This is a genomic window from Acinetobacter sp. UBA6526 (assembly GCF_002434875.1).
Lineage (GTDB): Bacteria > Pseudomonadota > Gammaproteobacteria > Pseudomonadales > Moraxellaceae > Acinetobacter > Acinetobacter venetianus.
In genome coordinates, this window is the sequence record NZ_DJLC01000120.1 from 1,847 (window position 1) to 43,314 (window position 41,468).

Genomic DNA, 41,468 nt, shown 5'->3' on the forward strand with positions numbered 1-41,468 from the left:
TACCAGACTGCTCCATCCCGCACCAGAGGTTATGCTTTATACGCCTATAATTTCGATTAATCAAGCTTTTCACTAAAAAAATGCAAATTTAGTATATTTTACACCCAAAACCTTTAAATTGACGCTAAAAAACACTTTCCAAGTCTTTTGATTTTCCTCTCTCAAAAAGTACTTTTTGATAAAAAAATTACAATGAAAATAAAAAGTAGAAAAATAAAAAACTCGGATTAAATATCCGAGTTTTTTTATAGTCAACAACCTATTTTCATCTAAGTTAATGTGGTGCAGGTCCACCAGAGATCGGTTTCGGTTTTGGACTCAACCAAATGAATGCACTCGCAAATATAAATACCAATGCCAAAAGCATAAATACATGGTTGGCTGATATGGTAATTGCCTCTTTATCGACTAAATTCGCAATCACACCCAGTGTTGCATCTGGAGAGAATCCATTTTGAAGCAAGCTATTTTGTACTTCTTGCGGATGTAAAGTATTAACCATTTCACTACGCGCCACTTTGGTATGATCATCCCAAATCGTCACTGCAATCGATGCACCAATAGCCCCTGCCATGGTCCGTAAAAAGTTCATCAAACCTGCGGCAGAAGCCATTTCAGATGGTAGTACCGATCCCATTGCAATATTCGACAGCGGAATAAAGAAAAACGGTACAGCAAAGCCCTGCAAAATCTGCGGCCATGCCAAGGCCATAAAGTCTGCATCGGTCACCCAAAACATACGCATGACGGTAACAACACCGAGCAAAGCTAAACCAAAACTTGCCAATCCTCGTGGATCGTATTTCGTTGCCAGTTTCGCAACGATAGGCGACATGGTTAAACTACCAAATCCCATCGTGGCGGTGAGATAACCAGCCCATGTTGCGGTATAACCCAAATTGATCTGTAACCATTGCGGGATCAAGACAATACTGCCAAAGAATGAGCCAAAGCCAAAAGCCAGTGCGAGCACTGAAACAGCAAATCCCCGATGCCTAAATACATAGAGATTGACCACAGGATGCTTCTCAGTCAGTTCCCAGATCATAAACACGATAAAGCCAACAACAGCGATCAGAGCAAGCATAATAATGCTGCTGCTATTGAACCAATCCCGCTCATGTCCAAGATCAAGCATGAGTTGCAATGCGCCAATCCACAACACCAATAAGCCCAAGCCAATGGCATCAATACGTAATTTTTCAGTTTTGGTTTCAGCAACAGATAGCAAGCGTATCGCAGCTAAAACACAGAAAATACCAACAGGAATGTTAATAAAGAAAATCCAGTGCCACGACAAATTATCACTGATTAAGCCACCCAAAATCGGACCTAAAATTGGGCCAACGACAGTGGTCATTGCCCACATGCCCAGGGCTTGTGAATGTTTTTCTGGAGGGAAAATACGCATGAGCAAGGTTTGACTGAGTGGCATCAGTGGACCCCCACAAAGCCCTTGACCTATACGGAAAAATACCAACGTTTCCAGTGAGGTCGCTAAACCACAGAGGAATGAAAAAATAGTGAAACCAATCAGTCCAAAGACAAAGACCCGAACAGTCCCAAAACGTCCAGCCAACCAGCCAGTTAAAGGAACACAAATTGCTTCAGCCACAGCATAGGACGTAATAACCCAAGTCCCTTGTGAACTTGAAACAGCTAAGTTCCCTGTGATGTGGGGTACAGATACATTGGCAATGGTGGTATCTAAGACCACCATAAAGTTTGAGAGTGCGATAACAAATGCTGCAAGCAGTAATCGGCCACCACTCAGTTCTGCAAAAGGTGTTTGCGTTTTCATGGCTAATTACTTCGATGCAAGGTCAATATCCGCTTCCATCGACAAGCCGACACGCAGTGGATGTTCAGCAAGCTCTTTTGGATCTAGAGAAATACGTACAGGTAAACGTTGTACCACCTTAATCCAGTTACCTGTTGCGTTCTGAGCCGGAATTAAAGCAAATGCGGCACCTGTACCGCCAGAGAAGCCTTGAACTACACCATGGTAAACCACATCATCACCGTATAAATCAGATTTGAGTGTAACTTTCTGCCCTGCTTTTACTTTCGCAAGTTGGCTTTCTTTATAATTCGCATCAACATAAAGCGCAGCAACAGGAACCACTGACATTATCACGGTACCGGGTGCTACACGCTGTCCAATCTGGATATTTTTACGTGTTACAACACCATCGACTGGTGCTCGGATCACCGTACGATCTAAATCCAATTTGGCTTGTTCAACATGGGCTTGAGCAACCAAAACATCAGGCGTAGATGATTCATTGACCCCTTGAATCAATGCTTCATTTGCGGCCAAAGTACTTTCAGCTGCTTTACGGCTTGACGTTGCTTGAGCCAATCCAGCCTGCGCTAAATCCAAACTTGCTTTTGCTGTTGATACAGCACTTTGTGCTTTACTCAATTCTTCTTTTGAAATTGCGCCAGAAGCTGCCAGTTCATTACGGCGTTTTAATTCTAGCGTTGCACGATCAAAATCAGCTTGTGCTTTAGTTACTTGTGCTTGGGCACTAATAATTTCATCATTACGAACCACAACTTGCGAGTTAAGTGAGCTGCTGTTTGCCTGACTCTGTTTGTATTGACGTTGCGCTTTTGCCAATTCAGCTTGAGCTTGTGCCAATTGAATTTTGGCATCACGCTCATCAATGCGAACCAGTACATCACCCTGTTTTACTTGTTGTGTATCTTTAACCAAAACATCGGCAACCTGACCACTCACCATCGAAGTAATTTGTGCAGTTTCCGCCCCTACATAGGCGTTATCTGTGGTCACTGAATGGTTAAAGAAAATCGCCCAAATGCCATACAAAATTGCTGCAAGAATAAGAATGAGTGCAAAAAATCCTAAAAACTTTTTACGTTTTGCTTTCATTGCATCATCTGATGCCGAATTTAAAGCAGCATCTTGTTGATTTGCTTGGGCGTCACTCATAAGTTATTCCTGAAAATTAAATAAAATTTTAACTTTTGGTTTAATCAGCCGATCAGTCTATTTTTAAAAACTTAACCGAATGTTAAAACCACAGATCAAAATTCGAGCAAAAAATTTAAAAGCATTCTAACGACAAAAAATCATATAGCGAGAATAAAAAAAATAACTGGTGCGTTCAATTCTTATATTTTGATAATTATTTTCGGCAAAACTTATATACAAATATAAAAAAAGCGTCTGAGACGCTTTAATTATTGGTCTATTTTTTTAAAATGCATATGAAGCGATTGCTGTTGCAATTGGTTTCCCTTCATCATTGACCATCGTCATTCTCATCGTGCAACCTTTACGTCCTAAACGTAAAGTTTCTGCTCGAGCAATAAAATATTTTCCACGACCCGGCGCAAGATAATCCACACGCATATCAACTGTCGCCAAACGTGACACTTTTTTGATGGTATCGGGTAAATCCTCAGGTGTTGCACGGCGATAGAGCTGTTCCATAGCAACCACACCACCAATGCTATCTAACATTGTTGCAGCAACTCCACCATGTAAAATTTGAAATGCGACATTCCCGACCAACTCAGGCTGCATTTCACAATATCCTTCAATCTGATCATCAACGACACGCATGACCATGCCACTGTACTTAAAAAAAGGACAGGCATTAAATGCTTTACAAAGCTGCTTCAAGACCACGTCATGATCTGCCTTTGCACCTAATTGAATATTTCCAGTCCAGTTTCTCTTTACATCATTCATACGCTGCTAACATCCAAGGGAACGATAAATGCCCCATTATTTTGCACAAACTTTAAAATATGGGGCTACAATAGCTAGGTTTTTCAATTGATCTAAGCCGCTAAGTTTTCTCCCCTAGCATGACTTAAATGATTCAATTATTCCTATAGTGTAATACTGAACATCGAGATTGTTATGACTTATACGTTCAATCGCCCAGCTTTCCCAGCGACGCGCATGCGCCGTATCCGTAAAAATGACCAACTTCGTGCCATGGTCAGCGAAACGCAACTCACAGCAAATCATCTGATTTATCCAGTATTTGTATTACCGGGACAGCAACAAACGCAAGACATTCCAAGCATGCCAAATGTGCAACGCTTATCAGCTGACTTGCTGTTAAAAAAAGCAGAAAGCTTACTGGAACTGGGCGTATCAAAGCTTGCATTATTTCCAGTCACGCCACAAGAAGACAAAAGCCTAACAGCAGAAGCGGCATGGGATGAAAATGGTTTAGTACAAACAACCTGTCGCTTACTAAAAAAAGAATTGCCAGAAATGGTACTCATTACCGATGGCGCACTTGATCCTTATACAACACATGGTCAGGACGGTATCATTGATGAGACAGGTTATGTACTCAATGACGAAACAGTTGAATGCCTCGTAAAGCAAGCACTTAGCCATGCAGCTGCGGGTGCAGATGTTGTTGCACCAAGTGATATGATGGACGGTCGCATTGGTGCGATTCGCCAAGCACTTGAGCAGAATAATTTTATTTATACCAATATCATGGCGTATTCAGCTAAATATGCCTCAAGTTTCTACGGCCCATTCCGTGATGCAGTTGGTTCTGCTAGCAACCTAAAAGGCGGCAATAAATATAATTACCAAATGGATGTCGGCAACCGTGCAGAAGCACTGCATGAAATCGCCCTTGATATTCAAGAAGGTGCAGACATGGTGATCGTCAAACCCGGTATGCCTTATTTAGATATTGTCCGTGAAGTAAAAGATACGTTTGGTGTGCCAACTTTCATCTATCAAGTCAGTGGTGAGTACGCCATGCTTGCGGGTGCGATTCAAAATGGCTGGTTATCTGAAAGTGTTATTTTAGAGTCTTTAATGTGCTGCCGTCGTGCTGGTGCTGATGGGATTTGGACGTATTTTGCTGAAGATGCAGCGCGTAAACTGAAAGAGATGAAATGATTGATCTGATTTTGGTATAAAACCTTATACTGAAATTGGATACTCGGAAACGTCATCCGCAATTGTTTGAGACAGGACAACATTAAAAGAATGATGTTTCTGCGATTAACTAAACGAGTTGATGGTAAACAACGAGTTTTGCGGATGACAATGCCTTTGCTCTTACGAAGCTTCAAACGCTTCTCAGGGCAAACCAAAGTAAGTCTAGCTGAAGGCTAAGCATAGAATAGATTGAGAACTCGGCAAGACTCCGCCGTATTTATTCTTATTAATTTAGATCAAATTTGGGCGCTCACCCAAATTAAGCAAATAAAACTGGTTAACATGCATATTGCCATCATTGGTGCGGGTATCAGCGGATTAATGACCGCATTAGAACTTGTTGAACAAGGCTGTTCAGTCGACATTTTTGATCAACAGCAAGCGGGGCAAGCTGCTTCTTGGGCAGGTGGAGGAATCCTTTCTCCGATGTACCCTTGGCGATATGCGCCAGAGGTCAATCAACTTGCTCAATATGGTAAATCCCTCTACCAAAAGTGGAATGAAAAGTTGCTGCCGATTACAGGAATCGACTTTCAAATCCACGATACAGGTATGCTGATTTTCGATCAGGAAGACTTTAACGTTGGTCTTGATTATGCAACTCAATTTAATGAACCTATGCAACAGGCTCATTTATTAAATAGAGAAAAATTAGAACATGTTAATCCGCATATTTCGGCACAATTTCAACAAGCGATTTATTTCCCACAACTATCCAATGTACGCAATCCACGACTATTGCAATCACTGATTCACTATTTAAAACAACATCCCCTCGTTCAATTTTTTGAACATTGTCCAATTGAAAAGCTACTGATTCAAAATCATAAAGCACAAGGCGTACAACTCAATGACGGACAGCGTTTTTATGCAGACCATGTGGTACTGGCTTCAGGCGCGTGGAGTCAGCATTGGCTAGAACAACTGCAACGAGAAATTCCAGTTCATCCAGTTCAAGGGCAAATGCTATTATTCAAAACACCCGAAAACTGGTTACCTACCATGTGCATGAATCGTGTGATGTATCTGATTCCTCGCCAAGATGGACATATCGTATGTGGCTCAAGCATGGCGGAAGTTGGTTTCAATACAAGTACCGATAGGCAAACACAACAGAATATTTTAGATGCTTGCTTAGAAATGGTGCCCGAACTTGCGCAGTTTCCAATTGTAAAACGTTGGGCTGGTCTACGCCCAAGCTCGCCTAGAGGGATTCCATATATTGGTAAAATGCCTGATATCGAAAACCTTTGGGCAAACTTTGGACATTTTCGCAACGGACTATGTATGGGTTCTGGCTCTGCCCTTTTACTACGCCAATTGATTTTAGAACAAAATACCATTATTGATCCCAACGCCTATTCACCTAGCCGCTTAGAAAAAACATTATTGATGACGAGCTAAAATGTCATTGAGGGCTGATTCAAGTGTTGGATATTGGAATTGAAAACCATACTCAACCAAAGCTTTGGGTTCAACAAATTGACCATTTAAAATCAATTGAGACTGTTCACCTAACATCAATTCAAAAATACATTTTGGCATTGGCAGCAGTGGCTTACGCTTTAAAATTTTTGCCGCAACTTTTACAAATTGCTGCTGATTTGATTGCTCAGGTGCAACCAAATTATAGACTTTTTGTGCTTGATCAGATGTGAATAAAAATTCGATTGCGCTGAGCACATCTTGGATATGAATCCATACAATCGGCTGTCTTCCAGATGCAATTCGTCCCACTGTATTTAAACGAATGGGCAGTAACATTTGCGGCAGAATTCCACCACGACCAAACACAACCCCCAAACGAATGATTTTGGTGTTTCTTGCAGTGAATTTGAGCGCCATTTGCTCCCATTTTTGGCAAAGTTCAGACATAAATATAGCTTGGGGCGGTGTATTTTCATCGCAACTTACCGCCCATTGTTCATTTGGATCAATGCCGTAATAACCAATTGCAGAACCAGAAATAATGCACTTGGGGAAGATTTGATGTACATCTAGCCATTCATACAGCTTTTGCGTCATTGCAACACGGCTTTCAATCAGCTGTTGTTTACGATTTTCAGTCCAACGCTTAGCGCCTATATTCTCCCCTGCTAGATTTACAACATAATCAATTTGTGTCGTCTCTATTTGCTCAAAATGATTCACCCAATACAGATCAGGATGATCCGATGATTTATTCCTTTGCCGCGTCAATGCGATGACTGTATATTGTCTTTCCAATAAATAAGCTAAAAGATGAGAACCAATAAAACCACTTGCTCCCGTCACCAATACAGTCAATTTTTGCATCTCACGACCTATCAAAAATTATGTGTATTTGTAGTCTTAGCAAAATAAAAGTGAATTACAAGTGAACTTTTTTAGTGCGTATTAAACATCTTGTTCGCCATTCGTTGAGCTTGTGGACCATAAAACCAAAAAGTAATCAGAAATAATGGAACGGCAATGACGAACCACATGGCTAAAACTGTCAATAAAAATGCAGGTTGTTTTAAATACAATAAAAAGTTCTGCCAAATTTCAGGGTCTTTACGTGCAAAGATAAATAAACCAAGCAATAAACCACAAGCGTTATACCCCCAAAAGATCAAAGTAAAGCCCAGTGTTAATCGTTTTTTCTCTTGAGGTGTTGGCGCACGACGCTGTTTTTTTAGAAATCTGAATAAAACAAAAATTATCGCGATCAAATAAGGAATCGCTGTTAACACACCGCCTACACTATTTGGTAAAATTGCAGCCAAGATACCAGCTATCAAAGTTGCAAGCAGACAAATAATAAAAAACCAAATATAGTACAAACGCAATGAAATCATAAAGATAAACCTAATAGAATCGGCTTTGAAAAATAATTATAAATTTTTTTCTCTTTTTTTTCATTTTTATGTCAACCAATCCTCATCGAGCAGCGTTATATAGGGTACAAGGTCGCAGCAACCGAATGTTCATTGCACGGCATCCGCAATATTTTTCGGTGACCTTTCATTATGACTCTCCATCTTTGGCAAAGGTTTTGTTAGCAGCCAAAACCTTTAATAAAGATTTTGACCGACGATTTCTCATCACTCGAATCGTCGGTTTTTATTTTTTATCATCAACAAAAATAACAAGGATAAAAATATGAATCATCTTATTTATTTTGAAATTCAGTCTTCAAATCCAAAGCGTGACATCCATTTTTATCAATCTGTGTTTGATTGGCACTTCGAAAAAACTGAGGGGCTTCCAATTGAATATTACCGTATCGAAACATCTGGAATTCACGGTGGTCTATTACAACGTCCTGTTGCCATACCACCTATGGAATGTGGTACCAATGCCTTTACTTGCTCCATTCAAGTTGAAAACTTTGATGAAACGGCAAATAAAATCTTAAATTTAGGCGGTACTGTTGCTATGCCAAAATTTGCGATTCCAAATCGTTGCTGGCAAGGCTATTTTGTCGATTTGGATCACAATGTATTTGGGATTTGCGAGGTCGATGAAAATGCCAAATAAACCTGTCATCCCAATATGTTATATGACCAATCAGAAAAACTTAAACTTCATTTTCCTTTAAAATCAGGTAGTCTTCTTTCAAGCATAGCCTTTACACCCTCTTGGGCATCTTGAGATGAAAATAACGGTTTGAGATAACTATCCATTTTCTGAAATGCAAACATCTGTCCTTCGGTTACAGCATCGGTTGCTGATGCCAATAAGGCCTGTACTGCCAATGGTGCGGCAATACAAATTTCTTGTGCCACCTCGATAGCGCGATCTAGCTGTTTACCTTTTTCAACGATCTCTGAAAGCAAATTAAGTTTATCTGCTGTTTGAGTGTCAAAGGTCTTACCCGTTAACAAATATGGCATCGCTTTTTGCCAGCCTGCTGCTTGTACAAATCTTACCGTCGCTCCACCAAATGGCATAATTCCACGTAATACTTCAAGCTGTCCAAATATGGTGTCTTCACTTGCAATCACTACATCAGCATTGAGCATTAACTCAACGCCTGCGGTATAACAAAAGCCTTGTACGGCGACAACAATAGGTTTCGTTCTATGTCGTCCACTCACACCCCAAGGATTTACTTGACCTTCCTCAAAATTAAAAATTCCTTGTGGAATTTTCGGTTGTAATTCGACCAGATCTAAACCCGCAGTGAAATGATCACCATGTGCAAAAATCACGGCGCAACGCAATTCAGGATTATTTTCATACTCAGTTAAGGCTAGGGATAAATCGGCAATCATATGACTGTCAAAAGCATTACGCTTTGCGACCCGATCTAAGCCGATCAACATAATATGTCCCATTATTTCTCGGCTTACTTTTCCTAAGCTCATTTTATTTTCCTCTTTGTAATCATCATCTCGGTAATAAACTAATTGATGGTTTAAATATCTTCAATGTATGTCTTGTAGATTTTTTGGCTTAAACACAACTCTTTTTTTGATTTAATTAAAAGTATTTCAATCATCATATTTTAGGTATTTTTGCATTGATTAGAAAAATGAATAAACAGTGAATTTTTTTAATCAGAAACTTGATTAAATACTGATTTAATTTACCTTTTCAAAATTTAGCTCGATAAAATCAATATAAAAATATGTCTGAATTCTCAAACTAAACGGATCAACTTTTAACTTCGCCTGACCATTTCAACCATGTGCACTGATTTGTCGCATCATCATTTTGACGTTATTATAGTCAATATGAAGAAAATGATGTCGAGCAAAGCACACACTTATTCTTATAGATTCAAACGCATTATCATCTATCAATGATGTTATACGAACCCTCTATCGACTTAAAAAATTTAAGAAAAATATCGAAAGGAAAGGTTTTGTATGACTTCCACAACAGAAACAAAAGGATTTTTTAAAACAGCAATCTTACTTCCTGTTTTTATTCCAGCCGTTATCGTCATTGTCTTCGTGCTATTTGGAACAATCAGTAATCCAGAATTAGCAGGTCAATTTTTCTCAGAAGTTCTTAACTATGTAACCCATACTTTTGGTTGGTTCTACATGTTAGCCGTCGCAACATTTCTTATTTTTATTGTTGGGATTGCAATGAGTAGCTGGGGAAATATCAGATTAGGCCCTGATCACGCTGAGCCAGAATATAGTTTTTTATCATGGTTCGCGATGCTATTTTCAGCAGGTTATGGTATTGCGCTTTTATTCTTTGGGGTGGCCGAACCTGTTTTGCATTTTAGTCAGCCACCTCAAGGGACACCAGAAAGCGTAGATGCCGCCAAACAAGCCATGCAAATCGCCTATTTCCATTGGGGTTTCCATATCTGGGCAATCTATGGCGTGGTTGGCTTATCACTTGCCTATTTCACTTTTCGTCATGGCCTACCACTGGCAATGCGTTCGACATTATTCCCCTTAATTGGAAATCGCATTAATGGCTGGATGGGACATACCGTTGATACCTTTGCAATTTTAGGTACTTTATTTGGGATTGCCACGACCTTAGGATTATCTGTAACGCAAATTAATACGGGGATGAATTACTTATTCCCTTCTATCCCAATTAGCACGCCTGTGCAGATTGCAACCATTTTAATTATCACGCTGTTGGCAACTTTTTCCGTTGTTGCAGGTATGGATAAAGGCATTAAGCGACTCTCCATTATTAATATTGGACTTGCTGTTGCGCTCATGTTGTTTGTATTTATTGTTGGCCCAACCTTATTTATTTTACAAACATTTGTTGAAAATACAGGAAGCTATCTCAGTAATTTAGTTGAACGAACTTTTAGTTTACAAGCTTATACATCAAATGACTGGATCGGAAACTGGACTTTATTCATCTTTGGCTGGACGATTTCATGGGCACCATTTGTTGGTATCTTTATTGCGAAGATTAGTCGTGGACGAACCATTCGACAGTTTATTGTTGGGATCATGCTCATTCCAACCTTTTTTACATTCTTATGGTTTTCCGTCTTCGGTGATACCGCTCTGCATTTGATTATGGTCGAGGGTTATCGCTCACTGGTGCAAGATGTTCAACAAGATAAAGCAATTGCCTTATTTAAGCTCTATGAACATTTACCACTCACGTCTTTATTATCCTTTCTCAGTGTTATTTTGATTATTACTTTCTTCGTAACCTCAGCAGACTCAGGCTCATTAGTGATTGATTCCCTTGCCTCTGGCGGAGTAACCGATACTCCGATTTGGCAACGTATCTTCTGGTCGACCACACAAGGATTAATTGCTTCGGCATTACTACTTGCTGGTGGTTTAACGGCTTTACAAACGGCCTCTATTGTCAGTGCGCTGCCCTTTACCATCATTATGTTGATTGCAATTATTGGAATGTGCCGAGCCTTGGTGATTGAACAACATCGCAATGCAAGCTTAACTCACCATCAACCGACCCAACACGCCCCTGAAAAAAGTGATGATACAGAATCCTTAATTCAACGTCGTCTACACTGTCTTGTAACGTTCCCAACTCAGCAACAAGTGAGTCAATTTATCGCAACGACGGCTTATCAAAGTATGGAAGCGGTTAAACAAGGTTTCCAAGATAAAGATTGGCCTTTTGAAGTGATTTACGATGAAGTCAATACGCGAGTGCAACTCAGACTATCCGAACTCGATAATGTTGAATTTATCTACGAGATTAGGATGTGTGAATATACGATTCCAAGCTACATGAAAGACTTGAAGCGTAAGGAATACGTTGATCAAGAAAAATATTATCGCGCTGAGGTTTTCTTACTTCGTGGTGGTCGAGCGTATGATGTTTATGGTTTTGATCAAAGTTCTCTTATCAATGATATTTTAAATCAGTTTGAGAAATATCTTCACTTCTTGCATATTTCACCAAGCACTTTACCGTGGAAAATGGAAAGTGATATGCATCATTAATCTGATATCAAAATGCCCTAAATTATGTAAATAATTTGGGGCTTTTATTTTATGGCTTTGATCTTCCCTCACACATTCAGATAACACGATCCTATTTTAAGTACCAATTTATGCTACCTTATCCCTATTCAAAAATAGGGATTTTCTATTTCATGACTGTGCGTTTTTTTCATACGTCTGACTGGCATTTGGGACAGTTTTTTTATAACCACTCACGCCAATATGAACATGAACAATTTCTTGTATGGTTACTGGAACAGATCAAAATAAAACAACCGCATGCGCTATTGATCGCGGGTGATATTTTTGATGTCATCAATCCCAGCTCACAAGCACAAAAACAACTTTATCAATTTCTCGCAGATGCGCATGATCTTGCGCCACAAATGCAAACTTTAATGATTGCAGGTAATCATGACTCAGGTTATCGTATCGAACAAGTTGAGCCTTTATTAGAAAAATATAATGCCAAAACCGTCGGCGTGATTCGTTGGAATCAAGACAAAAGCCTCGACTTGGAGCGTTTAATTTTACCGATTTATGATGAGCAAAAACAGATTGTGGCATGGTGTATTGCCCTACCTTTCTTGCGTTCAGCAGAAATCACTGGGTTTAATGAACACACCACCAACAGCCAAAATGCGATTGCTTATTTACATCAACACTTAATTGAAGAAGCTAAACGTCGTAAAACCGATGACCAAGCACTGATTTTAATGTCACATGCACATATGCAAGGTGGAGAAACCTCAGATTCAGAGCGACTAATTATTATTGGCAATGAAGAAGCACTTTCGACTGCTTTATTCGACGACAGTATTGATTATGTGGCTCTTGGGCATTTGCATAAACCACAGAAAGTTCAACATCCACATATTCGCTATAGTGGCTCACCGATCCCACTTTCCTTTAGTGAAATTAACTACAAACATCAAGTGGTCGATGTCACAATTGACTCAGCAAATGTTGAAAATAAATTTTCTTTTGATGCCATTGCGATTCCACGATCAATTCAGTTGCATAAAATCAAAGGCGAATTGAATGAAGTCATGCAGCGTCTTAAAAATTTACCCAATGAACCCATCGAAAACATTGATCACCGAGAATATGTCGATATCGAATACCACACTGCCACACCACCACAACCCAATTTAAGACAACAATTTGAAGATGCGCTACCTAAAGATCGTTATCGCTTGGTACGCATTTCAAGACAGTATTTGTCTACTGAAAACTCAACTGAAACTAAGCAAAGTATCAATTTAGAACCGCCAACACCTGAAAAGCTTTTCGAACAAATTTGGGAGAAAAAAGGATATGACAACGATAGTGAAGTGATCAAAGACTTTATGAGCCTCGTTGCTGAAGCACAAAAACAACTTGAAGATGATCAGACTGTTTAAGGATTTGCCGTGAAAATTTTATCGATTCGACTTAAAAATTTGGCATCTCTTGCAGGTGAACATTTTATTGATTTTGAAAGCGAACCACTGGCAAGTGCTGGTTTAATTGCCATTGTCGGCAAAACAGGCGCAGGTAAATCTACACTACTTGATGCGATGTGTTTAGCTTTGTTCAATCAAATTCCTCGTCTTAAATCGAGCGATGGCAAACTGGTCGATGTTGATGGTTCAGAGCTGCTGACTAATTCCCCTTTGACAGTATTACGTCGTGGGACGGGACATGGTTTTGCTGAACTGTGTTTTGTTGCTCAGGATCAAAAACATTATCAAGCACGTTGGGAAATTAAACGCGCCCGTGAAAACCCAAATGGCAAACTACAAAGTGTACAACGGTCATTAAAATGCCTGACTGATGGTGTGGTGATTGCAGATAAAACCAAAGCCGTAGAAAATCATATTCAACACATTACCCAACTCAGTTTTGAACAATTCACCCGTGCCGTGTTACTCGCGCAATCCGAAGTGACCGCATTTTTAAAAGCACGTGATAATGAACGTGGTGAATTATTAGAATATCTCACCAACTCTAGTATTTTCGCCAAGATTGGACAATTGGCTTTTGAAAAAACCCGTGATATCAGCAATCAACGCAAACAACTGGAAAATATACTGGGTCATATCGACATCCGTTCAGATGAAGAAGTTGCTGAATTACAGAACCATTTTCAACAAAAACAACAGCAGGTTCAACAGCTTGAAATTGAAAAAAATCACCTCAAACAACAACAGCAATGGTTTGAGCAACGAGATAAAATCAACAATGAAATTGGATTAAAACAACAACAGTATGATCAGCAACTTAAAGCACAAGATACCATTACCAAAGATCGCCAATTACTGGGTCAATTAGAACAGTTTGCTGAGATACGCCCTGTTGTATTTCAAGAGCAACAGTTGCAAAAAACATTGCAACAACTCGAAACAGCGTTTCAACAACGGCGACAAAGTTTTACAGCATTATCGGCTCAGTTCGAACAAGAGAAAAAACAATATACTCTGGCTGAAACTGCATTAAATCAATTTCAAGATTTCGAAAAAAAGCATCAAGTTGAACTAATGCAAGTACGCAAGTTTGTGCAGGAGCGCGACTATATTGCTGAAGAATATAAAAAAACCAAAACTCGAGTGAATCAACTGGAAAGCCAGCAGCAACCACTCATTGAGCAACACCAACTGCTTGAACAACGCATTAAAAATTTAATTACGCAACATACGACCTGTTTAGAACAGTTAGAACACAGTGCTCAATACGCGCCTTTAGATCAAGGTTTAAATGCCCATATTCAACAACTTAAGCAATTTATTCAGCAATATCAAAAAGTAGAAAATGCGCTCGGTTCTATTCAACAAGCACAAGCGAAACTTGAGCAAGATCAAAATATATTCGACAGTTTAATCACACAATTTGGTACAACCCAACACATTGAACAGCGTACTGAGCAGCAATTGAAATTAAAAGAAGCTCAACAGATTCAACTCAATCAATTGGATGTAATTCAACAAAAACTTCAGCATTATTTTGAATTAAAAAAAGAGGTGCTTACCTCGCAAAACAAATTTGATGCTATACGAACACAATCTCAACAGCTAGAACAACGCAGCAAAAAAACTGAGCAAGATTATCATGCTGCTAAAACTGAACGTGAGAAACTACAACAGGTTTTGCAACAACAACGTCTACTGCATGCTGAAAATATTGAACATCTACGTGCTGAACTCAAACACGGCGAAGCCTGTCTAGTCTGTGGCAGTACCGAGCATCCTTATCGTGATGATGAGAGTCAAATCTCTAAAGCGCTGTATGAATTACAGCAACAACAAGAACAACAAGCAATTCAGCAAGAACAACAACTTTTTCAAGTTTGGCAAAATACACAACAACACTTCACCCAAAGCCATAGTGAACAAAATCAATTGCAACAACAGTTACAGCAGTTGAATGAAAAATTAAAAACACATGATCAAGTGTTACAACAGCATGTATCACAGACGAATATTCAACTCGATTTCAATCTCAGTGAGCATGACATCACGAATAAGATGCAAACATTCATTTTAGAGTCGACGCAGGCTCAACAACAGCTTGAAAAGGAATTACAACAACTTAACCAAGCCAATAAAGATCAGCATACGCTCAATCAAAATATTCAGAATACCCGTCATCAACTCCAAACCATAGAGCACTTACAACAACAGATTCAGCATATCGTGGACTGTCTCAATACAGACGATAAAACTTCATGGTCTAAGCAAGGCGTGTCATTCTCACAACAAGTCTTACAAGCATTGCAACAACGCAGCCAACAAATAGAACATGCGGAATCACTCACCAAACAGAAAGACCAATTCGATCAGCAGCTAATTTTATTAAAGAGCAATTTGGTAGGACTTACCACTCAACAAGTTGAATGTGCACAACAGCTAAAAGACATCGAAATTAAAGGCAAACAAAATACTGATGCTGCCAATCAACTAATCTTGACCATGACAGGTTCAACTAAAATCAAAGCCAATGAATGGTTACAACAGCATGATCAACAACGTCAGCAATTACAAAACCAATATCAGCAGTTAAAGCAGAGTTTTGAACAGGCTCGTCAAAATTTTGAACAACAGAAAAACGTACTCGATCAACTCAAATCACAACAGCAACAGAATCATGCGTCTTCGGAACAATGTAAAACTGAAATTAACAGTTGGTTAGCTCAATATCAAAATTTTGCAGAAGATCAACTCAACGAATTAGTTGCGATTTCATCAGCTCAAGAACAGCAGATTCGGAGTGCAATACAGCAAGCAGATCGTACGCTCAGTGAAGCAAATTCTGCACTAAGAACTATCCAAGAACAGTTGAATACACATCTTCAATCAGAACCGAATATTCAGGTTGAACAACTCACTGAATTGATAAGTACCAATCAAGAAATTTTGCAGCAGACAACAGATCAACGTGATCAATTAAAAGTTCAACTTGAGTTACATCAGCGTAGCATTGAGAAACAAAAACAATTTGCCGAGCAAATCCAGCAGGTTCAACAGCAAGAACATCGCTGGAATAAAATCTCTAGTCTGATTGGTGATTCAAAAGGTAAAGAATTTCGCGATTTAGCACAGCAATATAACTTAGATATTTTGCTCGAATATGCCAACCAACAATTAGCGATGTTGTCTCAACGCTATACATTAAAGCGCTTGGATAATTCGCTAAGTCTCGCCATTATCGACCATGATATGGATGGTGAAACTCGTTCTGTGGCTTCATTGTCTGGTGGTGAATCTTTCTTGACTGCCTTGGCAATTTCCTTAGCGATTGCCAATATGGCTTCTGGTTCAATGAAAATCGAATCTTTATTTATTGATGAAGGCTTTGGGACTCTCGATGCATCTTCGCTTCATATGGTGATGAATGCGCTTGATCAACTACAAAGTCAGGGCCGAAAAGTGATTTTAATTTCCCATATTCAAGAAATGCATGAACGGATTCCTGTACAGATTCAGGTACAACCCATTGGTTCAGGTTCAAGTCGGGTTGAGGTAATTGGATAATATTAAAAAGCCTCGATATTCTACCGAGGCTTTTCTTAACTTTAGTTTAATATAGCTAGAAGTTAAAAGTCTTTATCTCAAATTTTTAATCGAATAGATTAAATTTAACACTCAAAAGTAGAGCATTATTTATTTTAATTATTCTCTTTTAGCTTATTCACTAATTTAGCTTCATAATCATCTAAAGCAAGATTAGTATTTTTAATCCACATAGCCCCTGTCACAGCTTGAAGCGATTTCGTTATTTTTGTTTCAACCACAATTTTTTTTGCTGGTTCTTTGTCGTTTAAAATAGTAGTTTCTATTTCAGTATTTAATTTAGCAGCCCAGAATCCAAGCTCAACCCACGACCAAAATTTATCAATTTTCACTGAGATCACTAAATCTGCATTTTGGTAGTTTGCTTCTGATGCAGGTACAACTCGATATCCTGATTGATTTAAAGCACTGACGACTCGCTTTTCGACTGTAGAAGCTACAGTACCATCACGCAGCATAATATCTCCAAGCGCTTTACCATAACCATTTCTTTTTCTTGCTATAGCCTTTGCTTTATCGTCTGCTGTTGCTTTCTCTAATCCACCTTTTAATGAAGGAATATTTGGCGTTTTTGGTTTTTCCTCAAACACTCGATCATCTTCTACAATTTTGATAATAGCTGTTTTATTTAGATTCTCTGGTTGAGCTGTTACTTTAGGATCTGCTAGGGTTACTAATCCTCTTGTCGTAACACAACCAGAAAGGACAACAACTAACATCAACAAAGATGCCATTAAAATTCTATTCATGATATAACTCTATAAGTTTTCTAATACTAAATGAATTGAAAAATGATTTAAAAAATAAGATTGAGTAACTCAAAATCAATCTTATTTTAAAATAATTTTAATATAGTTAAAAAAGATTGCATTAAAAATTATTGCAACTCATTTTTAAACTAGACATTCTACATATTTAATTATTATCTACAATTTAATTCTAAGTATTAATTAACTTCTTTTTCCAAACAACGCCGTCCCTACTCTTACCATCGTTGAATCAGCTGCAATTGCAGCATCTAAATCAGCTGACATCCCCATACTTAAAGTATCCCAGTCTTGTGGCTGTGCATGTTGAGATTTTACTTGCTCAAATAGGACTTTGGCATCTGCAAATGCAGCATGATTTTCAGGCGCAGGAATCACCATCAAACCACGCAAACGGATATTTGGAAGTCGGCTAATTTGTTTAACTAGCTCAATAACTTCTTCTGGCTGACAACCATCTTTGGAATCTTGCCCATCAATATTCACTTGTAGGCAAATATTTAACGGCGTTTGCGACTCTAAACGCTGACTCGATAAACGTTCCGCAATAATCAAACGATCAACCCCATGTACCCAGTCAAATTTTTCAGCTAAATGCTTGGTTTTATTGCGCTGCACATGTCCAATAAAATGCCATTCGATCTCTAAATCTTGTAACTCTTCTATTTTGGTCAGTGCTTCTTGTAAATAGTTCTCACCAAAACTACGCTGTCCAACGGCATACATTTCTCTAAGCGCTAAACTTGGATGTGTCTTTGACACGGCTAACAATTGCACTGTTGCAGGATCACGTTGGGCTTGCTGACAAGCTTGTTCAATTTGACTTAAAACAGATTGGCGGGATTGTTCCGATTGATTCATTGACACAGTTCTCATTTATGAAATCTTTTTTTGCGTTCGCATTCTATAAGGTGTTGGTAAGCTAGAATGAAAGCCGTATATTATTCTACAAAATAATGAGACATTTTTGATTGTTTCGGGGAAATTATGGATATTACAGAATTACTCGCCTTTTCAGTAAAAAACGGTGCTTCAGATTTACACCTTTCTGCGGGTATGCCGCCTATGATTCGTGTAGATGGTGAAGTTCGTCGTATTAACTTACCTGCATTAGAACATAAAGATGTACACCGTTTGGTGTATGACATTATGAATGACAAACAACGTCGTGATTTTGAAGAAGATCTAGAAACAGACTTTTCATTTGAAGTACCTAATATCGCTCGTTTCCGTGTGAATGCATTCAACCAAAACCGCGGCGCTGGTGCGGTCTTCCGTACCATTCCTTCAAAAGTTTTAACGATGGAAGATTTAGGTCTGGGCTCAATTTTCAAAGAAATTTGTGACTATCCACGTGGAATTGTACTTGTAACAGGTCCAACAGGTTCAGGTAAATCAACCACTTTGGCTGCGATGATCGACTATATTAATGAAAATCGCTATGACCATATCTTAACTGTCGAAGACCCAATCGAATTTGTACACCAATCAAAAAAATGTTTGATTAACCAACGTGAAGTCCATCGTGATACACATGGATTCAACGAAGCACTTCGTTCAGCGCTCCGTGAAGACCCTGATATTATCTTGGTCGGTGAGATGCGTGACTTAGAGACCATCCGCCTCGCTTTAACTGCAGCCGAAACAGGTCATTTAGTATTTGGAACGCTACATACCACCTCAGCAGCAAAAACCATTGACCGTGTGATCGACGTCTTCCCTGCTGAAGAAAAAGACATGGTACGTGCCATGTTGTCAGAATCGTTACAAGCCGTTATTTCTCAAACACTATTGAAGAAAAATGGTGGCGGTCGTGTTGCTGCACATGAGATTATGATTGGCATTCCAGCGATTCGTAACCTTGTTCGTGAAAACAAAGTTGCACAAATGTACTCAGCGATTCAGACGGGTGCTAACTACGGTATGACAACGCTAGATCAAAATCTGAAGACTTTAGTTACTAAGGGATTAATTAGCCCTCAAACAGCCCGTACCGTTGCTAAACAGCCTGAATCATTCCTATAAAAATAAATGGATTAGAGAAATATCATGGACTTTAATGATTTACTCAATTTGATGATTCAGCAAAATGCATCTGACTTATTTGTCACTGCTGATGTTGAACCATCAATGAAAATTAATGGTCAGATCGTACCTGTATCAAAAACTAAATTGTCTGGGGAAATTGTTGGTCAACTTATTCAGTCAGTAATGACTGATAAGCAACGTAAAGAGTTTGCAGAAACTCGTGAATGTAACTTTGCGATTACCAACCGTGAAAAAACTGCACGTTTCCGTGTGAGTGCATTTCAGCAACGCGATATGCCTGGCATGATTTTGCGTAAAATTGAAACGCACATCCCGAGCATGGAAGATTTAAAATTACCCGAAGTTCTTAAAGAACTTGCAATGACCAAACGCGGTATCATTATTTTTGTCGGCGCGACAGGTACAGGTAAATCAACCTCTTTAGCATCAATGATTGGCTTCCGTAACCATAATTCAAAAGGCCATATCATTACTATCGAAGATCCAATTGAATTTGTACACCAACATGCAGGCTGTATTATCACACAGCGTGAAGTCGGTATCGACACAGATTCATTTGAAGTCGCACTGAAGAACACCTTACGTCAAGCTCCTGATGTGATTCTAATCGGTGAGATTCGTTCTCGTGAGACTATGGACTATGCTATTGCTTTCGCTGAAACGGGACACTTAGTGCTTGCAACACTACATGCGAACAATGCCAACCAAGCATTAGATCGTATTATTCACTTCTTTGAAGCAGACCGTCATAGCCAACTTTACATGGACTTGTCTCTAAACCTACGCGCGTTAGTTGCGCAGCAACTTATCCCAACGCCTGATGGTAATTCACGTCGCGCTGCAATTGAAATTTTAATTAATACTCCACTCCTTGCAGATTACATCCGCAAAGGTGAAATTCATGAGATTAAGGATCTGATGAAACGCTCGCGTGAGCTAGGTATGCAAACCTTCGACCAAGCATTGTTTGATCTTTATAAAGCGGGTGAAATTACCTATAAAGATGCGCTTAAACATGCAGATTCTCCAAATGACTTACGTTTAACCATTAAGTTATCTGAAGAGGGTTCAGACCAATTATTGAGCGCAAGTAAAAACATTACATTTGATGGCCAATAATTAGCGCTAAGCCCATAAAAAAAGGAAGGTTTTTTGTAACCTTCCTTTTTTATTTGTTCATTTTTAGTGAACAAGAAAATAAAGCATAATTCGCACTTATTTTTTACGATAAGCTTCTTGGCATTCTGCATCATTACAGTAGCCATATAAATTTAAAGAGTGTCCAGTTAGTGCAAATCCATGTTGATCTGCTACAGCATGTTGCTCTTTCTCGATAATATCATTAGTAAATTCAACAACTTTATTACAATTCAAGCAAACTAAATGATCGTGATGATCTTCTTGCATGATCTCAAATACAGAGTGATTATTTTCAAAGTGATGGCGCTGAATAATACCTGCAGCTTCAAATTGTGTTAAAACACGATAAACCGTAGCTAAGCCAACATCTTCACCTTGCTCAAGCAAAGTTTTATAAATATCTTCTGCACTTAAATGATGTTGTTTTGAATTTTCTAATAATTCCAAAATCTTAATACGAGGAAGGGTAACTTTAAGTCCAGCTTTGCGTAAGTCTTGATTGGAAATAGGCATGAAAAAAGGTCTCTCAACAAATCTTAAGTTGGAATAGGCAATAGAGTTTAGATGCAGTATGATCTATCCTTGAACCAAATGCATCATCATTTATCAGGATAGTGTAGCAAAATGCAAAAAATCATGCTGACGTTATTCGTCACTTCAGTACTTAGCGGTTGTTCAGTCTTTGGTGTGTATAAAGTCGATATTCCACAGGGAACTCCATTAACCAAAGCACAAGCATCTCAAGTACAAGTAGGCATGAGCTTTCAACAAGTACGTTTCTTACTTGGTAGTCCAACTGTAACAGATCCTTTGAATCCACTGCGTTGGGACTACATTTATAACTACATTCCAGGTACTTATGCTAAAAAAGCAAAAATACCAGCAGCACATGGTCAACATTTAAAAGTTTATTTTGATGGAAATGGCATCGTAGAACGCATCGAAGGTTTAGATACTATTCCAGAATCACAACCTGGTTTACCAGCATCAAAAGAAGCCATTTTGACTGCGCCCCCACTATAACCACTTTCACATAAAAAGAAACCCCTCATTGAATTGATCATGAGGGGTTTTATTTATGAATTTGATGGTCTAAAGCGATTGCCCTTGGCAAATCTTCCTACAGGATTCTTTGCGGCACGTTTTCGCCGAATATCTTTGGGATTAATTGTTAATGCACGATAGATTTCAACACGATCACCTGGATTGAGAACAGTATCCACGTCGATCTTGCTTCCAAAAATACCCAACTGTAAGGGCTCAGGTAACGCAACCTGCTCAGCGATCCTACTTTGATGAATGGCCTCTAATGCCGTCATTCCATTCATGAAATCAACAGTAATATGAAATTGCTGCTGTTCAGTTGCGAATGCAACCGATACATGCTGCTGTTTGTGTTCCATTAGAAGATTTGTCCAATAACTGCCACAATTGCGACAACGATTGATAATGGCAATACTAAACGAACCGCAATACGCCATAAGTTATAGAACAACTCATTACTAAAATTCATCGCTTTACGCAAATGACTGATTTTCATAATCCAACCAGCAAAAATGGCATAGATTAAACAAATCAAGAGTCCCCATAACATAAGCGCAATATTAAAAAGTGATTCAACTTGTGGTACAGCCCAAACTGCAATTGCAGCGAGAATGATCAACCATTGCACAGCCATCGCCAATTGACGCTGAGCCAATTGCTCTTTAGCAAACTGAATCAATAAAGCTGCTGACGACACAGCTGCAAATATCCAAACAAGTGCTGGAATTTGTGCTTGTAAAGAGAAGAATCCAAAAGCAATCACAGCCAATAATTGTGCAATCCAGACAGGTAAGGCTGTAGATGTCGCAGCATCTTGTTTTTGAATATCAGCAAGGCTTGTCTGCCAATACAGCCCTAGACCTAAACCTGTCGCTACAAGCGCAAGAACAGTCGCATTGCCCCACTCTTTAAACTCAACACCAGTCCAGTGCCATGCTTGTAGATGTGTTCCCATAACATTTGCGAGAACGAACGCAGCAAGTACCCCAAGTGCAGATAAAGCAATTAAAAACTGACGAGGAATAAAAGATAATCCCACAGCAATAACAGCTAAAACTGCAAAAATAATTTGGCTCGTAATATCTAAAGAGAACTGTTGTCCGATCAAATGCGCAGCGGTCGTTAAAACACTACCAGCAAAAAAAGGAACAAACACAACCGCCAACCACCCAACAATACGCCATTTAGGTGAAGCATCAGCATCTCGTGTCAGACTCGATAATGCTTGTAAAGCCGTTACCTTCGAGCGTTTTGCTAATGCAATTTCTAAATATCCAATTGGCAGTGCCAATAAAATCATCGTACCTAACCAAAGCAACCAAAAATCAAACTGACGATCAATTTGAATCCCTACTGTCGGTGCTAGTGTAGTGATCATGACAAATGATAAGCAAAATGCCATCACTGGAGTGAGCCAGCGTGACAGAGTTGTGTCCTGCATAATGCATTCCTTGAAAAATCTTTGAACTCATTGCGCTATATGGTGTTTGCAATGGAATATTCAATGTATTTTGCCTTTCTCAAGCATGAAAATCAAAGCAAAAGATGTCGAAATAAAAAGGCAAACCATCATTTCAGATGGTTTGCCGCGCACTAATTATTATAATGTTTATTCGACCCTCTATTTCTCACTCATGCCTATCGTATTATTTTTATTTAATAGAGGGTCTTTTTTATTATTTTTTTATTCTCTTATTATTATGAGAAAAATCTAGAAAACCAATTCTTCCCTTTTTTCTTTTCATTTTCTTTAATAATACCCATCATATTTTCTTTAACTGCACCCACATAATCAGCATCATCATGACGGATATGATTAATCAGCCATTTTGATAGTACTTCATGCAATTCAGTATCAATGTTATGTCCTAATTCAAAACGCTCACGATATGTCTCTATCTTTTTGATAAATAAGTCATGAACGCGTTTATGTGGAACGCGATATTTGTAGTTCGCCTCTTCTTGAAGACTTTCTTCAAAAGTAAAGTGAGACTGGGTATAGTCAATAATATTGTCTAAAACACTTTTCATTTTCATACGATCATTGGAGTGCTTTAAATCAGCAATTTCATTAATATAATCTAGAATACGTCGATGTTGATCATCAATAACCTCGATTCCTGTATTATATTCGACAGACCACTTCATACCCATATCGAACCCCAAACCAACACTTTTTATTGAATAAGAGCATAATATCTACAAAGTGAGTAAATAAAAACACAGCGTTTTTGTCAGATTTTAAGTATTTCCAATTAAAATAAATTAACCTATTGTTTTATATTTATTTAAATATTTTCACCAATCAAAACACTCAAGTATTTTTTAACCAATAAGAAAAATTATCTCTTTAATTTTATTGAAATATGTATAAAAAATACAACTTTAGTAGCATAAGAAAATAATATGCAGACTATTAATCTGAGTTATATTGAAATTAATATTGATCAGCTTTGGTTACTCTTTTTAATGATGGGTTTTCAGCTTCTCTTACAAGTCGCTCAATATGAGTTAAAGCGTGTTTTATTGATTTACCATCTTGAAATAAAATCATTTCACCTGGCTGATACGCTGTCCATGCTTCATTATGCGTTAAAGGTTCTGTCGTGATGACAGCAACTCTGTCTTCAGGTGTTGTCACTTCACTAAAGTCGACCTCAACGTCTAAATCAATGAGATGTGCATGCTGAAAAGGATATTCCCGTACTAACCAATGTAGCTTCGTTGTCGCATAACTAAATAAAGCTTTGCCATTCGACAAACAGAAGTTAAAAGTTCCATGCTCAGCTACTTGCGGTGAGATACGTTCTAATAAAGAAAATATTTGCTCCAAGCTCGGCTCAGTATAGCCAAACACCTCAACCAATTGATCAAGCAAAAAGCAAAAAGCGAGTTCACTATCAGTATTACCAACAGGTTCAAAGCGACCACTTAATTTTGGATCAAAATTATGTAAATCACCATTATGTGCGAAAATCCAATGTCTCCCCCATAACTCTCGCAGAAATGGATGAGAATTTTCTAAAGTAATCTTACCCTGCGTCGCTTTTCTGATATGTGCGATGACATTACGAGACTTGATTGGATAATTACGCACTAAGTCTGCAATTGGGGATTCAACAGCTGATTGATTATCGACAAATAAGCGACAAGCTTTATCTTCAAAGAATGCAATCCCGAACCCATCACAGTGATCAGACGTCACACCAGCTCGTTGAGAAAAACCACGAAAAGAGAAGGTAATATCTGTTGGGGTAGCGCAATTCATTCCTAATAGCTGGCACATATCTATAATCTTTTTAACATCTTCGCCTATTGTGCATGAGGTTTCGATGTATTGTAAATCTCAATATGTGCTCACTATAGGATTGAGAACGATATATGCTTATCGTTGCACCATCTTATTCATTACAAAAGAGGTAGCAATCTTATTTACTTCTAAAAAAACAAAATAATCTAAACATTTAAAATACTCATCATAGAATGCTTCTTTAGATAGTTTTGACTGCATTCCCAAATAAGTTTGGAACAATTTCGGCATACGCTCATCTTGAGGGAAACTGAAATCAGGACGTACTGGCTCAAACGCATGCTTTGAACGAATATCGATGGTTTGATGATCTGCCAACTGTTGAATTTGGCGATGAGTGTAATAAGTACGAGCCAAATTGTCTTCTAGATGAATGCTGACGCAACCCATCAAGTATTTTGCACGCATTGACCAAAGTACTTTTGGGGCTAAATTCAACCATAACATCGACAATGCTTTACCTGAGCGAAAACGTGGATGTACGCAGGTACGCCCAATTTCGAGAACATTCGGTAAATGTGATAACTGAGGAACGATTTCAAACTCTTTTGCACTGTAGCTCTGGCTAATTTCATGGCCTTGGAACAATTTAAGGCGCGTATACGCAACAATCTCACCAGTCCACTTCTCACGTAACACGGCGTGTTCACAACCAAAATCGTAAAGATCCTGATCTAAACCATCTTCAAATGACATACCAAATTGATGAGCAAATTGCGTTGCTCTAAAACGTTGTACTTCTTGTAATTCTTTTAAGTTGTCCACCCATTCAAAACGGAATTGATTTTGAGCTGGTTTGTGGCGTAAAGGTAAAGTCAATGTCTGACGATATTGATTTAATTTTTCTAGCATAATGAAAGCTCCTTATGGCTAGATTTACCTTAAATCGCTTAAATGACACTGCCATGACTAAAACATGAACAGGTCATGACAAAAAAAGAGACCTACTTGAGATCTCTTTTAAATCAATATGATGAATTAATGTTTTGCACGATTAGTAATGAGTGTACCCACACCATGATCAGTAAAGATTTCTAATAAGCTTGCATGTGGCACACGACCATCAACAATATGTGCGCTAACAACACCACCTTTTACAGCATCAAGAGCACAACCGACTTTAGGAATCATGCCACCGTAGATCACACCCGTTTCGATCAAGCGATCAACTTCTTGTGTGCTTAGACCTGTTAATAAATTTTTATTTTCGTCTAAAACGCCAGTGATATTGGTAAGTAGAATAAGCTTCTCAGCGCCTAATGCTTCAGCAACTTTACCCGCGACAAGGTCAGCATTGATGTTGTAGGTATTACCGTCCTCATCGACACCTAATGGCGCGATCACAGGGATAAAATCACCTTGGGAAAACATTTCTAATACATCAGTTTTTACGCCTGTAACCTCACCCACCATACCTAGATCAATTTGCGAAATTGAACCATCAGCTTCCTGTTTTTCCATTAACAGTTTACGTGCACGAAGTAAATTACCATCCTTACCCGTTAAACCAATTGCACGACCACCATGTTTATTAATCAAATTAACGATTGATTTATTGACGCTACCGCCCAACACCATTTCAACCACTTCCATCGTGGCTTGATCTGTAACACGCATACCATCAATTCGGTCAGACTCTTGACCTAAACGCTTGAGTAATGAATCGACTTGTGGGCCGCCACCATGTACTACGATTGGATTTAAGCCCACTGTTTTTAACAGCACGATGTCACGAGCAAAAGAGCTTTCTAACTCAGGATCAGTCATTGCGTTGCCACCATATTTTACAACCAGCGTTTTACCTGAAAAACGTTGGATATACGGCAAAGCTTCAATCAAAATTTTTGCTTTATCAATGCCGATATGCTCGTGTGGCATGTGACTCTCCTTCATTAAGCCTGTGCAAGTTCTTGTGCAATCAATGGATACTGTGGTTGCAACATAGAAACAAATTTCTGGCGGATTTCAACTAAGCGGTCAGGATGATCTGCATCAAAACGAACAGTAAAATACTCGCCAGTATTAGATGCTCGAATAATGCCAAAACCATCATCAAAATCAAGTCTTACACCATCGATTTTACTGATACGAGCACCTAAACGATGACTTAAAATTTCAACGTCACTCAAAACTTGCTTTGGATTGATATGATGCGTGCTGATATATGTGTCTTCGGTACAGTATCTTTCCGGGTATACTGAGAGTAACTCGGCTAAGCTTTTAGCATCAGATTGAGTCAAATACTCCATAACACGTAACGCAGCATATAATCCATCGTCATAGCCATAACCGCGCCCATCGTTAAACACATAATGTCCCGCATATTCACCGCCAAATACAGCTTCACCTTGCGACTGCGATAAATACGCGCGTAAAAAACTACTACCTGTTCGGATCATTTTCGCTTGTCCCTCAAGCTGCTGAACTGTATCAGCGACCATACGAGAGCATTTCACATCAAATACGATTTCTTTATGTGGATGTTGTTGCAAACACATCTGGGCAAATAAAGACAATAAACGATCAGGACTAATGATATGTGCTAGCTCATCCAATAAAACCACTCGATCTCCATCACCATCTAAGGCAATACCAAGATCGGCTTTCTCTGACAGAATAGCTGCTTGTAATTGTGATAAATGTTCTGCATGTGAAGGATCAGGTGCATGATCTGGAAAGTGCCCATTTGCCTCACAACGCAGCGCGATCACTTCGCAACCTAACTTTTCCAAAACAAGCTTTGCACATCGCCCAGCAGAGCCATTCAAACCATCTAAAACAACTTTTAATGGTCTTGTTAGGTGAATATCGCTGAGTAAAGAATGTTGATATTGCAAGCAATACTGCGGAATGATTTTATGGAGCAAACCATCAACTAAAGGACTATCGAGTTGATTCTTAGATATTTGAGCAAGATGTCCGACATGTTGAATCATTTCAGGACAAGGTGGCTCTCCTTTTAGAATCCATTTAATCCCATTATCAGATTTTGGATTGTGACTTGCCGTCACCATGATTCCATTACCACCAAAATCTCGGGCAATGTAATACATCATCGGTGAAGAACAGCACCCTATATTGGTTACAACTATTCCTTGTTGTTCAAATATCTGTTGAATGATATTTGCATACGTTGGACTAGTTAGACGAGCATCATAACCAATGACAATATGGTTTTGCTTACTTTTTTTATATTGATCTGCTAAAGCATAAGCGATAGAACAAATGACTTGAGGTGTTAAATTGCTAAGTTTTCCACGGATATCATAAGCACGAAAAATATTCAGAGGAAATGTATGTTTTATATTCACAGCAAGCCCCTATTTCTTATAATTGAAATGCTAATCCAAAAGATAAAATACTATTAAGAAATTAACTAACCCTTGTTCAGAAAAATTAAAATAATTCATCTGCTGCTTTTTAATATAAATTAATGAAACAATCAATATGAAAAATGCAATGCTTTTCAGGAAAACATTGCATTTAAAGTGATAACTACAGCAAATTATTGTTGCCCAGTATGACCGAAACCACCAGCACCACGCTCAGTCGCAACAAACTCATTCACTTGTTCAAACTCAGCTTGTACTACAGGAACGAGTACATATTGTGCCAAACGCTCACCTGGCTCTAAGCGAAATGTATTTTGTCCACGATTCCAAACAGAAACCATGAGCTCACCTTGATAATCAGAGTCAATTAAACCAACTAAGTTACCTAACACAATACCATGTTTATGACCAAGACCAGAACGAGGTAAAATTAAACCAGCAAAATTAGGATCTTCAATATAAATTGCTAAACCAGTTTTAACTAAAACCGTTTCACCAGCAGCAATTTCAATCGCCTCATCCAAACATGCACGTAAATCTAAACCTGCTGAACCATTTGTTGCATAAGAAGGCATTGCCCACTCTTGGCCTAAACGCTTGTCTAATACTTTTACTTGGACTTTCATTACAACTTCCTACTTACAATTTTTTAACGTTTCAATAAAGCTTTTAAATTCGCGAGATATTGCTGAGCTTGTTCTTTTGGATCGACATTTGACGCAAGTTTCTTTTTACGTCCATGCCATTCCAACTCATCTAGTGGCAACTCATCCAAGAATCGACTTGGTGTCATTTGACGCATTTGACCACCATTCTTACGCTGTTCAGCTAAAGTAATGGTCAAACCTTGTCGCGCACGTGTAATTCCCACATACATCAATCGACGCTCTTCCTCGATGGTTTCTGAGGCGATTGAGTTTTTATGTGGTAATAACTCTTCTTCTAAACCGATCATATAGACATAAGGGAATTCCAACCCTTTCGCAGCATGTAAAGTTAATAAGTTAACTTTATCGGTATCTTCCTCTTCCTGCTGCTGTTCAAGCATATCTAACAACACAAGTTTACGAATGACACTTTCAATATTCTTCTCATCAACATCGTCTGTACGATTCAATAAGTTTTGGATGCTGGTGTATAAACTTTCGATATTGTCTATTTTGGTTTTTTCTTGTGCAGGCGTCGCAGCTTGTTCACGAACGTAATCGATGTACCCTGCTTCATTGATCATCTGACGGACTTTTGGAACGGGTTCATCATCATCTAATAGCTCGCGCGTAAATGTTGCAATAAAGTCTGCAAACTCATGCAATTGTGTGGCAGCTTTTTTCGGTAAAACCATCGATAAACGTTGATCCGAAGATGCTGTTAATAACGACAAAGTATTTTCTTGGGCAAATAACCCCAACTTTTCAAGCGTTACAGGGCCAATCGCACGTTTTGGCGTATTAATAATACGTAAAAATGCGCTGTCATCTTCGGGGTTGATGATCAAGCGTAAATAGCTCATCACATCTTTAATTTCTGCGCGTGCGAAGAAAGATTGCCCGCCAGAAAGTTTATAAGGAATTTGCATTTGGCGAAGTTGTGTTTCTAAAACACGTGCTTGGAAGTTACCACGATATAAAATCGCATAATCTTTCCAATTTTTCCCATTCATCAATTTATGTGTGATGAGATCCTTAACAACACGCTCGGCCTCATCATCATCATTTAAACAAGTAATAATACGGATGGTCTCGCCATGCCCTTTATCACTCCACAGCTTCTTATCAAAAATATGTGGATTATTTTCAATAACAGCATTGGCTGCTTTTAAGATTCGGCTGGTTGAACGATAGTTTTGTTCAAGCTTAATCACTTTTAAGTTATGGAAATCATCTTTCAACAACGCCATATTTTCAGGTTTTGCACCACGCCACGCATAAATGGACTGGTCATCATCACCAACGGCAGTAAACTGCCCCATCACACCAACCAACAGCTTCACCAAGGTATATTGTGCTGTGTTGGTATCTTGATATTCATCAACCAGTAAATAACGCACACGATTCTGCCATTTATCACGCACTTCAGCATTTTCTTGGAGTAAACGTGTTGGCATCACGATCAGATCATCAAAGTCTACAGCGTTATATGCACGTAAGTTGCGCTCATAGAGTTGGTATAAATGTGCAAGTTGTACGTCTTCAACAGTTTCACAAGTTGAGTGTGCCTGTTCTGGCACAACCAAGTCATTTTTCCAATCTGAGATTTTCTTCATTGCTTTCGCAATAAGCTCTTTACTCTCTGCCCCGGACATATTGTCACGTTGCATCAAATCCATCAGGATTCGTTTACAGTCATCCGCATCTAGAATCGAAAAATTATTTTTAAGCGGTAAATGTTTTAGTTCTATACGTAATAAATTCAGACCAAAGGTATGGAAAGTAGAAACAGACAAACCTTTTGCTTCTTCACGAGAGAGTAATTTACCAACACGCTCTTTCATCTCACGTGCTGCTTTGTTCGTAAATGTCATTGCTGTAATACGATGTGCTGGAATACCACACTGTTGCACTAAAAAAGCAATCTTTCGAGTAATAACAGAAGTTTTACCTGAACCTGCACCTGCAAGCACCAACAATGGCCCCTGAACATATTTCATGGCTTCAAGTTGCTTGTCATTGAGTTGACTGGCAGATGACATTAATAATACCTCTCTCGTTTCCGAGCCTTATTTTTCGAGCACAATTATAGACATCTCTTTTTTAGAATCCCAATAGTAAATCTTGGGATATGTATAAATTATGGTGTCTTATGCAATTGCTACGCCACAGTTTGTCGCGAGATTCTAAAAGCCATAAAAAAACCACCCGAAGGTGGTTTTTAGAAATCAGTAAAAATTACTGTTTTGCATAAATGCTGATTTCAACACGGCGGTTTTGCTCTTTACCAGCAGCAGTCGCGTTAGAAGCGATTGGGTTAGAAGACCCCATACCCTGCGCATCAATACGGCTGCTTGAAATACCTTGACCAGCTAAATACGTTTTAACTGATTGAGCACGCGCTTGAGATAATGGAATGTTGATTGAGTCATTACCAGTATTATCTGTATAACCTGTTACAAGAATCGCACTCTTGTTATCTTCTGCCAAAACTTGCGCAACTTTATTTAAAGTGCCGTAGAAGTTAGGTTTGATATTTGATTTGTTAGTATCAAATGTAATGCTACCAGGCATAATCAATTGAACAGAACCATCTGGATTACGGCCTACATCAACGCCAGTACCTGCCATTTGCTCACGTAATTTTTTCTCTTTGTTATCGAGATATAAACCGCTCGCACCACCAAGAATCGCACCAATTGCAATCGCACGGTTGTTTTGGCTGCTGCTACCGTTGTTAATACCCTTAGAAACACCGTAACCTGCCGCCGCACCAATTAATGCACCTAAAGCAGATTTGTCGTAAGAAACACCACCAATATCATTACCCTGACCGCTCATTGTTTGGCAACCAGAAAGTACCAATCCAGCCCCTACGAGTGTTGAAATTACTAATGCACGCATTGCGTAGCTCCTGTCTATGTATTTTGTTGTCTTGGTAAATAATGAAGTAGAACTTTGCGCTAGACCATTGATATTTTGTTAATAATAAACACTTTATTTATATTTTTGTAATATTTTGATGCACTTTACTTGAAGGTATCATCACACTTCCTCCATGTTTGACCAATTATGAACTAAAAATGAATTTCGAGACTCGGATCACAAAACAAGTCATCAGATAACAGATCTGTTCCATATATTGAGTTTTCACCTATTTTGCACAGAAAAACTCGCTTAAATGATTTAAATATATAAAAAATGTCAACATCTCTAAATATACAGTTGTATTTCAATCTCTGTTGTTTATAGTTGGAGCATCTTTATTAAAACGTCTGCACTCAAGGCTCGATTTATGACTAACGCAAATAAAAAAGCGTCCTTATTGCAAAAAGTAAGCAAAGGACTCACCGTCAGTTCAGTGATCACTGGAAGTACATTTTTGCATGGTCCTCCAGTTCTAGCTTTGGGCTTCACTAAATTCTTTAAAAAATCAAAAAAAGTCGATGAAACCAATATCCAGTTAGCAAATAGCTGGATTGGCATTAACAATCAATTAATTGAACACGTCTTACCAAATCTAAATTGGGACATCACGATTGATGAAAAACTCGACCTGAATTTACAAGGTCGCTATATGATGATTTGTAATCATCAGAGCTGGGTCGATACGACGGTTAATCAATATTTTGGTTTAAAACGTATGCCACTCACCCGTTTCTTCACCAAATGGGAACTTATTTTTATTCCTTTTGTAGGGCAAGCCTTCAAGATTTTGGGCTTCCCAATGATGAAACGTCATACCAAGGCTCAAATTGCAAAGAATCCAGAACTTAAGCATCGTGATATGCTCGAAGCACGCAAAGCTTGTGAACAGCTATTAAGTCAACCTTTTACTTTATTAAACTATTTAGAAGGAACACGCTTTACGCCTGAGAAACATGCTCAACAGCAATCGCCATATCAAAACTTATTAAAGCCTAAAGCAGGTGGATTGGCCTTGGCATTGAATATCTTGGGAGATAAAATCGATTCTCTCGTTGATATGACCATTGTTTATCCAAATGGTGCACCAGGTTATGGCGATTTTTGGTTAGGTGGCGTATCAGATATTGCTGTCGATTTACGTAAAATTGATATTCCAGATTGGGTTCTCGGTGGTAATTACGAAGACGATCCAGTTTATCGTGAACGGTTCCAAAAGTGGGTAGATCAAATCTGGACTGAAAAAGATCAACTCATTACTCGTATGAAATCCAGATACAACCAGTAATTTATTAAGGGATTAAATAGAAGTATGGCCCAGCAGGACTCTGATCAAAACTCTAAATATAACTATGTAAATCCGAGCAGTAAGTTTTTTAAACTGTTCCTTGTCTATGACATTTTCATGGTCTTTATTATTGTTTTTAACCTGTTCTGTTTGGGCATGAACTTCTTTCTCATGAGCAATATTGGAGCGTGGTTTTTTAATACCATCCAGCTCCCAAGTGTTCTTGAGTTTTATCGTACACACTTACATCCGTGGGTCATCATCACAGAAGCGTGGTTTATTATCTTTTTAATTGCTGAGCTTACCGTACGTTGGTTTCTTGCAATTGTCCAAAAGCATCATGCGCGTTGGTGGTTCTTCCCTTTTATTCACTGGTACGAAATCATTGCGATTATTCCGCATTTCCGTTTTTTACGTTTATTCCGCGCTGGTATTATTGCTTATCGACTACACGAGCTGGGTTATAAAGTTGTTCCTGATAATCTTCGAATCAAAGCACTCTTTTACTATCGTGTCGTAATGGAAGAGCTTTCTGATCGTGTTGTGATTACCGTGATTGATGGTATTCGACATGAGCTGGATACAAGTTCAAGTCATAAAAAGATTATTCATGACTTAGTAGATCATCATCGACAATTATTCACAGTAACACTTGCTTCGATGTTGCAAGAGTCGCTTGCTGTCGCATTACAACAACAAGAACCTGCGATTAAGCAAAAAGTCGGCCTTATTGTGAATCAATCAATTGAGGATACACCTGAACTCACCCAATTATTACGTCTAATTCCAATTGTTGGTGGGCGCATCGAACAACAAATTCAAAGTATAGGACAACGCTTAGGTGAAAATATTAGCGCTGGTCTAATCGAACCATTTACCGCAGGTTCACCACAAAAACCAAATGAAAGTTATCAGCTGATTGCAGAGAAAGTCAGTGAGTTAAATATCGACAATCATTACTTAGAAGAATTGGTTGAATCCGTCGTATATGAAAGCCTTGAAGCTATTCGAAAACAAGTAAAAGTAAAACAATGGCAGCAAATGTTAGAAGAACATGATCAATTGGATAAAAAAGCAGAATGATTACAAGAAAAATTACCAATCGTGCTAGAGAATTCGTGTAATTTGTTCTAGCATTTGCTTTTATTTACAACATGCTTTAACACAATAGAGCGCTTAAAAAGCCCTGAAGGATAAATTATGGCTGATATACGGATTACGGGCAGAATGGTGAATTTTAGTCGACTGACTTTCGACACAAATGACCATACTGCAATCCGCCAGCAACTTAGCAACACACTCAGCGAAGGTTCTTATTTAGGAACTTTAGTCATTATTGATAGTACAGTTGAGCAAGAACTGATTGCCTTAATTCAGCTTTTGATTGATTTGGGCTTACAACCGATGGCTGTCATTGATGGTATCTTGGGCGAACAAGCACGTGCGATCCAGTTCCCTGTACTTCCTGCAGACCAACCACTACAAAGAATCAAAGCATCCAAAGAGCAAGTCGTTGAGCATGTAGCAGAGAAACCTTCAGAGAGTTCTGCAATACAAACACCACAAAAAAATACATCGAATACGCATATCACCTCTTATCATGATGAGATTTTGCGTACAGGCCAATGTTTGGTCCAAGATCAAGGCGATATCATCTTAAATGCTGGCATGAATAGTGGTTCAGAAGTGATTGCGTCTGGAAATATTCACATTTATGGTAATGCTCGTGGTAGAGTCATTGCAGGTGCAGGTGGACATACTTCAGCGCGTATTTTTTGCCACTCGCTCGAAGCTGAACTTGTCTCTATTGCAGGGACTTATTGCGTAGCAGATGATATTCCAAAAGATATGATCAAAAAGTCTGTACATATTTATTTAAATAACAAGCAAGAGCTTGAATTTGAAGCTTTACAGTTTTAATTTATCAGATTAAACACCAAAAAAGCCCTTTTAGGGGCGTATGACCATAAATAGGAGTGGATTCGGTGGCCAAAATTGTTGTCGTAACGTCAGGCAAAGGTGGTGTAGGTAAAACTACAACAAGCGCATCTTTTGCAACAGGGTTAGCCCTACGTGGTCATAAGACTGTTGTGATTGACTTCGATGTAGGTTTACGAAATCTTGATTTGATCATGGGCTGCGAACGCCGCGTAGTTTATGACTTTGTAAATGTCATTAATAATGAAGCACGCTTACAACAAGCGCTGATCCGTGATAAAGATATTGAAAACTTATACATCCTCCCTGCTTCTCAAACACGTGATAAAGATGCGTTGAGTGACGATGGTGTAGCACGTGTAATCGACGAACTTTCTCAAGAATTTGATTACATTATCTGTGACTCACCTGCGGGTATTGAACGTGGTGCTATTTTAGCCATGTATCATGCTGATGAAGCAATCATTGTAACAAACCCTGAGATTTCATCAGTACGTGACTCTGACCGTATTATCGGTATGCTCGACAGCAAAACTAAAAAAGTTGAACAAAACGAAGGTCGTATCCGTAAGCATTTGTGTATCACACGTTTCAACCCAGAACGTGCTGACAAACAAGAAATGCTAACGATTGACGATATTTCAAAAGATATTTTACGAGTGCCGACATTGGGTGTTATTCCAGAATGTCCGAGTGTACTTCAAGCATCTAACGAAGGTAAGCCAGTTATACTTTATTCTGAAGCTAAAGCTGGACAAGCCTATGATGACTTAGTGGCTCGCTTCCTTGGCGAAGACCGTCCATATCGACACATTGAAGTACAGCCAAAAGGTTGGTTAGCTAGACTATTTGGAGCGTAATTATGGCAGGATTCTGGAGTAAACTTTTTAGCAGTGATGAAAAACCATCAAGTGCACAAACTGCCAAAGATCGCTTAAAAGTTATTGTTGCATCTGAACAAGGTTTAGGTCGTCGCCTAAGCCAAGATAAAATTGACCAAATGAAGAAAGAAATCATGCAGGTTGTAAGCCGTTATGTACGCGGTGTTGATGAACAGCATATTCAAATGCAAGTTCGTTCAGAAGCAAATATCGAAATGTTAGAAATGAATATCAATTTACCTGAAGATCGATAGAAGTTTTTTCATTAGCGAACTTTTGTAAATAAAGGCAGAATATACAGCAGAATTTTAAAAGTATTACTTTTCTAATCCCTCCCTACTTGAAGCCTAGCTTCTCGTCTTGCGGCAGGGAAAAGCGATGCTTTTCTAATCCTGCCTCATATTTTGCCTTTATTATTTTATAAGACAGAGGAGATTGTCATGGCATTATCACAGCCAGCAACTTTCAACGAAGAATGGTCAGATGAGCGTGTGTTTGCCTACCTCAACCAGCTTCCTCCAACTGGCGTCAATGCTGACTTTCATGTGCTATATCATGCATTCAAACATATGCGTCCAAATGACTATGAACGTTTATTAACAAAGTTCCTAGCTGATGGCCGTGATCTGAATGCAACGAATCCTGAAGGTCAACGGATTCATGATGTTATTGCACAGTTCCCTCGTCAAAAAGATGGATTCTTAGAAGTTTTAGCAAAATTTGCTTAATTCAACTTCATCAAAAAAGCCTGCTTAATGCAGGCTTTTTTATTTTTGCAATTATTGACTACCAATCAGATACACACCTAATAAGGTAAAAATCCCGCCAGAGACGCCATCAATCCATTTTGCAAAGTTTTGATAAGCAGCTCTAAATGTAGGCAATGAAAATACAAAAGCAACCACCAAAAACCATAACAAGGTTTCTACAGCGATGATAATAAAGAGTAATGAATGATGTTGATCAAACAATGGGTTTGCAAGGAATAATGAGAATACACTGCCAAAATAAATGACCGCTTTTGGATTTGATAAGTTCGTCAATAAACCTTTCATAAAAAACAAATAAGGCGACTGTGGTAATACCATTTGTTTTACAGTCTGCTCACCTTTTGAAAATGCCGAACGGAGCATCTGATAACCTAACCAGCATAGGTAAAGACCACCCGCAATTAAAAGTCCTTGCTTCAACCAAGCCATTTTTTCAAAAATAATATTAAGACCCATTAATGCTAAAAGTGACCAGACCATTGCACCTAAACAAATGCCAAGTGCAACAAGTACAGCATCTTTACGAGAACGACTAATCGCAGTTTGAGAAACTAAAAAGAAATCTGGACCGGGGGTGATGAGTGCACAAAAATGAATAAAAATTAGTGTACATAATGCGACTAACATAGCTCACCCTTCAACTTGATTTTTTGAACGATAAGCTTAAATAAAAAGCGTGATTATTACCATATAAAATTGATAAATATATAGCAATAAAGCCTCTAAATAGAGGCTTTATTCATACACTATTCTTATTAAACGAGAATCTCGCGTTTACCGTTCGCCCCCATTGAACTCACGATACCATTCTCTTCCATCTGATCAATGATACGTGCAGCACGGTTATATCCTAAGCTAAATTTACGCTGTAAAGATGATGTAGATGCTTTACGGGTTTCGAGCACAAATGCTACGCACTGATCATACAGCGCATCACGGCTTGGATCACCATCCCCATCCTCAAAACCACGAGAAGTTGGTTCTTCATCATACGGCGTTAAGATTTCATCAACGTAGTTTGGTTCACCACGCTCACGCCACGCATCACAAATACGGTTAACTTCGTCATCACTGATAAAAGCACCATGTACACGTTCAGGTTCAATTTTACCTGGCCCAAGGAATAACATATCACCATGACCAAGCAAGTCTTCTGCTCCACCCGCATCTAAGATAGTACGAGAGTCAATTTTACTATTCACACGTAAAGCCACACGTGTAGGAATATTGGCTTTAATTAGACCAGTAATTACATCAACCGATGGACGTTGTGTTGCAAGTAGTAAGTGAATCCCAGCAGCACGAGATTTCTGTGCTAATCGCGTGATCATTTCTTCAGCTTTTTTACCAACTTGCATGATCATATCGGCAAACTCATCTGCCACAATCACAATTGAAGGCAGTGGCGTTAATCGCGGTGCACGCTCACCCACCACTGAATCACTTGCTTTCCATGTTGGATCAATCAAGTCCTCACCATTCGCAATCGCTTCTTCTACCTTGCGGTTATAGTCACTAAGCTTACGAATCTTTAAAAAAGACATCAGCTTATAACGACGCTCCATCTCATTGACACACCAGTTCAATGCGCTCACCGCATCTTTCATATCGGTCACAACTGGCGTTAATAAATGTGGAATATCGTTATAGTTTGCTAATTCAAGTTGTTTAGGATCAATTAAAATGAGACGTAATTGATCAGGTGTATATTTCAACAACATCGATAAAATCATCGAGTTAACTGCAACTGATTTACCCGAACCTGTCGTACCAGCAACCAACATATGCGGTGCTTTGCCGAGATCTGTAATCACAGGATTGCCTGAAATATCTTTACCCATCGCCATTGAGAGCAAGCCTGCTGGATCTTCAAATGCAGGTGTTTTGAGTAACTCAATCAAGCGTACCATTTCACGGCTACTATTCGGTACTTCGATACCGATATACGGTTTACCAGCAATAACCTCAACCACACGTACAGAAGCCATTGACATTGAGCGAGCTAAATCACGAGAAATATTCGTCACTTTAGATGCTTTTACACCCGGCGCCAGGTCTAGTTCAAAACGAGTAACGACTGGTCCCGGTTGAGCCTCTACAACTTGAGCTTTAACATTAAATTCCTGTAATTTAATTTCTAAAAGTTCAGACAAACGCGCTAATTGCTCAGCCGTAAAATTCACTTTCTTGTTTGGATCAACTTCATCCAGCAACTCTAAACCCGGTAAAGTTGGTAGATCACGACGTTTTTGTGCAACTTGCATTGCGCGCGACATTGGACGACCAAATGCATCCGTTAACGGAGCATCTAAATCAAAGTCTTCCTCAATATCCAGATCTGGTTCAGCTTTACCAGCAGTCTCTTGCCAAGCTTCGATAAATGCTTCTTTAGATAAAGCTTCTTTTGGTGCAGCGACTTCGATTGGTGCTTTTACAAATGCAGAAGTTTGAGCATAGCTAGTGGTTTGAGGGCTAACTTTTTGCGGCTCATCATCAACCAAGAGATCATTAAAGTCATCAAAGCTAGCTAATTCATCTGATGCAGAGTTTTTAGGTGAATTGACTTGAGGTTGAGTCTCAACTGTATGTGTAAACTCAGATCTAGGCTGTTGAGATACTTCGTTAAAGGATTCTAAATGTAATGCTTCAACTTCACTGACAATATTCGTGCTTGGTTGTACTTCTTGAGTAAAAGGCGTATGTACATCTGTCGCAGTTTTACTATTTGGAACTGCTGCAAGTAACTCATCAAAAATCTGATCATCATTCCAATCTAAGTGACTATGAGCAGCTTGTTCTGCTTTAGATTCAGTTTGAGAAGGATGAGCATATTGCGTTGATGGATTTACAGAATCATCCGCAGCACGTAGCAAAGCATCAATTTCTTGTTTATGACTCGCATCATCGTGTTGAAGCGCACGCCAAACTTCGCCTGTTTGAATAAGACGTTGGCTTTCAGTCTCAAACTGATGAGCACGTTGTAAAGTCTCTTCAAAATCTTCTGTTGACTGAGTTTCTTGAGGTTGATTACTTTGCTGCTCTTTCGCAATAACATCAGCAAACAACTTTTCAGCTAATTGTTGATGATGATCATCATGTTTTGATGCCTTAACAGGTTCTTCAACCGCTTTAAATTGATCGTTGGCTACACCAGCAGTTTGTTCTTGGGCTTGCTGCTTATTTTTTATTGCGGGTGTATCTGCTGCTGTTAATTGCTCAGTCAAGTCATAAGCAGATTCTTGCTGAGGAATATTTTTATAAAATAAATCTTGTAGGTAAGCGGGTGTATTTTTCAACGTTACCCATGTTTTATTCCATTGGATTCCAAATGCCAAAGTGACTAATAAAATACTAAATGCTAATAAGAATAGCGTTGCACCGTAAATTGTCAATAATTGGCTAAGGCTTTGACCAAGTTCAAAACCAATGATCCCACCTGCCGCATTTTCTAAAGTATCGGCCGGCATACTCCAATGTAAGTAGAACAAGCTAGACAAAGACAGAATTAAGAAAAATTGAGCTGCATAACGAAATGGACGATTTAGAAAACTTCTTGGCCACCACACTTGTACTGCTTCGATAAACAGAAATAGTGGAATCAGTAAACTTGCCCATCCCAAAAAGCCAAACAATAAATCTGCGATCCACGCCCCTGCCACACCACTTGCATTTGACACCTGTTGTGTATCACTTGATATATGCATCCAACCCGGATCAAAAGGTGTGTAGGTTACTGTGGCAAGAAATAGATAAATGCCAAAAGAAATCAAAAATAATGTCATTAAAAAGCGTTGTGCATAAACACTTGACACCGCAGTCATATACTGTCCTGTAACCCAATTCGTTATTTGTTTGTCTATTTTTTAAGGTCTAAGCTACCTTAATCAATAAGTTTAATATTATGCACTCGTTCTTACAAAAAAGATGCACGATTGTTTACTGTTGTTGTTAACATCCAGCCTTGATATAGCCCAATTCGATTGAGTTAATCAATATTATCCTGATGGATTTAACCCACTCCCCTGTGGTTTCACGTATAATTTTACCAGTTTCAATATAAAAAGGATGTTCTTTAATGAGCGCTCGTCACTCACGGTTAATTATTTTGGGCTCTGGACCTGCAGGCTACAGCGCGGCGGTATATGCTGCTCGTGCAAATTTAAAGCCTACACTGATTGCAGGTTTACAACTTGGTGGTCAATTAACAACGACGACTGAAGTTGATAACTGGCCAGGCGACCCTGAAGGATTAACTGGTCCTGTGCTTATGGAACGTATGCAAGCTCATGCAGAACGTTTCGGTACAGAAATCGTTTACGATCATATTAATGAAGTAGACTTAAAAACTCGACCATTTGTCTTAAAAGGTGATATGGAAGAGTACACATGTGATGCGTTGATTATTGCAACAGGTGCAACTGCACAATATTTAGGTCTTGAATCTGAAGCTGCCTTTATGGGTCAAGGTGTAAGTGCTTGTGCAACATGTGATGGTTTTTT

The 41,468-nt window shown here is 38.8% G+C and carries 37 protein-coding genes; 16 read left to right on the forward strand and 21 right to left on the reverse strand.

Annotated features, from left to right (window positions below):
• Positions 1–274: 274 nt before the first annotated feature.
• The 3 genes from B4237_RS07920 to B4237_RS07930 form a co-directional block, all read right to left on the reverse strand.
• The gene (locus B4237_RS07920) at positions 275–1,801 is read right to left on the reverse strand and encodes a DHA2 family efflux MFS transporter permease subunit (protein WP_286942574.1); all 1,527 of its coding nucleotides are present in this window, start codon (positions 1,799–1,801) and stop codon (positions 275–277) included.
• A 6-nt stretch (positions 1,802–1,807) separates the two neighbouring features.
• Entirely contained in the window at positions 1,808–2,956 is a 1,149-nt protein-coding gene (locus B4237_RS07925) for an HlyD family efflux transporter periplasmic adaptor subunit (RefSeq protein WP_278596716.1), read from the reverse strand.
• A 267-nt stretch (positions 2,957–3,223) separates the two neighbouring features.
• Entirely contained in the window at positions 3,224–3,721 is a 498-nt protein-coding gene (locus B4237_RS07930; protein WP_278596715.1) for a thioesterase family protein, read from the reverse strand.
• Between the two features lie 174 nt (positions 3,722–3,895).
• Here B4237_RS07930 and hemB point away from each other — a divergent pair, with 174 nt between their 5' ends.
• The gene (hemB, locus tag B4237_RS07935) at positions 3,896–4,909 is read left to right on the forward strand and encodes a porphobilinogen synthase (protein ID WP_019384987.1); all 1,014 of its coding nucleotides are present in this window, start codon (positions 3,896–3,898) and stop codon (positions 4,907–4,909) included.
• 324 nt (positions 4,910–5,233) lie between these two features.
• On the forward strand, positions 5,234–6,355 hold the full coding sequence (gene thiO / locus B4237_RS07940) for a glycine oxidase ThiO (protein WP_278596719.1): 1,122 nt from the start codon (positions 5,234–5,236) through the stop codon (positions 6,353–6,355).
• Here the strand turns inward: thiO and B4237_RS07945 are convergent.
• The gene (locus tag B4237_RS07945) at positions 6,338–7,246 is read right to left on the reverse strand and encodes a TIGR01777 family oxidoreductase (RefSeq protein ID WP_278596714.1); all 909 of its coding nucleotides are present in this window, start codon (positions 7,244–7,246) and stop codon (positions 6,338–6,340) included. The two genes, thiO and B4237_RS07945, sit on opposite strands and share 18 nt — an antisense overlap.
• Before the next feature lie 71 nt (positions 7,247–7,317).
• Complete coding sequence (locus B4237_RS07950; RefSeq protein WP_004881025.1) at positions 7,318–7,770, reverse strand: ABZJ_00895 family protein; 453 nt, start codon at positions 7,768–7,770, stop codon at positions 7,318–7,320.
• Between the two features lie 304 nt (positions 7,771–8,074).
• On the opposite strand from B4237_RS07950, the gene B4237_RS07955 reads away from it, so the two are divergent.
• Positions 8,075–8,452 carry a VOC family protein gene (locus B4237_RS07955; RefSeq protein WP_023013964.1) on the forward strand — a complete coding sequence of 126 codons (378 nt, stop codon included), beginning with the start codon at positions 8,075–8,077 and terminating at the stop codon, positions 8,450–8,452.
• Positions 8,453–8,499: 47 nt separating this feature from the next.
• Here B4237_RS07955 and B4237_RS07960 read toward each other — a convergent pair whose 3' ends face one another.
• On the reverse strand, positions 8,500–9,282 hold the full coding sequence (locus tag B4237_RS07960; protein WP_278596713.1) for a crotonase/enoyl-CoA hydratase family protein: 783 nt from the start codon (positions 9,280–9,282) through the stop codon (positions 8,500–8,502).
• 504 nt (positions 9,283–9,786) lie between these two features.
• On the opposite strand from B4237_RS07960, the gene B4237_RS07965 reads away from it, so the two are divergent.
• The 3 genes from B4237_RS07965 (at position 9,787) to B4237_RS07975 (ending at position 16,838) form a co-directional block, all read left to right on the forward strand.
• Complete coding sequence (locus tag B4237_RS07965; protein ID WP_278596712.1) at positions 9,787–11,829, forward strand: BCCT family transporter; 2,043 nt, start codon at positions 9,787–9,789, stop codon at positions 11,827–11,829.
• 152 nt (positions 11,830–11,981) lie between these two features.
• Entirely contained in the window at positions 11,982–13,232 is a 1,251-nt protein-coding gene (locus tag B4237_RS07970; protein ID WP_374974210.1) for an exonuclease SbcCD subunit D, read from the forward strand.
• A gap of 9 nt (positions 13,233–13,241) precedes the next feature.
• On the forward strand, positions 13,242–16,838 hold the full coding sequence (locus B4237_RS07975) for an AAA family ATPase (RefSeq protein WP_278596711.1): 3,597 nt from the start codon (positions 13,242–13,244) through the stop codon (positions 16,836–16,838).
• A gap of 134 nt (positions 16,839–16,972) precedes the next feature.
• Here the strand turns inward: B4237_RS07975 and B4237_RS07980 are convergent, their stop codons facing one another.
• Both B4237_RS07980 and B4237_RS07985 read right to left on the reverse strand, forming a co-directional pair.
• Entirely contained in the window at positions 16,973–17,626 is a 654-nt protein-coding gene (locus B4237_RS07980) for a hypothetical protein (RefSeq protein WP_004881037.1), read from the reverse strand.
• A 201-nt stretch (positions 17,627–17,827) separates the two neighbouring features.
• Entirely contained in the window at positions 17,828–18,505 is a 678-nt protein-coding gene (locus tag B4237_RS07985) for a YggS family pyridoxal phosphate-dependent enzyme (RefSeq protein ID WP_061518909.1), read from the reverse strand.
• Positions 18,506–18,631: 126 nt separating this feature from the next.
• On the opposite strand from B4237_RS07985, the gene B4237_RS07990 reads away from it, so the two are divergent.
• Together B4237_RS07990 and B4237_RS07995 are read left to right on the forward strand one after the other, a co-directional pair.
• Positions 18,632–19,669, forward strand: a complete 1,038-nt coding sequence (locus tag B4237_RS07990) for a type IV pilus twitching motility protein PilT (protein WP_278596710.1) — start codon at positions 18,632–18,634, stop codon at positions 19,667–19,669.
• Between the two features lie 24 nt (positions 19,670–19,693).
• The gene (locus B4237_RS07995) at positions 19,694–20,812 is read left to right on the forward strand and encodes a PilT/PilU family type 4a pilus ATPase (RefSeq protein ID WP_004881042.1); all 1,119 of its coding nucleotides are present in this window, start codon (positions 19,694–19,696) and stop codon (positions 20,810–20,812) included.
• A gap of 96 nt (positions 20,813–20,908) precedes the next feature.
• On the opposite strand, the gene fur is transcribed toward B4237_RS07995, so the two are convergent.
• Positions 20,909–21,346 (reverse strand): ferric iron uptake transcriptional regulator, encoded by a 438-nt coding sequence (gene fur / locus B4237_RS08000; protein ID WP_004881044.1) that lies wholly within the window; start codon positions 21,344–21,346, stop codon positions 20,909–20,911.
• Positions 21,347–21,457: 111 nt separating this feature from the next.
• Here fur and B4237_RS08005 point away from each other — a divergent pair, with 111 nt between their 5' ends.
• Positions 21,458–21,856: an outer membrane protein assembly factor BamE gene (locus B4237_RS08005; RefSeq protein ID WP_004881046.1), complete on the forward strand. Its 399-nt coding sequence runs from the start codon at positions 21,458–21,460 to the stop codon at positions 21,854–21,856.
• 53 nt (positions 21,857–21,909) lie between these two features.
• Here B4237_RS08005 and B4237_RS08010 read toward each other — a convergent pair whose 3' ends face one another.
• From B4237_RS08010 to B4237_RS08055, 10 genes are all read right to left on the reverse strand, one after another.
• On the reverse strand, positions 21,910–22,236 hold the full coding sequence (locus tag B4237_RS08010) for an RnfH family protein (protein WP_278596709.1): 327 nt from the start codon (positions 22,234–22,236) through the stop codon (positions 21,910–21,912).
• Positions 22,236–23,318, reverse strand: coding sequence for a hypothetical protein (locus tag B4237_RS08015; protein WP_278596708.1), 1,083 nt, complete (start codon positions 23,316–23,318; stop codon positions 22,236–22,238). The genes B4237_RS08010 and B4237_RS08015 overlap by 1 nt, the downstream gene beginning before the upstream one ends.
• 257 nt (positions 23,319–23,575) lie before the next feature.
• The gene (locus tag B4237_RS08020; protein WP_004881051.1) at positions 23,576–24,031 is read right to left on the reverse strand and encodes a bacteriohemerythrin; all 456 of its coding nucleotides are present in this window, start codon (positions 24,029–24,031) and stop codon (positions 23,576–23,578) included.
• 283 nt (positions 24,032–24,314) lie between these two features.
• Positions 24,315–25,163, reverse strand: coding sequence for a class II glutamine amidotransferase (locus B4237_RS08025; RefSeq protein WP_286942583.1), 849 nt, complete (start codon positions 25,161–25,163; stop codon positions 24,315–24,317).
• A gap of 99 nt (positions 25,164–25,262) precedes the next feature.
• Positions 25,263–26,039, reverse strand: coding sequence for a GNAT family N-acetyltransferase (locus tag B4237_RS08030; RefSeq protein WP_278596707.1), 777 nt, complete (start codon positions 26,037–26,039; stop codon positions 25,263–25,265).
• A gap of 126 nt (positions 26,040–26,165) precedes the next feature.
• Positions 26,166–27,065, reverse strand: coding sequence for an acetylglutamate kinase (argB, locus tag B4237_RS08035; RefSeq protein WP_278596706.1), 900 nt, complete (start codon positions 27,063–27,065; stop codon positions 26,166–26,168).
• 14 nt (positions 27,066–27,079) lie between these two features.
• Entirely contained in the window at positions 27,080–28,498 is a 1,419-nt protein-coding gene (locus B4237_RS08040; RefSeq protein WP_278596705.1) for a phosphomannomutase/phosphoglucomutase, read from the reverse strand.
• Between the two features lie 194 nt (positions 28,499–28,692).
• Positions 28,693–29,145, reverse strand: coding sequence for a dUTP diphosphatase (gene dut, locus B4237_RS08045; RefSeq protein WP_019385011.1), 453 nt, complete (start codon positions 29,143–29,145; stop codon positions 28,693–28,695).
• A gap of 23 nt (positions 29,146–29,168) precedes the next feature.
• On the reverse strand, positions 29,169–31,208 hold the full coding sequence (gene rep / locus B4237_RS08050) for a DNA helicase Rep (protein ID WP_286942587.1): 2,040 nt from the start codon (positions 31,206–31,208) through the stop codon (positions 29,169–29,171).
• Between the two features lie 196 nt (positions 31,209–31,404).
• Complete coding sequence (locus B4237_RS08055; protein WP_004881069.1) at positions 31,405–32,070, reverse strand: OmpA family protein; 666 nt, start codon at positions 32,068–32,070, stop codon at positions 31,405–31,407.
• A 391-nt stretch (positions 32,071–32,461) separates the two neighbouring features.
• Here B4237_RS08055 and B4237_RS08060 point away from each other — a divergent pair, with 391 nt between their 5' ends.
• From B4237_RS08060 to B4237_RS08085, 6 genes are all read left to right on the forward strand, one after another.
• A complete protein-coding gene (locus tag B4237_RS08060) occupies positions 32,462–33,379 on the forward strand; it encodes an acyltransferase (protein ID WP_007481233.1) in 918 nt (305 codons plus the stop codon).
• A 24-nt stretch (positions 33,380–33,403) separates the two neighbouring features.
• A complete protein-coding gene (locus B4237_RS08065; RefSeq protein ID WP_278596704.1) occupies positions 33,404–34,462 on the forward strand; it encodes a preprotein translocase subunit SecA in 1,059 nt (352 codons plus the stop codon).
• Between the two features lie 117 nt (positions 34,463–34,579).
• Entirely contained in the window at positions 34,580–35,299 is a 720-nt protein-coding gene (gene minC / locus B4237_RS08070) for a septum site-determining protein MinC (protein WP_007481229.1), read from the forward strand.
• Between the two features lie 65 nt (positions 35,300–35,364).
• Positions 35,365–36,177, forward strand: a complete 813-nt coding sequence (minD, locus tag B4237_RS08075) for a septum site-determining protein MinD (RefSeq protein ID WP_019385017.1) — start codon at positions 35,365–35,367, stop codon at positions 36,175–36,177.
• 2 nt (positions 36,178–36,179) lie between these two features.
• The gene (gene minE / locus B4237_RS08080; protein ID WP_004663449.1) at positions 36,180–36,452 is read left to right on the forward strand and encodes a cell division topological specificity factor MinE; all 273 of its coding nucleotides are present in this window, start codon (positions 36,180–36,182) and stop codon (positions 36,450–36,452) included.
• Between the two features lie 186 nt (positions 36,453–36,638).
• Positions 36,639–36,926 (forward strand): PA4642 family protein, encoded by a 288-nt coding sequence (locus B4237_RS08085; RefSeq protein WP_007481225.1) that lies wholly within the window; start codon positions 36,639–36,641, stop codon positions 36,924–36,926.
• 51 nt (positions 36,927–36,977) lie between these two features.
• Here B4237_RS08085 and rhtC read toward each other — a convergent pair whose 3' ends face one another.
• The gene (rhtC, locus tag B4237_RS08090) at positions 36,978–37,595 is read right to left on the reverse strand and encodes a threonine export protein RhtC (RefSeq protein ID WP_286942593.1); all 618 of its coding nucleotides are present in this window, start codon (positions 37,593–37,595) and stop codon (positions 36,978–36,980) included.
• Positions 37,596–37,723: 128 nt separating this feature from the next.
• Positions 37,724–40,789 carry a DNA translocase FtsK gene (locus B4237_RS08095; protein ID WP_286942594.1) on the reverse strand — a complete coding sequence of 1,022 codons (3,066 nt, stop codon included), beginning with the start codon at positions 40,787–40,789 and terminating at the stop codon, positions 37,724–37,726.
• 254 nt (positions 40,790–41,043) lie between these two features.
• Between B4237_RS08095 and B4237_RS08100 the strand changes: the two genes are divergently transcribed.
• On the forward strand, positions 41,044–41,468 hold a 425-nt coding region (locus B4237_RS08100), incomplete at its 3' end, for an FAD-dependent oxidoreductase (protein WP_286942596.1).

What these genes read in the sequence shown, in the direction of transcription:
- B4237_RS07920 (WP_286942574.1), bottom strand. Translation starts at nt 1,801, where the DNA reads ATGAAAACGCAAACACCTTTTGCAGAACTGAGTGGTGGCCGATTACTG.
- B4237_RS07925 (WP_278596716.1), bottom strand. Translation starts at nt 2,956, where the DNA reads ATGAGTGACGCCCAAGCAAATCAACAAGATGCTGCTTTAAATTCGGCA.
- B4237_RS07930 (WP_278596715.1), bottom strand. Translation starts at nt 3,721, where the DNA reads ATGAATGATGTAAAGAGAAACTGGACTGGAAATATTCAATTAGGTGCA.
- hemB (WP_019384987.1), top strand. Translation starts at nt 3,896, where the DNA reads ATGACTTATACGTTCAATCGCCCAGCTTTCCCAGCGACGCGCATGCGC.
- thiO (WP_278596719.1), top strand. Translation starts at nt 5,234, where the DNA reads ATGCATATTGCCATCATTGGTGCGGGTATCAGCGGATTAATGACCGCA.
- B4237_RS07945 (WP_278596714.1), bottom strand. Translation starts at nt 7,246, where the DNA reads ATGCAAAAATTGACTGTATTGGTGACGGGAGCAAGTGGTTTTATTGGT.
- B4237_RS07950 (WP_004881025.1), bottom strand. Translation starts at nt 7,770, where the DNA reads ATGATTTCATTGCGTTTGTACTATATTTGGTTTTTTATTATTTGTCTG.
- B4237_RS07955 (WP_023013964.1), top strand. Translation starts at nt 8,075, where the DNA reads ATGAATCATCTTATTTATTTTGAAATTCAGTCTTCAAATCCAAAGCGT.
- B4237_RS07960 (WP_278596713.1), bottom strand. Translation starts at nt 9,282, where the DNA reads ATGAGCTTAGGAAAAGTAAGCCGAGAAATAATGGGACATATTATGTTG.
- B4237_RS07965 (WP_278596712.1), top strand. Translation starts at nt 9,787, where the DNA reads ATGACTTCCACAACAGAAACAAAAGGATTTTTTAAAACAGCAATCTTA.
- B4237_RS07970 (WP_374974210.1), top strand. Translation starts at nt 11,982, where the DNA reads ATGACTGTGCGTTTTTTTCATACGTCTGACTGGCATTTGGGACAGTTT.
- B4237_RS07980 (WP_004881037.1), bottom strand. Translation starts at nt 17,626, where the DNA reads ATGAATAGAATTTTAATGGCATCTTTGTTGATGTTAGTTGTTGTCCTT.
- B4237_RS07985 (WP_061518909.1), bottom strand. Translation starts at nt 18,505, where the DNA reads ATGAATCAATCGGAACAATCCCGCCAATCTGTTTTAAGTCAAATTGAA.
- B4237_RS07990 (WP_278596710.1), top strand. Translation starts at nt 18,632, where the DNA reads ATGGATATTACAGAATTACTCGCCTTTTCAGTAAAAAACGGTGCTTCA.
- B4237_RS07995 (WP_004881042.1), top strand. Translation starts at nt 19,694, where the DNA reads ATGGACTTTAATGATTTACTCAATTTGATGATTCAGCAAAATGCATCT.
- fur (WP_004881044.1), bottom strand. Translation starts at nt 21,346, where the DNA reads ATGCCTATTTCCAATCAAGACTTACGCAAAGCTGGACTTAAAGTTACC.
- B4237_RS08005 (WP_004881046.1), top strand. Translation starts at nt 21,458, where the DNA reads ATGCAAAAAATCATGCTGACGTTATTCGTCACTTCAGTACTTAGCGGT.
- B4237_RS08010 (WP_278596709.1), bottom strand. Translation starts at nt 22,236, where the DNA reads ATGGAACACAAACAGCAGCATGTATCGGTTGCATTCGCAACTGAACAG.
- B4237_RS08015 (WP_278596708.1), bottom strand. Translation starts at nt 23,318, where the DNA reads ATGCAGGACACAACTCTGTCACGCTGGCTCACTCCAGTGATGGCATTT.
- B4237_RS08020 (WP_004881051.1), bottom strand. Translation starts at nt 24,031, where the DNA reads ATGGGTATGAAGTGGTCTGTCGAATATAATACAGGAATCGAGGTTATT.
- B4237_RS08025 (WP_286942583.1), bottom strand. Translation starts at nt 25,163, where the DNA reads ATGTGCCAGCTATTAGGAATGAATTGCGCTACCCCAACAGATATTACC.
- B4237_RS08030 (WP_278596707.1), bottom strand. Translation starts at nt 26,039, where the DNA reads ATGCTAGAAAAATTAAATCAATATCGTCAGACATTGACTTTACCTTTA.
- argB (WP_278596706.1), bottom strand. Translation starts at nt 27,065, where the DNA reads ATGCCACACGAGCATATCGGCATTGATAAAGCAAAAATTTTGATTGAA.
- dut (WP_019385011.1), bottom strand. Translation starts at nt 29,145, where the DNA reads ATGAAAGTCCAAGTAAAAGTATTAGACAAGCGTTTAGGCCAAGAGTGG.
- rep (WP_286942587.1), bottom strand. Translation starts at nt 31,208, where the DNA reads ATGTCATCTGCCAGTCAACTCAATGACAAGCAACTTGAAGCCATGAAA.
- B4237_RS08055 (WP_004881069.1), bottom strand. Translation starts at nt 32,070, where the DNA reads ATGCGTGCATTAGTAATTTCAACACTCGTAGGGGCTGGATTGGTACTT.
- B4237_RS08060 (WP_007481233.1), top strand. Translation starts at nt 32,462, where the DNA reads ATGACTAACGCAAATAAAAAAGCGTCCTTATTGCAAAAAGTAAGCAAA.
- B4237_RS08065 (WP_278596704.1), top strand. Translation starts at nt 33,404, where the DNA reads ATGGCCCAGCAGGACTCTGATCAAAACTCTAAATATAACTATGTAAAT.
- minC (WP_007481229.1), top strand. Translation starts at nt 34,580, where the DNA reads ATGGCTGATATACGGATTACGGGCAGAATGGTGAATTTTAGTCGACTG.
- minE (WP_004663449.1), top strand. Translation starts at nt 36,180, where the DNA reads ATGGCAGGATTCTGGAGTAAACTTTTTAGCAGTGATGAAAAACCATCA.
- B4237_RS08085 (WP_007481225.1), top strand. Translation starts at nt 36,639, where the DNA reads ATGGCATTATCACAGCCAGCAACTTTCAACGAAGAATGGTCAGATGAG.
- rhtC (WP_286942593.1), bottom strand. Translation starts at nt 37,595, where the DNA reads ATGTTAGTCGCATTATGTACACTAATTTTTATTCATTTTTGTGCACTC.
- B4237_RS08095 (WP_286942594.1), bottom strand. Translation starts at nt 40,789, where the DNA reads ATGACTGCGGTGTCAAGTGTTTATGCACAACGCTTTTTAATGACATTA.